Here is a 57,671-nt window from a genome sequence, read left to right as displayed (position 1 = left end):
TCGGCCCGGACCAGGTCCACGAGCTGCGGGGCGTCGTCCTCGCCCGGGCGCAGCCAGTCCCCCACGTGCTCGGGCGCCAGCGGGATCGGCATCCGGTCGTGCAGACCGTGCAGCTCCGTGAGCACGGGGTGCTCGTCCGAGGGCTCCGGGGAGTCGGTGGTGAGGATGGAGCAGGACAGCAGCCACGTGCTCCCGCCGCCGTCCCGGCCGGGCTGCAGGGCCGCGGAGTGCAGCTCCGTGCCCTCGGGCACCCGCCACCACTCGTAGATCCCGGCGAACCAGATGGTCTCCTCCGGGTCGGCCGGGTGGACGTAGTAGGGCTGCTTGCGCCCGCCCTTCCCGGCGCCGGGCTCCTTCTTCCACTCGTAGTAGCCGTTGGCCGGGACCGCGCACCGGCGGGCGCGGACCGCCTTGCGGAAGGACGGCTTCTCGAGGACGGTCTCCGACCGGGCGTTGAACATCTTCGACCCGACCGCCGGGTCCTTGGCCCAGCCCGGGACCAGTCCCCAGCGGGCCACGTGCAGCTCGCGGACCAGTTCCCCGTCGTCGTCCCGGCCGTCCCCGCCCGTCAGGCGCTCGAGGACGATCGGCACGTCGGTGGTGGGCGCGGTGTTCCAGTTGGCCCGCAGCCGCTCGTGGTCGGCGGTGTCGCCGAGGCTCTCGTCCGGGACGGCCCCGGTCTCGGCCACGAGGTCGCCCACGGCCCGGGCGATGACATAGCGTCCGCACATCTGCTGTCTCCTCGGTCTGCCCGGCTCGCGGCCGGGGCTCAGTCGGTGAGCGGTCCGTACCCCAGGTACTGGGAGTACATGCCGTACACCTTGCGGATCCCGCGCTCGACGTCGGCCACGGTGGTGCCCGGGCGCAGGTCGTCCACGGCCCCCGCGGTGGCGGGGTCCCAGTCCAGGCCGAGGGCGGCGTAGACGTCGGTGAGCACCGAGCGGATGGGCTCGGACTGCTCGACCACCAGCACGGTGCTGAAGTACCAGGCGCCCGCGACCACCCGCTGGGCCGTCCCGGCCAGCTTCACCCTCCGGCCCGGGGCCGACGACGACGCCGGGTGCGTCCCGTGCACGCTGTGCTCGCCGGCGCAGTACTCGCCCGGGAGCTCGCCGACGTCGGCCTCGACCTCGAGCTCCTCCAGGGCGGCCACGATCATGTCGCCGAAGAGGCGGTAGCGGTCCTGGATGCCCGAGGTGGGGTCCTCGGCGGCCTCGAGGTGGTCGATGATCAGGCACCCGCCGTGGTAGGCCGCGGCACGGCCGCCCACCTTGCGGACCAGGGGCTCGAACCCGCTCTCGCGGGCGGCCCGGGCGGCGTCGGCGAAGCCCGTGCGCAGCTCGTCCCGGCGGCCGAAGGCCACCGTGGGGGACGGTTCGTAGAGGCGCAGGACGGGTCCGTTGCGGCGCACGTCGGCGAGGAGGGTCATGGCGCTCTCGTAGTCCTGCTGGGCGCCCAGGGACTTGCGCTGGCGGAGAAGTTTCATGCTGGTCCCAGTCTAGTGGCGGATCCGGACGGTCCTGCGGCGGGTCACGCCCGGGCGATCCCGCTGCCGCGGAACCACCGCCCCAGGGCCAGGGCGCTGAGCTCCACCTTCTCGGCCCACGCGACCGCCTCCTCGTCGGCGGCGTCGGAGACGTGCTTGACCATCCGCAGCGGCACGCCCAGGTGCCGGCAGGCCACCGCGATCGCCCAGCCCTCCATGTCCACGAGGTCCGCCCGAGCGGCCAGGGCGTCCCGGGCGGGTCCGCCGGCCACGAAGGAGTCCCCGGTGGCGAGCACGGGCCCGTCGCCGCCGAGCTCGATGACGTTGTCCACGGGGATCCCGGCCGCGCGCAGCAGCTCCTCGTCCACGTCCCGGTTGATGATCCGGGAGGGCTCGAGCACCCCGGTCAGCCCATGCTTCAGGGCGCCGGCGCTGCCGATGTTGAGCACCGTCAGCTCCGGCCGCCGCGCGGGGTCCGGGCAGCGGGTCAGCACCGCCTCGGTGGTGCGCACCGCCGCGGCCGACATCCCGACGCCGGTCAGGACCAGGTCGATGTCCTCCGGGAAGTACCTGGTCTCCAGAGGGTGGGCGGCGAGAACGAGCAGCTGGGGCACCCCGTCACTCTATCCGCACCCCGGTGCCCGCTCCTCCTTGTCTCCTGCCCACTCCTGCCGCCGCCGAGTCCTGCCGTCCCCGGTCGCCCTCGCCGCCGAGTTCCCCTTCCGATCGCAGCCCCCGGACCGAACGTGGGGATCCGCGGCGGCACGGGGGACTCCGCGCAGCCGGCCGGATCCACCGGGAACTCGGCGGGACATCGGCGCGGCGGCGGCGCGGCGGTGGGACGTCAGGCACGGCGGGTGGTGAACAGCGCGGCGAGCCGCCGGTCGGACTCCGCCTGGGCGTCGAGGTCGTGCGCTCCGCCCGTCACGAGCAGCTCGTCCGCCCCGGTCCGTGCGAGCAGATGCTCCAGCTGTGACCGGACCTCCGGGGCCGTGCCGTGGACGGAGGCCGTGAGGCTCTCCTCCACGAGGGCCCGCTCCCGGCCCGTGAGCCCGTCCGGCGCCGCGGGCCGCGCGGGTGCCAGGGGCGGGAACTCGCCCCGGGTGCGGGAGGCGGCCAGGGCGCGGGCCTCGGGCAGCAGCACGCCCCGGGCGGCCGCACGGGTCCGCGCCACCGCGACGTTCACCGAGACCACCACGTAGGGCTCCGGCCACCAGGACGACGGGCGGAACTGCGCGCGGTACCGCTCGAGCACCGCGGCGGCGCCGTCGGGGCCCTCACGGTGGAGCACCGGGCCGCCGAGCACCACGGAGAGTCCCGCCCGGGCGGCGGTCTCCACCCCGGCGCCGGTCGCCAGGACGAAGACCGGCGTCGCGGCGTGGTTGCGGGGCCGGGCGGTCACCGCGGCCGCGCCGGAGAGGTGGGTGAGCAGCTCCGCGAGGTCCTCACCGAAGCGGTCCCCGGCCTCCTTGCCGGTGCGCAGGGCGTCCCGGACCGCGGCGGTGAAGCCGAGGGAGCGGCCCACGCCGAGGTCGATCCGGCCGGGGTGCAGGGCCTCGAGGGTGGCGGCCTGCTCGGCGACCACGAGGGGCTGGTGGTTGGGGAGCATGATCCCGCCGGAGCCGATCCTCAGGCGGCGGGTCCGGGCGGCCAGGGCGGCCATCAGCACCGCCGGCGCAGATCCGGCGATGCCCGGCACCGCGTGGTGCTCGGCCACCCAGAACCGGTGGTAGCCCAGCTCCTCCGCGCGCTCGGCCCGCTCCAGGACGCGGGCGAGGTCCTCGGCCTCCGTGGAACCGTCCCGGGTGTTGGCGCGGTCGAGGAGGGAGAGCGGAACGTCGGAGAGGGCCATGGTGCGCACAACCCGGGCGGCGACGGAAGCATTCCGGGCCCCGGCCCTGGGCGGGGCAAGGACGTCCCGGTGTGTGCAGACCGGCGTCGCCGGGAGCTGCTCGTCAGGCGCGGTCCAGGGCTTCCTCGGCGGCGACCCAGCCGAGCATCGCGCACTTGACCCGGGCCACGAACCGCGAGACCCCGGCGAAGGCGGCGGCGTCGCCGAGGACCTCTTCGTCGGGGGTCACGGTGCCCCGGGACCGCAGGAGGTCCCGGAACGCCCCGATCAGCTCCACCAGCTCGGCCCGCGTCATCCCGGGGGCGGTCTCGGCCAGCACGGAGGCCGCGGCCATGGAGATCGAGCACCCCTCGCCCTCCCAGCTCAGCCGCTCCACCGCCGGATCCGCGCCCTCCGGGGCGTCGGCGAGCTCGACGCGCACGGTGATCTCGTCACCGCACGTGGGGTTGTACTGGTGCGACTCCCCGCTGCCGTGCCCGGGTGCCGGGGCGGCCAGTCCCTCCCCGGTCCGCCGCTTGGCGTGGTCGAGGATGACCTCCTGGTACATCCCGTCCAGCGCGCTCATGGAGTCCTCCTCGGTCGTTCCGGTGCGGTGGTCACGGGGCTCAGCCGGCCACGCGGAAGTAGCTGCGGACCCCGGCGAGCTCGGCCAGGAACCGGTCGACGTCCTCGGTGGTGGTGTAGAGGTAGCCGCTGGCCCGGGTGGTGGCGGTCAGCCCCAGCGCCCGGTGCAGCGGCTGGGCGCAGTGGTGGCCCACCCGCACGGCCACCCCGGCCACGTCCAGGACCTGGCCGACGTCGTGGGCGTGCACCCCGGCCACGTCCACGGCCGCCAGCCCCACCCGCTCCGCGCCCGGGGCCGGGCCGATCAGCCGGACCCCCTCGAGCTCGGCGAGCCCGGCCGCGAGCCGCTGCCCCAGCTCGTGCTCGTGGGCGGCGACCCGCTCCATCCCGATGCCCTGGAGGTAGCGCACCGCCTCGGCCAGCGCCACGACCTGGGCCACCCGCTGGGTGCCGGCCTCGAACCGGGTCGGGGCCGGCAGGTACCGGGCGGACTCCATGGTGACCTTCGTGATCATGGACCCGCCCGTGAGGAACGGGGGCATGGCGTCCAGCAGCTCGGCCCTCCCCCACAGCGCCCCGATGCCGGTGGGCCCGAGCATCTTGTGCCCGGAGAACACCGCGAAGTCCACTCCCAGAGCGGGCAGGTCCACGGGCAAGTGCGGCACCGACTGGCAGGCGTCCAGCACGGTCAGCGCCCCCACCCCCTGGGCCAGCTCGACGAGTGCTGGGACGTCGGTGATCGCGCCGGTGACGTTGGAGACGTGGCTGAAGGCCACCACCCGGGTGCGCTCGCCGATGACCTCGGCGGCGGCCCCGAGATCGAGGGCGCCGGTCTCGTCGACGGGGATCCAGCGCAGAGCGGCCCCGGTGCGGGCGGCCAGCTCCTGCCACGGGATGAGGTTGGCGTGGTGCTCGAGCTCGGTGGTGACGATCTCGTCGCCGGGGCCCAGCCGGAACCGCCCGGCCGCTTCTCCCCCGCGCCCGGTGGAGGCGTTGGAGAAGGCGTAGGTGATCAGGTTGATCGCCTCGGTGGCGTTGGAGGTCCACACCAGCTCCCGCTCGGTGCCGCCCACGAAGCCGGCCACGACCCGTCGGGCCTCCTCGTAGGCGTCGGTGGCCTCCACCGCCAGGGCGTGGGCGCCGCGGTGGACGGCCGCGTTGCGGTGCAGGTAGAAGTTCCGCTCGGCGTCCAGGACGGCCAGGGGCTTCTGCGAGGTCGCTCCCGAGTCCAGGTAGATGGCCGGGCTGTTCGTCAGCAGCGGGAAGTCCTCCCGGAGCGCACGCACTTCGGAATCGGTCAGGGGCAGCACGTGGTTTCCTTCCATGCTCCGACACTGTACGGCCCGGGCCCGGGAGGGACCCGGGCGCGCGCCTCCCGGCGTCACGGGCGGGCTAGCGGTGGCGGGGGCGCAGGTAGGTGTTGCCGTTCGCGTCCTTCTCGACCACGAACTCCTCCTGCAGGTCCTGGTACCACTGCTGGGTCTGCTCGCTGGGCTGGTCCTGGCCCCTGAGGTTGCGGGGGCTGCGCACGGCGGGTCCGTAGAACCGCATGGCGAAGTCGTCGAAGCGCCGGAACAGGCTGGGCCTCGGTTCGTCGTCGGGGTGCTGCTGCTCGCGCATGGTGTCCTTCCGGGTGGCGGTACGGGACGTCCCTGCCATGATCCCCCGCCGGGCGGCGGAAGGTGAAACCGGAACGGTCCGCGACGAGCCCGGCCGGCGAGGCGCGCCGGTCGCCCGGTCCAGTGCCGTGCCGGAGCGGTTCGGGTGCTCAGCCCCGGACGAGGCGCGTGAGCAGTCCCGCTGCGACCAGCAGGGTTCCGGCCGCGGTGAGGAGCCACAGCCAGCGGTACGGGGCGATGAGGGCCCAGCGGTGCGGATGGCGGGCGTGGTAGTAGACCGTGACCTCCGCCCCGTGCTGGGGCGCCGGGGCCGGCGGGCGCGGCCAGGGTTCTTCGTGGATCTCGTACCGGGTGGTGTGCCAGCGCAGGCGGTGCCGGCCGCCCTCGACCAGGTGCACGGCCGCGGTCCGGACCCACCAGGCGTACAGGCACCGGACGAGCAGCGCTGCCACCAGCAGCGCCGTTCCCGCGGTGAGGCAGGCGGCGCTCACCACCCCGGTGCGGGCCATCTCGCTGAGCTCGGTCACGGAGGCGAGCCTATCGCTCCCCCCGGAGGGAAGGGCCCGCTCCGGGCTGCGGTGCGCCGACGCCGCCCCGTCTCGCCGCCGCCCGGCAGGACCGTGGAGCGACCGGGCGACCGGCCGCTCAGGAGCGCCCACAGAGGCCGGGGGACAGAAAAACGTATTGACGAACATCGATGCTGATGGCACTCTTTCACATAGACGGACGTCGATACCAAAGAACGGCCGTCGCACCCGAAAGGAACCCGTCATGTCCAGAGTCCAGCTCGCCCTGCGCGTGGCCGATCTCGAGCGCTCCATCGAGTTCTACTCCACCCTGTTCAACACGGTCCCCGCCAAACGACGCCCGGGCTACGCCAACTTCGCCGTCGCGGAGCCGCCGCTGAAGCTCGTGCTGCTGGAGGGCGCGCCCGGTGACGACACCCGCATGGACCACCTCGGCGTGGAGGTGGAGAGCACCGAGGTCGTCGAGGCCGCCGCGCAGCGCCTGGCCGACGCCGGCCTGACCACTCGCCAGGAGGAGCAGACCACCTGCTGCTACGCCGTCCAGGACAAGGTGTGGGTGACCGGACCGGGCCAGGAGCCGTGGGAGGTCTACACCGTCACCGCCGACGCCCGGCCCGATCTCGAGGGCCGGACCGGCCGGGAACTCTCCGCGGTCGGCGGCGACGGCTCGTGCTGCACCCCGGGTCCCGGGTCCTGACCCACGGCGGCCCGAAGAGACCAGCGGCCCCACGAGGTCACGAAAGGGAACACCCCTGGTGACCGTCCAGTTGCAGGAGTAAACTGGCGTCCTCAGCTGTTGCGCCTCGGCACCGGGACGTCGCTCCCGGTGCCACCGGTTCCCCGGAGGCGCATCGCCCCCGGGGAACATCTCCCGGTCGGCCGGGGGCCGACCGACGTCTCCGGCACGTGCCACCCGCGCCCGTGCCGACGATCCGCCTCATGACCTCGGGGACCCACCATGAAACACCCACTCCTCTCGCGCGTGCTCACCGGCGCGTCCGCCACCGCGCTGGCGACCGCCGGCCTCGCCGTGGGCGCACCGGCCCACGCCGCGACCGCGCAGCCCGTGTTCTCCTACGCCCAGGGCTGGCGCGTGGACCAGCACGTGCGCGAACTCGCGGACGTCGACGGCGACGGCCGTGCCGACGTCGTCGGCTTCGGCAACGCCGGCGTCCAGGTCGCCTTCGGCCAGGCCGACGGAACGTTCGGCACGCCGAGAATGAGCGTGCGCGACTTCGGCGCCGCCCAGGGCTGGTCCAACGCACGGCACGTCCGCACGCTCGCGGACGTCGACGGCGACCGCCGCGACGACATCGTGGGCTTCGGCGACGCCGGCGTCTACGTGGCCTACTCCCAGGGCGGCGGCAGCTTCACCACGCCGCAGCTCAAGGTCCGCGACTTCGGCTGGAACCAGGGCTGGCGCGTCGACAGGCACCCGCGCGAGCTCGCCGACCTCAACGGCAACCTGACCGCCGACATCGTGGGCTTCGGGCACTCGGGCGTCACCATCTCCCACGGTCTGTCCAACCGGACGTTCACCGGGACCGGCAAGCGCATCGACAGCTACGGCTGGGACCGCGGCTGGCGGGTCGACAAGAACCCGCGCCTGCTCGCCGACGTCGACGGCAACAGCACCGCCGACATCGTGGGCTTCGGGGACGCCGGCACGTACGTCTCCTACTTCTCGGCGCTCGGGGACACGTTCACCCAGCCCGCGCTGGAGATCCGCAACTTCGGCTACGCCCAGGGCTGGCGCGTCGGCCAGCACCCGCGGATGCTGGCCGACGTCAACATCAACCCCGCCGGCAGCGCCGCGGCGGACATCATCGGGTTCGGCCACTCCGGGGTCTCCGTCGCCCACTCACTGAACGGGGGGAACTACACCGGCGTGGCCGTACGGGTGAACGACTTCGGCCAGGCCCAGGGGTGGCGGGGCGACCGGCACCTGCGGACCCACGCGGACATCAACGTCGACGGCATCCAGGACCTGGTGGGCTTCGGCAACGCCGGGGTCTACGTCGCCCACGGCCGGGCGGACAGCACCTTCGGCCCGGTGCACCTGAAGGTCGCCGCCTTCGGCTACGACCAGGGGTGGACGCAGGAGCGGTATCCGCGCCTGCTCGGTGACGTCAACGGCGACGGTCGCGACGACGTCGTCGGCTTCGGGCACTCGGCCACGTACGTGCAGCTGTCGTGAGCCCGTCGGCCGCGATCCGTCGCGGCCGGGTCACGGCGCCGCCCCCGTCCGCGACGGTCGGGGGCGGCGCCGTGCTACGTCACGGTCCTCGGCTCCGCGCCGCGCTCGTGCACGTAGGCGGCCATGGTGATCACGGTGACGAGCTGCACCGCGACCACCACGAAGGTCCAGCCGCCCTCCGCGACGACGTAGACGGCGGTGGAGACGGCGAGGACCAGGGGCAGGACGCGCGAGACAGCGAGCGCGCGACCGCGCTCGCCGCCGGTGCCCGGGAGTTCCGGGTCGGGCTCGGCGGCCGGCTCTGCGGGCTCGACCTCGGCGGCAGGTTCGGCCCGTCGGCGTCGCGCGGAGTGGACCGTGCTGACGAGCACGGCCACGTAGAGCACCGCGACGAGCCCGGTGACGAACAGCATGACGGAGCCGTCGTCGTCGCCGACGCACAGCCCCACGACGAGACCGAGGGCCACCGGCAGGAGCCAGAGCCCCAGGAGCAGCCTGTCGCGCACGGTCAGCACGAGGCCCTCCCCCCGTTCGACGATCCCCGTGACCGCATCCTCGCACCCGACAGGCCCGCGTGTCTGACCCCTCATCCGGGGATGGCGCGAGCGGGCGCCGGTGTCGGTCACCACGGTGCCGCAGGACCGCCCGAGCCGTTCCGCCATGCCCCGGTGGAGGACGTCCCGAGGGTCCGGGCCCAGGTCGAGGTCCGGATCCGGTGTCGGCTTCGGGTCCGGTTTCGGGTCCGCCCGGATCATCGGGCCGCCGGACGGGTGGGCGATGCGCCGGGTCCTCGTGCGCCCGCTCTTCCACCGGTCGGCGCGTGGCCCCGGCCCGCTTCCCACCGCCGGTCCGTGCGTCCCGGGGCCTCCGCCCCGCGAGGTCCTCGCTCCGGGCCGGTGCGGTGCACTCCGGCGTCACACTCGCGCCGGTGGCCGTCGTCTGCGGCGCGCCGTGCGGCGACGGACGGGCACCGGACGTAGAACAGAAGAGTGCCTCGCGCGCTCCCCCTGACGCGCTCCCGCCACCTGGCGCGCTTTCCCCCCTTCCCCCAGGAGCACCATGACCAACATCCCCGTCTCCTCCCCTGCCCCGGGGACGGACCTGGCCTCCCGCCGAGGTTTCGCCGTGGGCAAGTGGATCGTGGCCGTGCCGCTGCACCTCACCCTGGCGATCGGGCTGGTCGCCGGCTGCACGTCCAGCACCGCGTCCACGGACCCGGTCGCCGACCCCGGCCCCGTCCCGGGGACCGTGACGACGGTGCCCGCCACTGCGTCCATGAGCGCCACGCCCGGCGGCGCTCCTGCTCCCTCGGCCTCGAGGACCCCGGGATCGGTCACCACGGTCACCCCGGCTCCGGGGCCGTCGGAGACCCCCGTCCGCGCCGTCACCCCGCCCTCGGCGGCGTACCTCGCGCTGGAGGACCTGCCGGTCGCCGCCGCCGGGACGATGTCCGACTACGACCGTGACGCCCTGTTCGGCGGGTGGATCGACGCCGACGGCGACTGCGAGGACTCCCGCAACGAGGTCCTGGCCCGGGACCTGACCGGCATCACCTCCGCCGACGGGTGCAAGGTCGACACCGGCACCCTCGCGGACCCCTACACCGGGGCGACCATCGACTTCGTGCGCGGGGTCACGACCTCCGACGACGTCCAGGTGGACCACGTGGTCTCGCTCGGCAACGCCTGGGTCACCGGAGCGCGCCGGCTCTCCCAGGCCGACCGCACGGCCCTCGCCAACGACCCGCTGAACCTCCTGGCGGTCGACGGCCCGACCAACGGGTCGAAGTCCGACAAGGACGCCTCCCAGTGGCTGCCTCCGAACCGGGCCTTCGCCTGCGAGATGGTGGCCGTCCAGATCGCGGTGAAGTCCCGCTACTCCCTGTGGGTCACCGCCCCGGAGAAGACCGCCATGGCAGAGGTGCTCTCCGACTGTCCCGACCAGCAGCTGCCCGGCGGCACCCCGTTCGGCGACGTCCCCGGGGGCACCGAGGCCGCTCCGCAGCCCGCCCCGGCTCCCGCCGAGGTCCTGGAGGCCCCGGCTCCCGCGCCCGCCCCCGCGGACGTCCACTACGCCAACTGCACGGCCGCCCGGGAGGCCGGCGCCGCCCCGCTGCTGCGCGGGGAGGCCGGCTACCGGGACGCCATGGACCGTGACGGCGACGGCGTCGCATGCGAGTAGGACGACAGAAGGACGAGGACCGGACGGTGAACGCCACCAGCGACGCCCCCGCGGCCGCCACCGGCCCGGCACCGTCGGTCCGCCCGCAGCGGGCCCCGAAGAACCCGACGACGGCCTGGCTGCTCTGGGTGTTCCTCGGGGTCTTCGGCGCGCACCGCTACTACCTCGGCGACTGGAGGACCGCAGTGCCGATGACCCTCACCCTGGGGCTGCTGGGCGTCTGGTCCCTCGCCGACGGCATCGTCCTGGGTCGCCGGCTGCACCGGTTCGACACCGGCCGGCTCTGAGGTCGCCCTGCCGCGCTCAGGCCTGCCAGGCGGGCCGCCCGCCGGCCCGGCGTGCGAACTCCGCCGCGCGGCGGTGCGGCAGCGCGTCCCACAGGGACCCCGCGGCCATTCCTACGAACCACAGGCAGGGGAACCACCAGCGCCCGCCGCCCAGGTGCAGATAGCAGGACGCGACGAGGACGAGGGTCAGCGCGATGTTGAGGAACATCAGCGTCATCTGGTGCGGCACAGCGGCCCCCTTCACTGTTCGACAGCATGCCCTCCGCATCGTGGCACGGCGCACCCCGCTCCGTCTGACCCCTCTTGGGTGGGCAACTCTCCGACGGACAACCCGGGTTCGCCGTGCGGGCCGCATACAGTGGGAACCCCGCCCCCCAGCGAAGCAGAGGCACCCCATGAGCACGAAGGCCGTCGTCACCAGTCTGTTCCTCGCGTCCGGTCTCGCCCTGGCCGGCTGCACCGGCGCCCCCCAGGCCCAGGAGGACACCCCCGCCGCCCAGACCTCCCCCTCCCCCTCGGACACCGTGCAGGGGACGACGCCGGAGCCGACCGCCGAGCCGACCCCTGAGCCGACAGCGGAATCGGACGAGGAGCCGGACCAGGAGCCGGTCGGGGACTCCCCGTCGCAACCCGAGGCCGCCCCCGAGGAGGCCGCCCCCGCCGATGCGTGGTCCGCGTTCACCGCGTCGCCCGAAGGGCAGCCGCACGCCGGGACCGTGTCCAGGATCGAGCAGCAGGAGGCCCAGGGCGGCGGTGTCGTGCACCGGCTCACCGCGGCCACGAACGACCGCGCCGTGGCCGTCGAGGTCTGCCGGGCCTACCAGTCCTCGATGAGCACCGGCCAGGACCGCATCGACGTCGTCGACACCGTCGGCCAGCTCCTGGCCTTCGCCCCGGGCGGTCCCGGGAGCTGTCAGGTCCAGGTGAACACGGACGTGGGGGCGGTCCCCTACCCGGGAAAGTTCACCTACGAGGAGGCGCTGGCCGCGTGGCAGAGCGGGGTGCCCTACTACGACGCCTTCTGCATCAACTACGACCCGGTGACGGAGGCGGGTGTCGCGCAGTGCACGGGCATCGAGAACGGCACCGTGGACAGCGTGACCGGGGAGTACATCGGCGGGTGACCAGCACGCGCACGGGACGCCCGGGTGTCGACGTCGTCCCGTGCTCGGCGTACCCTGCCGATCATGGGGGACAGTGTGCAGCGGGCGGTCTTCACCACCCGTGACCCGGTCCAGGCCCTGGCCAAGCTGGACGAGGTCTACGCCCTGCGGGACGGGCAGTGGATCACGGGCGGGGACTCCTCCATGTCCTTCTCCTCGGCCGGCGCAGGACCGGTGAGCTACGGGCGGCTGCGGCTGAGCGGTTCCGCCGTCCTCGGAACCACCGAGTGCGCCGAGATGGTGTGCATCGGTCATGTGCTGGACGGCGTGCTGAGCACCACCAGCGGCCCGAACCGCTTCCCGCACCGGGGCCCGTTCCTGTTCCCTCAGCTCCCGTGCGCCAACTACTGGGCGGACCTCGATCTGTTCAGCGTCTCCGTGGACGGCGCCGCGGTGGCGGAGCTGGCCGGGCAGCTACTGGGGGCGGACTCCTTCCGTCTGCAGTTCACCGGCACCCGCCCCGTGAGCCCGGTCATGGCCCGGTACTGGTCGAGCACCGTGGCCCACCTGCAGCGCGACCTGCTGCCCAACGCCCAGGTGATGAGCAGTGCTCTCCTCCGGGGCGAGATGACCCGGTCCCTCATCACCGCGCTGCTGCACACCTTCCCGAACACCTTCCTCCAGGGCCCGCCGGTGCCCGTCGTACCCACCCCCCGACCGGCGGCGCTGCGCCGGGCCGTCTCGTTCATCGACGCCAACCTGGGCGAGGACATCGGGCTGCTGGAGATCGCCGCAGCCGCGAGGCTGAGCCCTCGCGGGATGCAAGCGGCGTTCCGCCGCGAGCTGCACACCACCCCGATGGCCTATCTGCGCTCCGCCCGGCTCGAGGCCGTCCACCGGGACCTGCTGGCCGCCGACCCGACCACGGGGACCACAGTGGAGGTCGTCGCCGCCCGGTGGGGCTTCACCCACCGCGGACGGTTCGCCGCCGCCTACCGGGAGAGCTTCGGTCAGTCCCCGTCCACCACCTTGCACGCATGACGGCGTCGCACCGGAGCCCGGGGAGGAACGACGTGACGGACTCGCTGCCCATCCGCCTGCGCGTGGCGACCACCGACCCCGAGGTCGCCAACGACAGCCTCCGGGAAACCTACGCGGGAGCAGAGATCCGCATGCCCCGCGACGACCCCGCGTTCGCCTACCGCCAGGACGTGGACGGGGACGACGAGCTGAGCCTCGGTCGGTTCCACTTCGGGGGCCGTGGACGGGTGAACCTGGTGCTGGAGGACACGCTCACGGTGGTCCGACGCCGCACGGGCACCCACCGCTGGGAGGTCGGTGGCCGTCGCGGCACCGGCCTGATGGTCATCCAGCCGCACGAGGACTACCGGGCCGAGCTGGAGTTCCTGGAGGTCGACTCGCTGAACCTGCACCTGCCCGCCCTGCGGGACACCGCCCACACCGTCCACGGCGACCAGGGTCTCGAGGTGGCCTTCGACCATCCCCGACCCGCGTCCCCCGCGCACGCGAAGTACTGGGCCGACACCTACGAGTTCGTCCACGAGGCCCTCACCGACCCCGCGATCGCCACCGTCCCCCTGCTGCGGGCGGATCTGCTGCGCCGGATGTCGGTGGCCACGCTGGAGACGTTCCGCCTCTCCGGGGACCCGCGGAGCCGGCGGACCACGGTCGCCGCCCGGCAGACCGCCCACCGGCAGGCCGTGGAGTTCATGAACGCGTCGCTGTCGCTGCCGATCACGGTCGAGGACGTCGCCCGCCACGTGGGCCTGAGCACCGTCGAGCTCACCCGGGTGTTCCGCTCCCGGACGGGAATGACCCCCGCGGAACACCTGCGCGGCCTGCGGCTGGCAGCCGCCCACCGCGACCTGGTGCGCGGCGCCCCGGCCGACGGTGAGACGGTGCGCGCGATCGCCCTGCGCTGGGGCTTTTCCCACGCCGGGGACTTCGCCCGCCGTCACCGGCATGCCTACGGCGAGAACCCGGCGCGCACCCTGCGCGGATAGGCCCGGGACGAGCCCGACGGCGCCCGGGACCGCCGACGGCTCAGGGGGCGGGCGCCGGTGGGAGGCCGCGGCGGGCGTCCATCACCTGTGCGTGGGCCCTCTCCAACCGGCCGTAGAGCACCAGCGTCGTCCCCAGGACCGGCCCGAGCACCAGCGCCGGGGCCGGTCCGAGGAACACCAGCCACGCCAGGGTGCCGGCCCAGGCGCCGATCCCCCACCACCACGTCCGGTCCCGCCGCGGCGCGCCGGGGCGCGCTCGCCCGCCCTCCGTGCCCACGCGCACCCCCTCGGCCGCTGTCCGTGGGCCCAGCGTAGCGAGGACCGTCGGCGCGCGTCTGTCCGCACACCTGGCGGTAGCGGGGCCGCGCCTCAGGTCCCGCAGCCACCGAAGTCGTCCGCGGGCCGGTGCCTCAGGTCCCGCAGTAGGTCGTGTAGGCGCCGAAGTCGTCCGGCGGGCCGGCGGCGTAGCGCTCCAGCCCGGGGCGCTCCTCGTAGGGAGCGGTCACCGCCTCCAGGAGTCGTCCCAGCGGGTCGAGGTCACCTTCGACGGCGGCGGCCAGAGCCTCCTCGACGAGGTGGTTGCGCGGGATGTGGACGGGGTTGACGCGGTCCATCATCTCGGGGTCCGGGCCCACGGCGCGCCAGCGCTCAGCCCAGGCGTCGAACGCCGGCAGGTCGAGGACCAGGTCGCGCGCGGCGTGCGCGCCGTTGCGGGCGGTCCCGCTCAGGGCCCGGAAGAACGAGGTCCAGTCGACATGGTTCTGCTGGAGCAGCGCGAGCACGTCGTCGACCAGGTACGCGGCCACGTCGTCGTTGAGGTCCTCGGGGAGACCGAGCTTCGACCGCATCCCCGCGGACCAGGCCGCGCTGAACTGCGGCGGGAACGCCTCGAGCGCTCCCTCCGCCAGCGACACCGCCCGGTCCTGGTCCTCGTGGAGCAGCGGCAGCAGGGCTTCGGCGAGCCGGGCGAGGTCCCACTGCGCGGCGACCGGCTGGTTCCGGTAGGAGTAGCGCCCGCCGTAGTCGATCGAGCTGAAGACGGCGGCAGGGTCGAAGACGTCCAGGAACGCGCACGGCCCGTAGTCGATGGTCTCGCCCGAGATGGTCATGTTGTCGGTGTTCATCACCCCGTGCACGAAGCCCAGGACCATCCACCGCGCCACGAGCGAGGCCTGGGCTGCGACCACCGCCTCGAACAGCGCGAGATACGGCTGCTCGGCACCGGCGGCGTCGGGGTAGTGGCGGCTGATGGCGTGGTCGGCGAGCCGGCGCAGGAGGTCGGGGTCGCCCGTGGCCCTGGCGTACTGGAAGCTGCCCACGCGCAGGTGGCTGCTCGCCACCCGGGCGAGCACGGCTCCCGGCAGCAGCGTCTCTCGGCGCACCTGCCGTCCCGTGGCCACCACGGCCAGGGACCGGGTCGTAGGGACGCCCAGCGCGTGCATCGCCTCGCTCAGGATGTACTCGCGCAGCATGGGGCCGACCGCCGCGAGACCGTCACCGCCGCGCGCGAAGGGCGTCCGGCCGGAGCCCTTGAGGTGCAGGTCCCGGCGGTGGCCGTCGGCGTCCACGACCTCGCCCAGCAGGAGGGCGCGCCCGTCGCCGAGGCGCGGGGAGAACGAGCCGAACTGGTGCCCGGAGTAGGCCTGCGCCACCGGAGTCGCCCCGCGGGGCACGAGATTGCCGACCAGCAGACGAGCACCCTCCGCGCTCCGGAGCCAATCAGGATCCAGCCCCAGTTCGGCGGCGAGGGGATCGTTGAGGACCAGCAGCCGGGGGTCGGGGACGTCGTCGGCCTGCCAGGGCACGGACAGCTCCCCCAGTTCCTGGGCGAAGCGGCTCTCGAGGGCGAAGGTGGACGGGGGTACGGTGCTCACACCGCCCACGCTACTCGGAATACCCCGTGCCGCCGAGGGGCCGGGGGGATCGATCAGGGGTGCTCGGCGGCCCGCAGCACGGCCACGAGGAAGTCGCTGTCCTCTCGGAAGGGGCGCAGGTCCCAGGTGGACAGCAGCAGGTCGGGCACGAGCCCGGCCTCCTCGGCGTCCCGCAGGAACTCCGGGAACGGGTAGCCGCGGCCGGCGCCGAAGCCCACGGCCGCCCGCCCGTCGGCGGTCAGGTGGCGGCGGATGCGGCGCAGCACCTCCGTGCGCGTGCTGGGCGCCAGGAAGGCCATCACGTTGCCGGCGCACACCACGGCGTCGAAGGGCTCCGCGACGCCGCGGGCGGGCAGGTCCAGCTCCGCCAGGTCTCCCACGAGCCACAGGGGGCCGGGGTGGTCCTCCTGGGCGGCGGCGACCAGGGCGGGGTCGACGTCGACCCCGACCACGGTGTGCCCGCCGCGGTGCAGGTGGCCGCCCAGCCGGCCGGGCCCACAGCCCGCGTCGAGGATCCGCGACCCGGGCGGAACCATGGCCTCGATCAGCCGCGCCTCCCCCACGACGTCCTCACCGGCGGCCGCCAGGGCCCGGAACCGCTCGACGTACCACGACGAGTGCCCGGGATCCGCTTGCACCTGCTGCATCCACATGCTCTGCTCGACCACCCCGTCAGGCTACCGCCCACCGGACGGCGCAGAAGACGTGCCACCCGTCGGTCCGGTCATCATGTCCTGCCTTCATTTCCAAGCTATAGCGCGCCGGGGGGCTTGTGGCAAGACCCCCGGCGTGCCGCAGAATGCTCGGGCCGGGAGCAGGGCCTGCGGACAGAGGAGCAGCAGATGAACGAGCATGCGGTAGTGGTGGTCGGTGCGGGGCCGACAGGACTGATGCTGGCGGGAGAGCTGGGGCTCGCGGGGGTCGACGTCGTCGTCGTCGAGCGGCGGGCCGGCCAGGAGGTCGCCGGCTCACGCGCCGGCGGGCTGCACTCGCGGACCATCGAGGTCCTCGACCAGCGCGGCATCGCCGACCGGTTCCTCGCGCAGGGAACGACCGCCCAGGTCGCCGGGTTCGCCGGCACTCCGCTGGACATCAGCGACTTCCCCACCCGCCATCCCTACGGTCTCGCGCTGTGGCAGAACCACATCGAGCGGCTCCTGGCCGGCTGGGTCCGCGAGCTGGGGGTGTCGGTCCGCTACGGGCACGACGTGACGGGCATCGCCCAGGACGGCACCGGCGTCGACGTCGAGCTGTCCGACGGCCGGCGACTGCGGGCACGGTACCTCGTCGGGTGCGACGGAGGGCGAAGCCGGATCCGCAAGGCGTCGGGCATCGAGTTCCCCGGGTGGGACCCGACGACGAGCAGTCTGCTGGCCGAGGTGGAGCTGACCGAGGAGCCGGAGTGGGGCATCCACCAGGACGTCGTCGGCAAGCACGCCTTCCGCCCGCCCCAGGACGGAGGTCCGGTGGGCGTCATGGTGACCGAGCACCAGGTCGGCCCCGGCCGCGAGCCCACCCTGCGCGATCTCCGCGAGGCGCTCGTCGCGGTGTACGGGACGGACTTCGGGGTCCACAGCCCCTCCTGGATCACGCGGTTCACCGACATGACCCGGCAGGCGGCGTCCTACCGGGACGGGCGGGTCCTGCTGGCCGGCGACGCCGCGCACGTGCACGCCCCGGACGGCGGGCAGGGTCTCAACACCGGGGTGCAGGACGCCGTGAACCTGGGCTGGAAGCTGGCCCGGGTCGTCGAGGGGACAACGGCGGAGGACCTCCTGGACAGCTACCACGCCGAGCGCCACCCGGTGGCCGCCCGCGTGCTGCGCTCCACGATGGCCCAGGTGGCGCTGCGGCGCCCCGACGACCGCGTCCGGGCCGTGGGCGAGACCGTGGCCGAGCTCCTGAGCATGGACGAGCCGCGCCGGCGGTACGCCGCGATGATGTCCGGCCTGGACATCCACTACGACCTCGGGGCGGGACACCCGCTGCTCGGACGGCGCATGCCCGATCTCGACCTCCGCACGGCCGACGGCCCGGCGCGGGTCTACCCCCTCCTGCACGGAGCCCGGCCGGTGCTGCTCGATCTCGGCGCGCCCGGCGGCGTCGACATCGGGCCCTGGGCGGACCGCGTGCGGCTGGTCACCGCTGCCCACCGCGGCAGCTGGGAGCTTCCGGTGCTCGGGCCGGTCCCCGCCCCCACCGCCGTGCTGGTCCGGCCGGACGGACACGTCGCATGGGTGGGCGACCGGACCACGTCCGGACTCGAGGAGGCGCTGACCACGTGGTTCGGCCCTCCGTCCAGGGCCCGTGCCGTCAGCGGAGATCGAACCGGTCGAGTTCCATGACCTTGACCCACGCGGCGACGAAGTCGCGCACGAACTTCTCCCGGGCGTCGTCGCCGGCGTAGACCTCCGAGATCGCCCGGAGCTGGGAGTGCGAGCCGAAGACCAGATCGGCTGCGGTGGCCGTCCATCGGAGCTCGTCCGTGGCGAGATCACGGATCTCGAAGACGTCCTCCGAGGACCCGGACGCTCTCCACTCCGTGCCGGCGGCGAGGAGGTTGACGAAGAAGTCGTTGGTCAGCGCTTCCCTCCGGTCGGTGAGGACGCCGTGCTCAGACCGTCCGTGGTTCGCCCCCAGGCTCCGCAGTCCACCGACCAGGACCGTCATCTCGGGTGCGGTGAGGTTGAGCATGTAGGCGCGGTCGAGCAGCAGCGTCTCGGGCGAGAGCCGCACGTCGGACTTCACGAAGTTCCGGAAGCCGTCGGCCTGCGGCTCGAGCACGGCGAAGGACCCGACGTCGGTCTGCTCCTGCGTGGCGTCCGTGCGCCCGGGCCGGAACGGGACCGGGATCGGCTGCCCTGCGTTCCGGGCCGCCTGCTCGACGGCCGCACACCCGCCGAGGACGATCAGGTCGGCCAGCGAGATCCTCGTGCCGTCGGACCGGGCGCCGTTGAAGCCCTGCTGGACCTGCTCGAGGACGCGCAGCACCTCGGACAGGTGCTCCGGCTCGTTGACCTCCCAGCCGCGCTGCGGCTCGAGGCGGATGCGGGCGCCGTTGGCCCCACCCCGGTTGTCGGTGCCCCGGAAGCTGGCCGCGGAGGCCCACGCCGTAGAGACCAGCTGCGCCACGGTCAGTCCCGAGCCGAGGAGAGTCTCCTTCAGGGCGGCGATGTCCTCGTCACCGACCAGGCTGTGCTCGACCGCCGGGACCGGGTCCTGCCACAGCTGCGGCTCCGGGACCCACGGACCGAGGAAGCGCGTGACCGGGCCCATGTCCCGGTGCAGCAGCTTGTACCAGGCCTTGGCGAACGCCTCGGCGAACTCGTCCGGATGCTCGTGGAACCGCCGCGAGATCTTCTCGTACTCCGGGTCGACCCGGAGCGCGAGGTCGGTCGTCAGCATCGTCGGCCGGTGCTTCTTCTCCGGGTCGAAGGCGTCCGGGACGGTCTCGCCCGCACCCTTGGCGACCCACTGGTGGGCCCCGGCGGGGCTCTCGACGAGCTCCCACTCGTGGCCGAACAGATTGCCGAAGAAGCCGTTGCCCCACTGCGTCGGGGTGCTGGTCCAGGTCACCTCCAGACCGCTGGTGATCGCGTCCGGGCCCTTGCCCGTTCCGTAGGTGCTCTTCCAGCCCATGCCCTGCGCCGTGATCGGGCAGGCCTCGGGCTCGGGGCCCACGTGGTCGGCGGGCCCGGCGCCGTGGGTCTTGCCGAAGGAGTGCCCGCCGGCGATCAGCGCGACCGTCTCCTCGTCGTTCATCGCCATGCGGGCGAACGTCTCGCGGATGTCCCGGGCGGAGGCGATCGGGTCGGGGTTGCCGTTCGGGCCCTCAGGGTTGACGTAGATCAGGCCCATCTGCACCGCGGCCAGTGCGCCCGTGAGCTCTCGATCGCCGGCGTAGCGCTCGTCACCGAGCCAGGTGTCCTCCGGGCCCCAGAACATCTCCTCGGGCTCCCAGACGTCCTCGCGCCCGAAGCCGAACCCGAACGTCCTGAAGCCCATCGACTCGAGCGCGACGTTCCCGGCGAGCACCAGCAGGTCGGCCCACGAGATCTTCCGGCCGTACTTCTGCTTGACCGGCCACAGGAGGCGCCGGGCCTTGTCCAGGTTGGCGTTGTCGGGCCAGCTGTTGAGCGGGGCGAACCGCTGGGCGCCCTCCCCAGCGCCCCCGCGGCCGTCCGCGGTCCGGTAGGTGCCGGCCGAGTGCCAGCTCATCCGGATGAACAGCCCTCCGTAGTGCCCGAAGTCGGCGGGCCACCAGTCCTGCGAGGTGGTCATGAGCTCGACGAGGTCGCGCTTGAGCTCCTCGACGTCGAGCGTGGCGAACTCGCTCGCGTAGTCGAAGTCGGGGCCCAGCGGGTCGGTCGTGGTCGAGTGCTTCCGCAGGACGCCCAGGTCCAGCTGGTTGGGCCACCAGTCCTGGACCGTCCGCGGTCGGCTGGTTGTGGGAGTGGGGGCGTCGATCGCCGGGTTCTCGCTCTCGCTGCCGTGCACAGGAGCATCAGAGGTCTGGGACATGGGTCTTCCTTCCAGGATGGCGGTGCCGTTCCGGGGCCGGTCGCGCGGCAGAGGCTTCGCTCCCGGTGGCCGGCCCGGGATCGTCAGCGGACACCACGGGGGCTTCGGCCGGCGTCGGGCGCGAGGTGGCGCCGGCCGGGATCCGGTGGCCGTGGTGCGCGGTCGCGGTGGCAGGGCGAGGAGAGCGGGCCGGGCGCCGCGGTTGGTCGGGGCCGTGGCGGCGCGCGAGTGCCCGGCCACGGCGTTCGGGGCCGCCGGCGGAGTCAGGTCGACCCGCTGGGCGAGTTCCGGGGGTGCTGGGCCAGGAGTCACCGCTCATGGACCGAGCAGAGCACATCGGGGGCTACCAGCACATGATGGCGGTGTCTCCGGACTGGCCAGCCCATGCGAGCCTGACGCGGACGACGTACCGCCTTCCCCGGAAGAGCTTCGCCGAGAGACTGGAGTTGCGGTCCTCCCCGCTGTCGTCGTCGCCGGCGAGGAAGCGCAGTTCTCCGTCGACCTCGTCGAAGAGCACCAAGGTGGTGTCGGCCGTCCCGAAGGTGGCCACCTGGTACTTCCGCGACGCGTCGGGGGTGATCTCGAAGTCCGCCTGCTGTCCCGGAGCCAGGGTGAGGGGCGTGGACCGGAACGGTTCGAGGGTCGGGAGCACGTCCGGCAGGACCGGATAGAACTTGCGCACCCATTCCGTGTCCTTGGCCGAGAGGCCGCCCGGGGGGCTGATTCCCGGCTGGTAGCGGGCGGGCTCCTTGATGAGTCCCTCGGGGAAGGAGTACTGCATCACCGAGTCGGGATCCCAGGTCGAGCCCTCCACCTCGTCCTGTCCCAGTTTGCGCAGGACGTTGTGATGTGTCGTCTCCGGGGGCCAGTGGTTCGGCGCCCCGGAGAAGAACTCGTAGACCCTGGTTTCGTCCCACACGATGCCGGCGAACGGGTTCTGGTGCTCGTGCGGCAGGCCCATCGTGTGGCCGATCTCGTGCAGCGCCGTCGTGCGTCCGTACTCATCGGTCAGGTCCCAGCCGAAGTTCATGGTCGGGTTCTGGGCGCCGATGCTTAGGACGTCCCGGCCCAGGTACGACCACGACCCGCCGGTCTGATCGAAGGAGATCCTGACCTCCGCCTCCCCCGACTCTTCCACCTCTTGGAAGTCGAGGCCGAGCCCGAGGTCCTTCCATTCCTGGAACGCGTTTCGCACAGCGTGGCGCTGGGGCTCGGGTCCCTCCCGGAACGCGTAGTGGAGCACTGTCCCATTGACCCATTTCTGGGCCATCACCCGGACGAGTTGCAGCCTGGCGGACACCAGCCCCTCGGGGAGGGGACGCACAATACGCGGCTTGACGGCGCAATATGGACGAACTGGAGATTTTGTCATTTCCGACTCCTGACGAACACCGGTCAATCGATCTCGGGTGGGGTTCACGGCTGGAAAAGCAGGTCGGCACTGTGCAGTGATCCGGTGACCGTCGCCCCACTTCCACGCGAGCATCTCCACGCCGATCTGTCGCGACCCCCGTGTCCGCGCGACTTTCCGGTGCACCGGGACGTCTCACCGCCTGACGTGCACGGACGTCGGTCCGTGGGGCTGATGTGGCGAGCCGGGACGACCCTCAGCGTCCATCGCCCGTCGCAGCGTCCGGGGTAGACCATCGAAGTGATATGCATCGACGAAACCACCTTCGAGGCTGTGCCTCCAAGTAGGCGAGCATTCCTGTGCTGCGGCTGTAACCATGTGACACCAACATGAAGGGCTCCCGCGCCGACGTCCGTGGTGCAGTCAGGACACGCCTCCCCGTGGTGCCGGAAATGCTGATTGCTCTGCCCTCGCAGATGTCCCTCTGGGGATTTCTTTCCCGTCACACAGGAACCATTACCGGGCCACCGTTCCGTGTGCCCCAACCATTTGCTGTACTGGCTCCAGGAAACCGACATGCCTGAGGGGCGTGGGCAGCGTGGAACAGTATGCCGACCTGGTGCTGGAGGGCGGGGGCGTCAAGGGCATTGCTCTGGTCGGGGCCATCGAGGTCCTCGAGGAGCGCGGCTACCGCTTCAAACAGGTGGCCGGCACCTCCGCCGGGGCCATCGTCGGGGCCCTGGTCGCCGCCGGTGCCCCGGCGAAGAAGCTGGTCGACATCATCGGCTCCGTCCAGTACCCGGATTTCCGCGACGGCTCCCGTTTGACCCGGTACACCGCGGGCAAAGCCGCCGGCATCCTGGCCCGCAACGGCATCTACCTCGGCGAGCACCTCCGCTCCTGGCTGCAGTCCCAGCTCGACGAGTACGGGGTGCGCACCTTCGCCGACCTGCCCTACGGCGACGACGAACGGCCCCCCGCCCCGGAGCGGTCCTTCCGGCTGGTGGTCACCGCCTCGGACATCAGCCGGGGCAGGCTGCGCTACCTCCCCTGGGACTACGACGACTTCGGCCGTGACCGTGGCGCCCAGCACGTGGTCGAGGCGGTACGGGCCTCGATGTCCATTCCCTTCTTCTACCGTCCCGTCCGCTGGGACACCGCCGACGGCAGGAAGGCGTGGCTGGTCGACGGCGGGATGCTTTCGAACTATCCCATCAGCGTCTTCGACGCCCCGGCCGGAACTGTCCCGCGCTGGCCCACCCTGGGCATCAAGCTCTCGGCCCACCCGGACGCGGTCCAGGGCACCGGGTATCCGATCAACGGACCGGTGAGCATGAGCCGGGCCATGCTCAAGACCATGACGGGCTTCTACGACCAGATGCACATCGAGTCCCCCGACGCCCAGGCCCGCACCATCTTCGTCGACACCGGCGCCATCCGCGCCACCGACTTCAACCTGACCGACGACGACCGCGACTTCCTCTACCACAACGGCCGGGCGGCCGCGGAGAAGTTCCTCGACGGCTCGTCCACACGCCCGGCGTGGGATTTCAGCACCTACATCGCCGACCACCGCTGATGCCTCGTCGGCCCTGTCGAGCCCGCGGGCCGGAGACCGCCCTCGCTCGTCCTCAGGACGAAGGGGCGGGGATCCCGTCCTCGGGGTCCCCGGCGGCCACCTGAGCATACGACGCCGACACCCGGCGGTAGACCGGGGTGAGGAAGGCCAGCAGCGCGGCCACGATCATGACGATCCCGGCCACCAGGAACACCAGGGCGATGCCGCGGGAGGTGCCCTCGCCCAGGAGCGGAGCCAGCTGGGCGGCGCCCTCCGCGGATCGCGCGTACGGGATGATCCAGACCTGGGCGATCGGCGCGATGAGGAACGCGGTGATCGGCGCCGCCGCGGACTCGAACGCCATGGCGAACCCGAACACCCGGCCCTGCCGCTCGAGCGGCACGACCCGCTGGATGATCGTCTGTTCGGCCGCCTCCACGAAGGGGACGAGCACCAGGTAGAGCCAGATGCCGAGGACGTACAGCCAGGCCCACTCCCGCGCGGTGAACACCGCGCCGAGCACGCCCATCGCGATCACTGCGAACAGCATGGTGCGCAGCGGATTGGACCCGAGCCCGAACTTGCCGATCAGGGCGCCGCCCACGAGAAATCCCGTGGCGCCGAGCGCGAAGACCGCTCCCCAGATCTCCACGGGGAACATCTCCAGGCCGTAGGGGTCCATCAGTGCCATGTAGACGCCGCCGATGAAGTTGTTGAACGTCGAGAACAGGATCAGCGCGAACAGCCCCGACACGGCCAGCACGGCGGCGAAGGCCCCGCGCAGGTCGAAGCCGCCGTGGGCGTCCGTGGCCGCGGCGCGCACCTCCTCGGGCATGCGCAGCGTCACGAGGTGCACGAAGGCCACCGCCGTGAGCACCACGGCGACCACGACCGTCCAGCCCATGCCCAGCAGTCCGACCGACAGGCCGGAGAGGACCGAGGTGACGATGAACATCAGACCCTGCACCATGCCCACCAGCCCGTTGGCGTTGGCGCGCCGGTCCGGCTCGATGAGAATCGTGACCGTGGTAGACAGAGCGATGTTGCGCATGTTCTCCACCACCGCCCCGATCAGGACGACCAGGGCGAAGACCCAGATCCACGGCCGGGTCAGGTCCGTCATCAAGGCCGCCGGGGTGAGGAAGAACAGGATTCCGGCCAGCACGAACATCACCAGGGTGAATGCTGCGGCGAAGCGCATCACGGAGAGCTTGCGGTAGCGGTCCACGAAGGTGCCGAAGCTGATGCTGGAGATCGCGATCAGCAGCATGTAGGCGCCGCCGACCACTCCGGTGGCGATCACGTTCCGTGTCTGCAGGTACACCCAGAACGTCAGGGCGAACCACAGGTAGCTGGTCGTGATGTTGGCGAGGGCGGTGTTCACCAGGATCCCGGCGAAGGTGCGGGACCGCTGCGCGGGACTCCGCAAGGACGTGTCGACGGCGTCGGGATCGGCCAGGCCCGGGGCCTCGCCGTCGCCGACCGGCACGGACGGGACCGCGGCGTCCGCGGCACGTCCCGCGCCGCCCTGGACGGCGGATGCGGTCCGGGGCAGACCCGGTTCCTGCTCGTTCATGCGGCCTACTCTAGTGACGGGCGCGGACACGCTAACGGCCCGCGCGAGCCGTGGTGCTGCACGGGAGTCTGTGACCGCCGCGGCCACTGGGCGGGCGGCTGGGACCCACCGGCGGACGGTGCTGGTCGGGACCGCGGCCATCGGCACCAGTCGCCTCGACTGTACGGGGTGCCCCCATCGCTGTGGTCGGGTTCGGCTGATCTGTCGTCCGGGCCGGGGTAGGGTCCGTGGATATGGGGTGGATACACGTTGTGACGACCGTGCTGGTCACCGTGGAGTACGGTCTGAAGCTGCTCGCCATCGGCACGGTGCCGGAGAACCGCCGCCCGTCGTCGTCCTCGGCGTGGCTGCTGCTGATCCTCTTCGTCCCGGTCGTGGGCTTCCCGTTGTACTGGCTGATCGGCAGCCCCTACGTGCGCGGGCGCCGGCACGCCATCCAGGCCGAGGCCAACCGGCGGCTGGCCGAGCACACGGGCCGTCTTCCCTCGATACCGGCCGGCGCCGCACCGAGCCCGGCCCTGGAGTCCGTGCTGGGCATGGTCCGCCGGCTCACGGGCCTGCCCTGCATCACCGGGACCGACGAGGGGCTCTTCGGGGACACGGGAGAGGCCTACGCCGCGATGACGGCCGCGGTGGCCTCCGCCGGCCGCTACGTGCACGTGGAGTTCTACATCATGGCCTGGGACGACACCACCGACCCGTTGTTCACCGCGCTGGCCGAGGCCGCCGGGCGGGGCGTGCAGGTGCGCCTGCTGATGGACCATCTCGGCTCGCGCAAGTACCCGGGATGGCGGGCGTTCCGCCGGCGCCTGACGGCGGCGGGCATCGACTGGCAGCTGATGATGCCCATCGACCTGTTGCGCGGGCGGTGGCGGCGCCCGGACCTGCGCAATCACCGCAAGCTGCTGATCGTCGACGGCGAGGTCGCCTTCCTCGGTTCCCACAACGTGATCGACCCGGCCTACGGCAGCGCGAAGAACGCCCGTGCAGGGCGGCGGTGGAAGGACCTCACCGTGAAGGTCAGCGGCAACATCGTGCTGGCGGTCGAGGCGGTGTTCGCCACCGACTGGTTCAGCGAGACCGGGCAGCGGCTCGAGCCGTCGCAGCATGTTGTGGAGAAACCGGAGCTGCGCCCCGGCGGGGCGGCCAACGCCATGCAGCTGATCCCCTCGGGCCCCGGGTTCCCCTCCGACCCCAACCTCCGGCTCTTCACCTCCCTGGTGCACCTGGCCGTGGAGAAGGTCTCGATCACCAGCCCGTACTTCGTGCCTGACGAGTCCCTGCTGGCGGCCATCACGACGGCCGCCTACCGCGGGGTGCGGGTGGACCTGTTCGTGGGCGAGGAGGCCGACCAGTTCCTCGTCGGCCACGCCCAGCGTTCGTACTACCGCGCCCTGCTGGAGGCCGGGGTGAACATCCACCTCTATCCCGCGCCTGCGGTGCTGCACGCCAAGTACCTGACCGTCGACGACAGTGTGGCCGTCATCGGGTCCTCCAACATGGACTTCCGCTCCTTCACCCTCGACTACGAGGTCATGCTGCTGGGCTTCGGCGGAGACCTGGTGGCACGGCTGCAGGCCAACGACGCGCAGTACCTCGCGGTCTCCCACCGGCTGTCGCTGCAGGAGTGGACAGCACAGCCCTGGTACCGCCGGTACCTCGACAACGTGTGCCGACTGACTTCGGCGGTCATGTGAACCCCGCGCTGCCGGGTTCGACCGACGAGGGCGTGACCCGGTGTTGTCGAGCAGACGAGGGCGGGCCCGTGCGCGCCTGAGGACCCCGGTTCATCCGTTGCGGGTGAGGCGCAGAACAGGCCCTGCACGCGATGCTGGAGCGAGGAGCATGCCGCAGGGCCCGGCCGGGCCCCCGGGTGCCGGCGGACACCAGGTGCGTGAAACATCGTGACCACTGGGCTGGGGGGCGTCACGTCATCCGCGAGCGAAGGGTTGACCCCCGAATGCCGTCGCGAAAAGATCGGGTCCCACGGATGTCACCGGAGCACGCCGAAGGACCACACCATGGGCATCATCCAGGTCGACCTTTTTGTCACTCTCGACGGCGTCTACCAGGCGCCGGGCGAGCCCGACGAGGACCGTGAGGGCGGCTTCGCCCTCGGCGGCTGGCAGGGAGCGTACTTCGACGCCGAATCGGGCGAGACGATCGGCGCGGGTATCGAGCGTCTGGATGCCCTGCTCCTCGGTCGCAAGACCTACGACATCTTCGCCGGCTACTGGCCGGCCCGCGACGAGGACGACCCGATCGCCGCGAAGTTCGACGCGGTGCCGAAGTTCGTCGCCTCGCGCACGCTGACCGACCCGTCGTGGGAGGGGACCACGGTGCTGACGGATGTCGCGACCGAGGTGCGAGCGCTCAAGGACCGGTTCGACGAGGTCCACGTCATCGGCAGCGGCGACCTCGTGACGACCCTGCTGAAGGAGGATCTCGTCGACCGGCTGAACCTCTTCCTCTATCCGCTGGTCCTGGGGTCGGGCAAACGCCTCTTCGGAGACGGCACCGTTCCGGCCGCGTTCACCGTGGGGAAGCCCCCGCGGGCTTTTCCGAAGGGAGCGATCTCGCTCGTCTACGAGCGGGCCGGCGAGCCGATCACCGGCGTCGACATCTCGGAACCGGCGCAGTAGGCGACCCCATGCCGTACTGACATCTGTACCGGGACCACGATCGGACGGAGATCCCGAGATCTCGGAGACGACGGCGGTCCGCCCACCTCGAGAAGGACTGCGCGATTCCCGTTCAGTTGTCAGGAAATGCGGTGGAGCGGTCCGCGGAATTCCGCGGATTTCGCCACCGCAATCGGTAACCGATTCTTCGATCTATTCGTCACCGTCTGTCCACAGGCCCTGCTGCCGGCCCAGCGCTCTCGCATGTCCATACGTGTATCTCGCCGGGCTGCGTGCTTTTCTGGCCAACCGTCGGGTCGAGGAGGGCGGGCTGTCGGTGGGCATCACTGCAAGGACCCCTGGGTGCTGCACTTGAAGCGACTGGGCTCCCCTACGACTGCACCGAAGCCGCCCTGCTCCCGCTGCTGCGGCTGGCCGTCACCCTCATCCACCGTCGCCGGCTGCGCCAGGCGACCGAGTCATGGGACCAGGTGCCAGCAGCCCCGCCATGGGCAACCGGGCGTCGGGTCCAGCGATGCCGTCGCCGTCCACGACAAGGTGCCCGCACCCGTCGGCACGTGCTGCAGGCACTTCGCGGGGGCCGGCCGATCGGGATGTTTCCGAGGAGCGGGCTTCAGCCCCTGAGGCCGATCAGCGCTCCCGCTCGTTCTTTGGGGGTCCACTCACGACCAACGAGAAATGGCTCGCCCGGTCCAGTAAGACCGAGCGAGCCGCAGACACCAGAAGGCGAGTTCTGTATGTCCACCACGAACACTACCCCACCACTGTCCCACTCGGAGGTGGTGCCATGGCACCAGCTCACAGCGCGAGCCGCCACCTGGGGCACTCTCGCCGCCGGCGAGGAACGCATGGACCCGGAATGTCAAGACCGGTCTCGTCGGCGGGGTCCGCATCGACCGATCCGCAACACCGGCGACGACGGTCAGCTACCTCACCCGGTCCTTGCAGCAAATGGCCGTTGCCGGCGAAAGATGGGTGGCGCTGCTTCGGCGCGACGCACGACCCCGGGCCAAGCGGCCCTACCAATTGGTCTCCGACACTCGCAGCATCGGTCAGGGCGAGGTCCACGGCTCGAACAAGGAGCCGGCGCCGGATCCGGTCCACGTTGCTCCGCCCATGGCCCTCGACGACCGGCTTCGAGGTTCTGTCGGTCCCCTGTGAGCCTGCAGCAGTGCGGATGCCGCGGCGGCGTCCACGGCGGGGAGCTGCACTGGTTAAACGAGCACGGCGCGCTCCCCCACGCGGACATCGTGCGCGGAAACACCGGCTGGGATCTGATCCTCACCCACAGCAACGCCGTCGGCGCCGCCTCGGGCCGACCGACCCCGGACGTCGGTCTTCCGCGACTGGGATCAACGACAGGGGTCAGGGCCCGTCTACCCTGATGACGTCTTCCTCACCCTCGAGGTGGCTCGCATCGAGTCGAACCGTGGCCTCGGTGAAGTGCACGTCCCTTTGGCCCTGCAACCGGACGAAATCCCGGGCTGACCCATCGTTGACCCCGTTCTGCTCGAGTTCACGACGAGTACCGCGCAACCCGTGGCCGAAGGAGAACGTCCGGTACCGGGGCCCGGTCTCGGTGTCTCGTCGGACGACTCCTGTGCCGGTCCGGGAGGTGCTGACCGTCCACTCCTGTTCCTGGGCAGGTCCGCTGGCGTTCCTGGCGCCCGGCCTGGGGAATCTATAATCCGGACAGGTGGAGGGAGACGGCGATGCGCGACGAGGAGGTCTTCGTACCCTACGGCCCCACGCATTGGGCTGCTCTGGGCCTCTGCGTCCTCGGTGCGGTGGCTGTGGTGATGCTGGGCCGTCGCCTACGGGACTCCGAAGCCGAGGTGATCTTCTCTCGGGCTTTCGCCCTGGTGCTCGCCACGTATACGGTGACGATGCTCGTCTACCGGTGGTGGCCGGGCAATTTCGACGTCCACATCTCTCTGCCGGTCCACCTCTCGGATCTCGCGTGGATGGTCGCTGTCGTCGCCCTGTGGACACGGGCCCACTGGGCGGTGACGCTCACCTACTACTGGGGACTTACTCTCAACCCGCAGGCCATCCTCACCCCGGCCCTCGACTCGCCGGACTTCCCCCACATCGACTTCATCGACCTCTGGGTCCAGCACATCCTGGTGCTCTGGGCCGCCCTGTACCTGATGTGGGGACGCGGCGGCCGCGTCGACTGGGGCAACTACCGCCTGGCCCTGATCGTCACTGTCACGTGGGCGATGGCGACTTTCGGGCTCAACAGCTGGCTGGGGACGAATTACGGCTTCCTCAACGGGAAGCCGAACAACCCCTCGATCCTCGACCTGTTCGGGCCCTGGCCGTGGTATTTGCTGGTGGAGTTCCTCATCGTCACCGTGGCGTGGGCGCTCATCACCTGGCCGTGGACGATCCGGCGGCCGAGCACGGCCGAGACCCGGGGTGATGGAGCAGGCTGAGACAACAGGGCATCGATGCAGGCCCGCAGGGCAGCGGCGAGTGGCCTGCCCCTCGGGGACGGTCCGGTGCAACGGTGTGTGGTTTTTCGTCCGTGGCGAGGGGCGCAGGCTGTTCGTCGCCGGTGGAGTGACGCCGGCGATGGCCGCAGTGTCCTCATGGGGCTGCACCAGCTGTCTCCTGGCGGGTCACCACTGCCTACGTGGTGTCCGTGGCCAGCCCTGCGTCGAGGCCCGCCGGTCGATTGCCGACATCCTCCACGCCCTGGACTGGAGCCTGATCGGGGTGCGCTGCTCCCACGACGCGAGCACCGGGATCGACAACCCCGGGGCCGTGGTTCGCCGTCCGGCTGCGGGGCTCGTCCGTGGTTTCGGGAGCTGAAGAAGGCACCTTGCACGGCCGATGGCGCCAGACGGGGAATACCGACCAGAGGCCACGTTGTACGGAATCGATCAGCTGGTGTACCAGAACTCGTCGAAGGAGTACTTCTGGCCTCGATAGGCGTAGCGCTCACCTTCATAGGCGTAGGTGGCGATGGCCTCGTCGTTCGCGTCGTACTCGGTCAGGACGAAGGCCTGTCCGCTGTTGACCACGGTGTTGTCCCCGACGTGCTGGGCGCTGGAGACGATCGCGGAGTAGGGCACCTCGAGGGACTCCACCTGGGTGTAGGTGCGTTCGTTCTCGTCCACCAGGTAGGTCCTGATGTAGGAACGTTCCTCCGGGTCGGTGCCCTGGACCGTGGAGGTGTCCTCCGGGACGGGGCCGGTGTAGTCGTCTCTGCTGAGGATCCGCCAGTAGGCGTTGTCGAAGATGCTCAGATAGTGCTGTCCATCGGCCAAGGTGTCGTCCTCATGACGGACCACGGTGTGCTGGCCGCCGGTGTCGGAGAAGTCCCCTACCTTCTCGAGCAGTGCCTCTTCGTGGCCGCTGCCCTCCCACAGCTCGTCCACGCCGATCAGGTACTCCAGGACCGGTTCGCCGTGGACGTCACCGACCTTGATGATCGTCGAGTTCTCCCGCCCGCTGACGACCACCGAATCCTCGCCGTCGTGGACGTCCACCGAGTTCAGGTGCAACCAGTCATCGACGATCTCCCCGTCGGAGTTCGGTGCCTCATAAGGATCGGTGAGATCCTTGTACCCGGCCAGCAACTCCGTGAAGTCCACGACCTCTTCGTATTCCCCTGTGGCGAGGTCCAGGGAGAGCAGGACGTCCTCGATGCTCTCTCGCGAGGTGTCGGAGGCGAGGATCAGGGCACGGCCGTCATCGGTGAGGGCGAAGTCGTGGTGCATCGCGAACGGTCCGAGGTCGTAGATCTCCACGACCCGGCCCAGACCGTCCACCCGGGAGAGGACGCTGTCGTCCGTGGGGTAGACCAGGGTGTTCCCGTAGGTCTCGAAGCGGTCGAGCATGTGCCCGTCGATGGGCAGCTCCGCGCGCATGGTTCCGGCGTTGTCGAACAGGAAGCCGTAGCGACCGGGCTGGTACAGGCCGCTGAGCAGGAACAGCCCGTCCGTCAGCTGCTCCGGATCCCCGGCCACGGTGCGCTCGAGCTGGGTCGGGTAGCCGGCCTCGCTCTCGGGGGCGGTGACGGTGAAGGTGTGCTCCACCGGTTCGCCGGCTTCGGGCCGCCAAGTGGTGGTGACGGCGTTCTGCGCCCCGGGGACCAACCCGATCAGCTGGCCGTTGAACACACCGGAGTCCTCGTCGTGGTCCACGGCCGTGCGGGTGAAGTCCTCGGTGCCTGCGCTGCTGACCGTGTACTCCAGGACGCCGTCACCGTCCGTGGTGAACCGGGTGTAGAGCCCGGTCGTGCTGGTGCCGTAGGGGTTGAGCACCAGCAACGGCTGCTGGGGGCCGGAGCCCTGGTCGTGCAGCTCCTCCAATGACGCCTCCACGGCCGCCTGCACCTCGAGGTCGAAGGCGGAGGGGATCTCCTCGGTGTCCTCCCGGGTCACGGTGACCGTGCGGATGTCCGTGTCGGAGCCCTCATAGTCCTCCACGACCACGTCCAGCCCCGGGGGCACCGTCGGATTCGCGATCCGGGCGGACGCCGCTTGGCTTGGGGCCGTCTGATCGGGGCCCGAGGCGTCCCCGACCGCGCACCCGGCGAGCAGCAGGACCGAACACAGGCCCAAGGTCGTCTGGCGGAGAACGGAATCGGACGGCATGAGCACCTCGGCGGGATCGGCGACGCGGACTCTACGAGCGTATCGGCGATGCCCCTCGCACGGCGGACCTGGCACGGCATGTCGTGGCTGGTCAGAAGGGGTTTTGGGTAGGAGGCGTGGACAAGAACGGGACGACGAGGGCAACCGCCATCAGTGGCCAACCCAGCACACCGATCAGCTGGGCGGCCCCTCGGCTGCCGACGTCGTAGCGGCGGTGGCCGTCTCGGACACCACCACAACTTTCGGACCGATGGGTGCTGGTGAGCTCGGTGCCGAGACCGCCCGGATCGCCTGGTGGCTCCGGCAGACCTGCACTCCCGAGCCCATGACGGTGCGGGGTGATCACGGCGCCCTGTCCGGCCCCGGGCTTTGTGGTGGTCTCCAGGTCCTGGCCGGCCATGACTGCCTCACCGCCGTCGATTGTGCGGCTGCAGACCTATCTCCCTTTCGACCGTTGAGCTCCCGTGGTCCTGTCCGGCTGACGGGCTGCCCGGCGGGTACCGCGCCGTCCGGTAGACCGTGGGCGGAACTATGGCGGAGAGCTCTCCGGGTCACCGCTCGGGGGTGCGGGCAGATCGGCGTGGCCGACCTCGTACTCGGTCACGTCCAGGATGCGGGACCCCGAGGTGGCCGCAGCACGTTCCCGGATCTGATCCGCAGCCTGCCGGGTGGCGGTCAGAGCCTGTTCGTCCGCCCAGAAGGTGATCGACACGGAGCGCCCGGTGGATCGCTCCACCAGGCTCACCGCGCCCCGGTATCCGGGCAGTGCTTGGATCTGCGGCAGGATCTCGGCGCGCAGGGCGTGCAGGCCGGCGTCGTAGTCCTCCGGATAGCCACCTTCGTAGGTGCTGACGCGTGCGTACATGGACTGCTCCTCCCCTTCGAGGGTGAGACGACAACCTGTTCCTCGGCGCAGCTGATCGGGTCCGGGCTTCCCCTGGCGGATCATGCCCACGGGCAGAGAGGTCAGCAGCACGGTGGGAACGGGGTGCCAGCGACGAGAAGGGGAACACCACTGCCCGGGGAAGTCGGTGGTCTCCGGTGTTCGGGTCTGGCAGGGTCACATGTGGCTGGAGGCGGTACACGGCCCCCCGGCCCGTACCGCCTCCAGCGCATGTCCCCGAAGCCGACTGCCGGTCCTGCTGGTCGCGCCCGCTCACAGGACCCGTTTGTCCCCTTGTCGAGCGGCGTCAGTCTCGGGTCTGACGACAATCCGGACTCGCCCCCCGGCGCATCCTGATCACCCTCTGCCCACCACCATGGACGATGCCGCTGACCAGGGACAACAGTATGCGAAATGTTGCGACGTCGTCGCTGAATTCCTCGATGCTCGTGCGCCCAACACTGGAGCAACTCCGCCCCTCCCTGTCCAGAGAGATGGGGTGCGTACGGCACCCCGTCAGACTCACGGCCTCTGAGCCGCCGGAGAACCGTGAACCCCGAAGGTCAGCCGAACTCGGGGCAGTGCCTAAAGTTGAACTGAATAACACACCAGTTGAGGGGGTTGCCGCACCTACCGGCGCGGCAACCCCCTCAAACTTGGTCGGCGTCTCACAGTGGCGTCTCACACCTGATCACATCAGAGCAATGCTCAGATGGAACGGCCGATCTGCTCACATAGGGCTACATTGCTCAGATAGGTCGGGATCTCACACGGGATCAGAAGTCCCAGTCCTCATCCTCCGTGTTCACAGCCTTGCCGATCACGTAGGAGGAGCCCGAGCCGGAGAAGAAGTCGTGGTTCTCGTCGGCGTTCGGGGACAGCGCGGACAGGATGGCCGCCGAGACGTCGGTCATCTCCTTCGGGAACAGCGCCTCGAAGCCCAGGTTGTTCAGGGCCTTGTTGGCGTTGTAGTGCAGGAACTTCTTGACGTCCTCGGTCCATCCGACACCGTCGTAGAGGGACTCGGTGTAGCGCACCTCGTTCTCGTAGAGCTCCTCGAGCAGCTCGTAGGTGTAGAGCTTCAGCTCGTCCTGACGCTCCTGGGACTCCTGGGCCAGGGCGCGCTGGAACTTGTAGCCGATGTAGTAGCCGTGCACGGCCTCGTCTCGGATGATGAGGCGGACCAGGTCGGCCGTGTTCGTGAGCTTGGCCCGGGAGGACCAGTACATGGGCAGGTAGAACCCGGAGTAGAAGAGGAAGGACTCGAGCAGGGTCGAGGCCACCTTCTTCTTCAGCGGGTCGTCGCCCTTGTAGTACTTGATGACGATGTCGGCCTTCTTCTGCAGGTACGGGTTCTCCCGGGCCCAGCGGAAGACGTCGTCGATGCTCTTCATGGAGGACAGCGTCGAGAAGATGGAGGAGTAGGACTTCGCGTGCACCGACTCCATGAACGCGATGTTGGTGTAGACCGCCTCCTCGTGCAGCGTGACGGCGTCCGGGATCAGGGAGACGGCCCCCACGGTGCCCTGGATGGTGTCCAGCAGCGTCAGGCCGGTGAAGACCCGCATGGTGAGCTCCTGCTCCTCCGCGGTGAGCGTCTTCCAGGAGGGGACGTCGTTGGAGATCGGCACCTTCTCGGGCAACCAGAAGTTCGCGGTCAGCCGGTCCCAGACCTCGTCGTCCTTCGGGTCCTCGATCCGGTTCCAGTTGATGGCCTGGGCCTGGTGGTGGAGCAGCTGCACCTTGTCGATGCTCTCGCTCTTCTCCAGAGTCATGATCTGTCTCTTCCTCGAACGGGGTGGGCCCCCACGCGCGTCCTGCGGACGCGCGCGGGGAGTTTCTGGGTGGGCGCCGGGGCTCCGGCGGTCAGAGCATGCAGGAGACGCAGCCCTCGACCTCGGTGCCCTCGAGCGCCAGCTGGCGGATCCGGGAGTAGTACATCGTCTTGATGCCCTTGCGCCACGCGTAGATCTGCGCCCGGTTGATGTCCCGGGTGGTGGCCGTGTCCTTGAAGAACAGGGTCAGGGACAGGCCCTGGTCCACGTGCTGGGTGGCCGCCGCGTAGGTGTCGATGATCTTCTCGTAGCCGATCTCGTACGCGTCCTGGAAGTACTCCAGGTTCTCGTTGTTCATGAAGGGCGCCGGGTAGTACACGCGGCCCAGCTTGCCCTCCTTGCGGATCTCGATCTTCGAGGCGATCGGGTGGATCGAGGACGTCGAGTTGTTGATGTAGGAGATCGACCCGGTCGGCGGCACGGCCTGCAGGTTCTGGTTGTACATCCCGTGCTCCATGACCGAGGCCCTGAGCTGCTCCCAGTCCGCCCGGTTGGGGATGTGCACGCCCGCCTCGGCGAACAGCTGCCGCACCCGTCCGGTGGCCGGGGCCCACTCGCGGTCGGTGTACTTGTCGAAGTACTTCCCCGACGCGTACTGGGACCGCTCGAAGCCGGCGAACACCGCCTGGCGCTCCTTCGCGATCTCGTTCGACGCACGGACCGCGTGGTACGTGACCGTGTAGAAGTAGATGTTCGTGAAGTCGAGGCCTTCCTCGGAGCCGTAGTGGATGTGCTCCTTGGCGAGGTAGCCGTGCAGGTTCATCTGTCCGAGACCCACGGCGTGGGACATCTGGTTGCCGCGCTCGATCGAGGGCACCGAGGTGATGTCGGACATGTCCGACACCGCGGTGAGGCCCCGGATCGCGGTCTCCACCGACTGCCCGAAGTCCGGGGACTGCATGGTCAGCGCGATGTTGAGGGAACCGAGGTTGCAGGAGATGTCCTTGCCGACCTCGTCGTAGTTCAGGTCCTCGTGGTACGTGGACGGCTCGGAGACCTGGAGGATCTCGGAGCACAGGTTGGACATGATGATCTTGCCGTCGATCGGGTTGGCCCGGTTGACCGTGTCCTCGAACATGACGTAGGGGTAGCCGGACTCGAACTGGACCTCGGCGAGGGTCTGGAAGAACTCGCGGGCGTTGATCTTCTTCTTGGTGATCCGGCCGTCCGCGACCATCTCGTGGTACTTCTCGGACACGTTGACGTCCGAGAACGGCATCCCGTAGACCCGTTCCACGTCGTACGGGGAGAACAGGTACATGTCCTGGTTCTTCTTGGCCAGCTCGAACGTGATGTCCGGGATGACCACGCCCAGGGAGAGGGTCTTGATCCGGATCTTCTCGTCCGCGTTCTCCCGCTTGGTGTCCAGGAAGCTGTAGATGTCCGGGTGGTGGGCGTGCAGATACACCGCACCCGCGCCCTGGCGGGCGCCCAGCTGGTTGGCGTAGGAGAACGAGTCCTCCAGCAACTTCATGATGGGGATGATGCCCGAGGACTGGTTCTCGATCTTCTTGATCGGGGCCCCGGCCTCACGGACGTTGGTCAGCGCGAACGCCACGCCGCCGCCCCGCTTGGACAGCTGCAGGGCGGAGTTGATCGACCGTCCGATGGACTCCATGTTGTCCTCGATGCGGAGCAGGAAGCAGGAGACGAGCTCGCCGCGCTGCTGCTTGCCCGCGTTGAGGAACGTGGGGGTCGCCGGCTGGAAGCGCCCGGCGATGATCTCGTCGACCAGCTGCGTGGCGAGCAGCTCGTTGCCGTCGGCCAGGTAGAGGGAGACCATGACCACGCGGTCCTCGAAGCGCTCGAGGTAGCGCTGGCCGTCGAAGGTCTTCAGCGTGTAGGACGTGTAGAACTTGAACGCGCCCAGGAAGGTCTCGAAGCGGAACTTCCGGGAGTACGCCCGCTTGGACAGCTCCTTGATGAACTCCGTGCTGTACTTCGCCAGGATTTCGGGCTCGTAGTACTGGTGCGAGACCAGGTAGTCGAGCTTCTCCTCGAGGTCGTGGAAGAAGACGGTGTTGTTGTTCACGTGCTGCAGGAAGTACTGCCGGGCGGCCTGCCGGTCGGCGTCGAACTGGATGTGGCCGTCGGCGTCGTAGAGGTTCAGCAGGGCGTTGAGCTCGTGGTAGCCCAGGCCCCGGTACTTGTCCGGGACGCGCGTGTCCTCGTGGCCGGGCTCGACGCTCACGCCCGGAGCTGCGGAAATTGTCGCCAAAACTGTTCCAATCCTTGATTGACCTGGTGGACATCCTCGGGGGTGCCCATGAGTTCGAACTTGTAGAGGACGGGGACGCCGCACTTGGCCGCGATCTTGTCCGCGGCCAGGCAGAACGCCGGCCCGAAATTGGTGTTGCCCGCGCCGATGACGCCGCGCAGGAGCCGCCGGTTGGTCTCCTTGTTGAGGAACTTCACGACCTGCGGCGGGACGGCCCCGCTGCCGTTGGGGCGCCCGTACGTCGGGGCGGCCAGCACGAAGGGCTCGGTGATCTCGGGGGGCTCCTCCCCGGTCAGAAGAGGAAGGCGCAGCACGCGGGCGTCGAGCTTCTCGACGAAGCGGTGCGTGTTGTTGGAGACCGAGGAGAAGTAGACCACCAGCGGGGCGTGGTTGTCCGGTGCCGCGGCGTCGTCGCCGTGGTCCTGCTGAGCGGTCCCGGGTCGGGTGCCGGGGTGGTGCGTGCTCATTGCTTCCGCGCTCCGGGAGGGGTCGGTGGTGGACGGACCGGGGCGCCGCGGGGAAGCGGGCGGCGCTCCGGCCTCAGGCCGAGAGGAGAACGGCCAGGGAGGTGATCTTGTCCGGACGGTAGCCGGACCAGTGCTCGGTCGCCGTCTCGACGACCGGCACCTGCTGGTAGCCGAGGGCCAAGACGTGGGCCAGGGCGGCCTCGTCCTCGGTGACGTCGACGACGTTGTACTCGATGCCCTTCTTGGTCAGGGCCCGGTAGGTGGCATTGCACTGGACGCAGGCCGGCTTGCTGTACACGGTCACGGACATCGCTGTTTCCCCTTGGTCGGTCGGGTGGTTGGCGGGGGAGATCCGGGACTTCCGCAGACTCTGCGGCGGTGAAGGGGTCTCTCCGGTTGGCTGATTTCAATACTACATCTAGTGCCAGGAAGGGGAAGCGACCCCTAGATGCAGTGGTGGAGGTTGTCCACAGCTCCCTTCTCTCTATCCCCAGAACAACCCTCGACCATCCACAGGGGCCTCCGCAGGGGGTCGCGGATTTCCGCCGCCGGGGACCCGTTGTGCACAGGCTGTGCGCACCGCGGGACACTCGGCCGGTGGACAGGATTAATTTTCGGACACGGCGTGTCGGGTCCGGCGGCGGGGTCGGCGCAGACCGACCGCCGCGGCGGCCAGCCGGGCCCGCAGACCCCGGTAGGGCGGGTAGACGACCCGCAGCGTGTCAGGGGCGAGAGGCTTGTCCAGGACCGCGCGCGCGTGGGAGAACGTCGTGAACGAGAACTTCCCGTGGTAGGCGCCGGTGCCGCTCTCCCCCACCCCTCCGAACGGCAGCTCGGGGCTGGTGAGGTGCAGCAGCGGGGCGTTGAAGGATAGTCCGCCGGAGGACGTGCGCCGGCGGAACAGCTCCTTGACCGACCGCTCCTCGCTGAACACGTACAGTGCCAGCGGCTTGTCCCGGGCGGTGATCAGCTCGACCGCGTGCTCGGCCGAGGCGACCGGCACCAGGGGCAGGACGGGCCCGAAGAGCTCCTCGGCCATGAGCGGGCCGTCCGGGGCGGAGCGCACCACCGTGGGCGCGAGGTAGCGCTCCCCCGGCTCGGCCGTCCCGCCGCAGACGACGTCGTGGGCGGGGACCTGGTTCAGGAGCCCGGTCAGCCGCTCGAGGTGGCGTCCGGTCACGATCCGCCCGTAGGAGTCGCTGGAGTACGGATCCTCGCCGTAGTGCTCCTCCACCGCTCGCACGAGCTCCGGCTCGAGGGCGGCGAGTGTCTCGGGGGTGCCCAGCACGTGGTCCGGGGCCACGCAGGTCTGGCCCGCATTGAGGAACTTCCCCCACACGATCCGCCGGGCGGCGGTCCGCAGGTCGGTCGAGCCGTCCACCCAGACCGGGGACTTCCCGCCCAGTTCGAGGGTCACCGGGGTCAGGTGCCGGGCCGCGGCGGCCATCACGATCCGGGCCACCGTCCCGTTGCCGGTGTAGAAGACGTGGTCGAAGCGGTGCTCGAGCAGCCGCGTGGTCTCCGGCACGCCGCCCTCGACCACGCTCACGCAGTCGCCCAGGTAGCGTTCGAGCAGCTCGGCCAGCACCCCGGAGACGGTCGCGGAGACCTCGGAGGGCTTGACGACGACGGTGTTGCCGGCGGCGAGCGCTCCCGCCAGAGGGCTCAGGACGAGCTGGACGGGGTAGTTCCACGGCGCCATCACGAGCACGGTCCCGAGGGGCTGGTGCTCCACGTGGGAGCGGGCCGGGGCGATGCTCAGCGGGACGGTGACCCGGGCCGGGGACATCCAGCGACCGAGCTCCTTGCGGATCCCGGCGATCTCCTCGAGGGTGAAGCCGAGCTCGGTCAGCCACGCCTCCGCCGGAGGCTTGCCGAGGTCCGCGGCCAGCGCCCGCTCGAGCACCGTCCGGTTCTCCCGGACGAGGTCCTCGAGCCGGTGCAGCCGGTCGAGCCGCGTCGCGAGGTCGACGTCGGGGACGAAGGCCGCGCGGGCACGGTCGACGGCGGCGTCGACGGCCGGGAAGCCCTCCGGGCCGTCCGCCGGTGCGGGAACGGGGGCGGTGACGGTGCTGCGGGTGCTGGTCATGGCTCCAGGGTAGGGCCCCGCTCGGACGTCACAGACCGGCAGGGACCTGCGCCGGGCCCCGGTGCAGCGGTCCGGACGGTCGGGGCGGCATGCACGGACGTTCCGGGCGGCACGGACAACCGGTCCGGCTGTCGGTCAGAGCAGGCCGTGCTCCGCGAGCTGCCGGGAGATCGATGCGCCGTCGTTGCCCTCGATCCAGAGCGTGCCCTCGGGGATGGTCACCCGCCGCTCCTCGTTGACCAGCGGGGTGCCGGCCAGCACGGCCTCCGCCGGGGACAGATTGCGGATCACGATGGCGGCCACGTGCTCGGGATAGCGGTGCACGAAGCCGCTGTAGATCTCGGGGTCGTGCTGGCCGTCGTCGCCGATGAGGATCCACCGCACGTGCGGGAAGTTGCGGGCCAGCCGCTCGAGGTTCTGCACCTTGTGGGCGGCCCCGGCCCGGAACCACCGGTCCGTGGTGGGGCCCCAGTCGGTGAGCAGCAGGGCCCCGGCGGGGTAGGCGTTGCGCGTGAGGAAGCGGCGCAGGGTGGGCGCCACGTTCCACGCCCCCGTGGAGAGGTAGAGGAACGGCGCCTCGTGGTGGCGGTGCAGCAGCCGGTCCATCATCACCGCCATCCCGGGGGTGGGCGTGCGGGCGTGCTCGTTGAGCACGAACGAGTTCCAGGCCGCCAGCATGGGGCGGGGCAGAGCAGTGACCATGACCGTGTCGTCGACGTCGGAGACCACCCCGATCCGCTGCTCGTCCGCCACGATGAAGACGCCGGACTCGACCGTCTCGGAGCCCTCCGTCTGCATCCACACGGTGTGCTGGCCAGGGGTCAGGGACACTTGCAGGTCGACGTCGACCACGCCGCCCTTGTCGGCCACCAGGTGGAACTCGAAGTCGTCGATCCAGACATTGACGTGGGCGAAGGCGATGGGCACCGAGGTGAACGAGCGCCAGCCGCGGATCGACTCGGCGCTCTCGTCGGTCGACTCGATGAGCCCCCGGGTCTTCAGCAGGGCCCGGCCCAGGACGCGCACGTGGTGCTCGGAGCCGTACCCTTCGAAGGCCACCATCACCGGGATGTCCCCGCGGGCCTCGGCGCGCCGCTGCCGGAACCGGTGGAGCCGCTGCTCGAGGCGGTAGCCCACGTTGATGGCTTCCTCGGTGACCTGGTCGACGGTCTGTTTCAGCTCCGAGCTGCTGGATTTCTTGGCCATGGGGCCAGTGTTCCACAGCGCACACCCAGGATGCGGCGGCGCCCGCGGGGCGGAGCGGACCGGGCATCCGATCCGCTCCGCCCGCACGCACTCCCCGTCCCGCGGGGTGGTCCGCGACCCGGCCGCGGGGTTGAGGACGTGCTCGGTGGCGGCCCCGGCGCCGGTCCTCGATCCAGCGGCCGGGGTTGAGCACGCCGTCCGTGCCGGCCCCGGCATCAGTCCTTGATGTAGCCGTTGGGGTTGAGCACGTACTTCGTGGCGGCCCCGGCGTCGAACTCGGCGTAGCCCTGCGGTGCCTCCTCCAGCGGGATGGCCTTGGCGTTGACGGCCTTGGCGATCTGGATCTTGTCGTGCAGGATCGCCATCATCAGCTGCCGGTTGTACTTCATCACCGGGCACTGCCCCGTGGTGAAGGCCAGGGACTTCGCCCACCCCGTGCCGAGGCTGATCGACAGGGAGCCCTTCTTGGCGGCCTCGTCCACGGCCCCGGGGTCCCCGGTGACGTACAGGCCCGGAATGCCCAGCGCCCCGCCGGCGGCGGTGATGTCCATCAAGGAGTTCAGCACGGTGGCCGGGGCCTCGTGGGAGGCGTCCTTGCCGTGCCCGCGTGCCTCGAAGCCGACGGCGTCCACGCCGCAGTCGACCTCCGGGACGCCGAGGATCTGCTCGATCTGCTCGCCGGGCGAGCCCTTCGAGACGTCCACGGTCTCACAGCCGAAGCTGCGCGCCTGTGCCAGCCGCTGCTCGTTCATGTCGCCCACGATGACCACCGCGGCTCCCAGCAGGTGCGCCGAGGCCGCCGCGGCCAGCCCCACCGGTCCGGCGCCGGCGATGTAGACCGTGGAGCCTACGCCCACCCCGGCCGTGACCGCGCCGTGGTAGCCGGTGGGCAGGATGTCGGAGAGCATGGTCAGGTCCATGATCTTCTCGAGGGCCTGGTCCCGGTCGGGGAACCTCAGCAGGTTCCAGTCCGCGTAGGGCACCAGCACGTACTCGGCCTGCCCGCCGACCCAGCCGCCCATGTCCACGTAGCCGTAGGCGGAGCCCGGCCGGTCCGGGTTCACGTTGAGGCAGATGCCGGTCTTGCGCTCCTTGCAGTTGCGGCACCGCCCGCAGGAGATGTTGAAGGGGACGGAGACGATGTCCCCGACCTGGACGAACTCGACGTCCGGGCCGCACTCGACGACCTCGCCCGTGATCTCGTGACCGAGGACCAGGTCCGTCGGGGCCGTGGTGCGCCCGCGCACCATGTGCTGGTCCGAACCGCAGATGTTCGTGCTCACCGTCCGGAGGATGACCCCGTGCGGGACCTTCCGCCCGATGTTCGCCTCGTTGATCCCCGGGGCGTCCTTGAGCTCGAACTCGGGGTACTCGGTGTCGATGACCTCGACCTTGCCGGGACCCTTGTAGGCGACCGCTCTGTTCCCTGCCATCATGACCTCTTCCGTGGTGGATGTCCGTCATGGGCGTCCACGGTGGGTCTCCACCCTGGACGCCCTCGTCCCCGACGGATCTCGCCACGCTGTGACCTGAGCCCACTGTGACCCAGGACACGGAGAACGGCCGCCGGTGGAGCAGACGCTAACAGGACATGTCAACGAGCGGAAGAGAAGGGAGCTGGGAGCACGAACGCCAAAAGAACCCGCCCCGCGCGATGCGGAACGGGTTCTTTCGTCCTGGTGGAGCTGAGGGGACTCGAACCCCTGACCCTTTGCATGCCATGCAAATGCGCTACCAGCTGCGCCACAGCCCCAGGCCGTTACCTCGGAGACATTATCACAACCTCGAAAAGCTTCCTCTCAGTCACCCTTTTCCGGTTGATCCAGTGCCTCGCTGGGCAACGCATTCATAGTAGACAGCCGATCAGGCTCCAGGCAAATCGTCGGTGGCGGGCGCCGGAGCGGTACCACCCGCGGCCGGTCCGACGTCCACCACGGGACTGTCCCGCCACAGCCGCTCGAGGGCGTAGAAGGCCCGGTCCTCATCGTGCTGGACGTGGATCACCACGTCGCCGTAGTCCAGGAGCACCCAGCGTCCCTCGGAGCGTCCCTCGCGGCGGATCGGGCGCAGCTCGAGCTGCTCGACCAGCTTCTCCTCGATCTCGTCGACCACGGCGTTGACGAGTCGCTCGTTGGAGGCGGAGGCGACGAGGAAGGCGTCGGTGATGCCCAGCGCCTCGCTGACGTCGAGGGCCACGATGTCGTGCGCCTGCTTTGCGTCGGCCGCGGCGGCCGCGACCTGGAGGATGGAGAGGGAGAGATCGTTGACAGTCAAGGAGGATCCTTTCCCGGCGAACCGGAGGTACCGTCCCGTGGGGACGGATGGAGTGGGCGAGTGGTGCAGATACGAGTGGTGCAGGACAGCGGGTGGTGTGCTCAGAGCACGAAGAGCACGAGCACGACGGCGAGGGCCGCGAGCACCGCCAGCAGCAGGACCCACCAGGCGCCGTTCGTGCGGCGCCGGTACTCCCGCGGCTCGAGCAGCTCGAGCCCCTCGGCGGATCCGGCCGGCACGGGCGCGGCCGGCGGCTCGTCCACGGCCCACGACGTCGCCGGCCCCGGCACGGCCTCCTGCGGGGCCCGCGGTGGATCCTCGGCGCTGCCCGGCTCCTCGTGGTCGGGGGCCGCGGCGGGCGCTGCCGAGGTGGAGGCGTGGGAGCCGTGGCGCTCGGCGTCCGCGGGCGCGACGATCTCGATGTGCGTGAGCGCGGCGCGGTCCTCCGGAGCCAGCCGGTTGCTGAACAGGGCCGGGTCGACGTGCACCGGGTCGTGGGACACGTGCCCCTCCGGTCCGCCCGGACCGCCGTCGGGGAACACGACGGTGATCTGCTCGAGCGGCTCCTCCGGCGGCGCCGAGGGGCGCGGTGGGGAGGCAGGGGCCACTGCTTCCGGAGCCACCGGGTGCTGGACGGCGGTGCCCGTGCCGGAGTCGGTCTGCGCGGCCCCGGCCTGGGCGGCGAGCTCCACGAACCGGCGCTGCTTCTCCAGCAGCTCCGGGTCCGCGGGGCCGCCGCCGGCTTCCCCGAGCTCCCGGGAGCGCTCTTCCAGCTCGCGCTGCAGGCGCGCCAGCCGCCGTGGCCCGAGGGGCTTGACGGGCTGGACCGGCACCGCGTCCTCGCCCAGGTCGATGATCGGTGCGGGCCCGGAGGGCACCGGCGGCGGAGCCGGGTCGGCGTCCCGTGCGGCGCCGTCCCGCACGTCGTCCTCGCGGGCCATCAGGGTGCCTTCGCCGAGACGCCGCGGGCGCCGACGTGGTCCGTCGTCGTCCCGTCCAGGGGGCCGAGGTAGAGGCCGTACTTGTTGATGTACTGCACCACGCCGTCGGGCACGAGGTACCAGACGGGCTTGTGCTCGGCCACGCGCGTGCGGCAGTCCGTGGACGAGATCGCCATCGCGGGCACCTCCAGCAGGTTCACGCCGCTGGACCCGACGGGCGCGGCGAGGTCGTGGCCCGGCCGGGTGACACCGACGAAGTGGGCGAGCTGCCAGAGCTCCTCGGCGCCCTTCCAGGTCAGGATCTCCCCCATGACGTCCGCGCCCGTGATGAAGAACAGGTCCGCTTCCGGGCGCTGACGCTTGAGGTCCCGGAGGGTGTCGACCGTGAACGTGGGACCGTCGCGCTCGATGTCCACCCGGCTGACCGTGAACCGTGGGTTGGAGGCCGTGGCGATCACCGTCATGAGGTAGCGGTGCTCCGCGGGGCTCACGGCCCCGGCGGCTTTCTGCCAGGGGCGCCCGGTGGGGACGAACACGACCTCGTCGAGGTCGAACTCCCCCGCCACTTCGGACGCGGCCACGAGGTGGCCGTGGTGAATGGGGTCGAACGTCCCGCCCATGACGCCGAGACGGGTGCGGCCCGGTGTCCGGGGCGGGACGGCAGTGCCCGTGAGGGGCAGGCCCCGGGTCCGGTCGGCGGTGTCCTGCGAAGCGGTCGTCACGACGGTGGGGTTCCCCTGCTCAGCCGTGGCGCTTGGCGGCGTACTCGTCGAGCAGGGCTCGCTCGTCCGCGGGCAGGTCGGCGGGATCCTCGTGCTGGCCGACCTCCGGGCTGAGCCCGCGGTTGGCGAAGGAGACCGTCACCACCATGAGGCCGATCAGCACGATGAACACGGAGACGCCCCAGAGCCACGGTGGAACTCCGGCCTCGGCGGCGGCGTGCCCGCCCTCGGCGGCGGCGAGGACGGTGGTGACGGTCTGCTGGAACATGAGGATCCCTTCTGGGGCCGACGTGGCGGCGTGTGGTCGGTGAGCGGCCCGTGCCGCCTCGGCCGGCGGGCCCGGACGGCTCTCATCGTACTGAATCCGCGGCGGGACCGCCGCGTCCGGGGCTCAGGCGCGGACGTGCCCGTCGCCCTGGACGATCCACTTCGTGGTGGTCAGCTCCTCCAGGCCCATGGGCCCGCGCGCGTGCATCTTCTGGGTGGAGATGCCGATCTCGGCGCCGAGGCCCAGCTGGCCGCCGTCGGTGAAGCGGGTGGAGGCGTTGACCATGACGGCGGCGGCGTCGATCTCGGCGACGAACCGCTCGGCGTCCGCGAGGTCGTTGGTCACGATGGCCTCCGTGTGCCGGGTGGACCACCGGTCGATGTGCCGGAGCGCCTCGTCCAGGGAGTCGACGACCTTCACGGCCAGGTCCATGGACAGGTACTCGGTGCCCCAGTCCTCGTCGGTGGCGCGCAGGTGGTGGCTGCCGGCCGGCAGCATGGCCTCGGCCCGCTCGTCCACGTGCAGCGTGACGCCGGCCCGGTCGAGGGCCGCCAGCAGGGCGGGCCCGTGCTCGAAGCCGCTGTGCAGCAGAAGGGTCTCCGTGGTGTTGCACGTGCTCGTGCGGTGGGTCTTGGAGTTGACGACCACGTTCACGGCCATGTCCTTGGACGCCGAGTGGTCGACGAAGAGGTGGACGTTGCCCTCACCGGTCTCGATGACGGGGACCTTGGCGTTCTGGACGACGGACTGGATCAGCCCGTGCCCGCCGCGCGGGATGAGGACGTCGACCTTTCCGCGGGCCGCCATGAGCGCGTTCGCTCCCTCACGGCCGTACTCGTCGATGCTCTGGACGCAGTCCACGGGCAGCTTCACGTCGGCGAGGGAGTCCCGGATGATGCCCACGAGGGCCCGGTTGCTCTCCTCCGCGGCCGAGCCGCCGCGTAGCAGCACCGCGTTGCCGGACTTCAGGGCGATGCCTGCGATGTCCACGGTCACGTTGGGGCGGGCCTCGTAGATGGCTCCGACCACGCCCATCGGCACGCGCACCTGGCGCATCCGCAGGCCGTTGGGCAGGGTGCTGCCGCGGACGAACCCGCCCACGGGATCGGGCAGGGCGGCCAGCTCGCGCAGGCTCTCGGCCAGGCCGGTGATCCGCCCGGCGTCCAGCTTGAGCCGGTCCAGGAGGGCCGTGGACGTTCCGTTCACGCGGCCGCGCTCGAGGTCCTTGGCGTTCGCGGCGAGCACCACGTCCTGCTTGCGCTCGATGCGGTCGGCGATGGCGAGCAGCGCCCGGTCCTTCCAGGCACGGGTGGCGCGGCCGAGCACGCGGGCGGACTCCCGGGCGTCGTCGGCCATCGCGGCGACGCCGGCGACGGGGTCCTCCCCGAAGGTGGCGACGACGCCGTGGTCGGACACGACCGCCTTGCGGGCCGGTCGGGTGGCTTCGTCGGTGGTCACGGAATCGTGTGCGGCGGAAGTCATTTCGTCAGTTTAGTCCGTGCGCCGCGGGCGCGCAGAACCACGAGGTTGTCCACGTGCACGAGCTCCCGGCTGTAGTCGTCCCCGAGCTCCTCCGCCAGCACGGTCGTGGACTTGCCGAGCATCGGCGGGATCTCGTCCGAGGAGTAGTTGCTCAGTCCGTGCGCGATCTCCCTGTCCTCCTCGTCCCGCAGCGAGACGGGCTCCCCCGCCTCGAAGGTCCCGGACACGCCGGTGACTCCGGCGGCCAGCAGGGAGTTGCGGTCGCGGATCGCCTCGACGGCGCCCGGGTCCAGGGTCAGGGAGCCCTTGATGTCGGCGAGGTGGGCCAGCCACAGCAGCCGGACGTTGCGCCGCCCGCCGGAGGTCGCGAACCAGGTGCCGACGTCGTCGCCCTGCAGGGCGCGGGTGATGTTCTGCGCCGAGGTGACGAGCGCGGGGATGCCGGAGGCCGCGGCGATCCGGGCGGCCTGGACCTTGGTCACCATGCCGCCGGAGCCGACGCCGGCCCTGCCGACCGACCCGATCTGCACGCCCTCGAGGTCCTTGATGGGGTCGTTGACCACCGGGATCCGCTCCCCGCCCTTGCGGGGGTCCATGGTGTACAGGGCGTCGACGTCGGAGAGCAGCAGCAGGACGTCGGCCTTGATGAGGTGGGCGATCAGGGCGGCGATCCGGTCGTTGTCACCGAACTTGATCTCCGCGCTGGACACGGCGTCGTTCTCGTTGACGATGGGCAGCACCCCGAAGTCCAGGAGCCGTTCGATCTGGCGGTGGGTGTTCTTGTAGTGGTTGCGGCGCATCAGGTCCTCCGCGGTGACCAGCACCTGGCCCACGGTGACGCCGTAGCGGGCGAAGGACTCGATGTAGCGGCCCATGAGCAGGCCCTGGCCCACCGCGGCGGCGGCCTGCTTGCCGGCCAGGTTCTTGGGCCGCCGGGAGAGCCCCAGGGGCGCCAGGCCGGCCGTGATCGCACCCGAGGAGACGAACACGATCTCGATGCCGCGGGCCTTCGTCTCGCCGAGGGCGTCCACGATCATCCGCACGGCCTGCTCGTCGATCGAACTCTCGATGGACGTCAGCGAGGACGAGCCGACCTTGACCACCACGCGGTGGGCGCGCGGGATGTCCTCCCGGTGCTCGATGGGGCTGCGCCGGTTCTTGCCGCGGTTCTCGCTGCTGAGCTGGACCGCGGACTTCTCCGCGACCTCCTCGAGCTGCTCGACGTCGATCTCGCTCGTCTGCTCGTTCATCCTGGGCGTCTCCCTCGTTCGGTGGGCGTCGTCGGTGTGCCGGGTCAGTCGGTGTGCCGGGTCAGTCGGTGTGCCGGGTCGGCCGGTGGGTCGGGTCGGTCGTCAGGTGGTGGCCGCGGAGGTCCCGTGCGCGCGGTCGCGGTCCGCTCCGCGGGTGCGGTCAGTCGTCGGCGCCGGAGTCGCCGGGGGCCTCGCCGCGCCGGGCGTCGACCGACTCGGTCCACACCCCGGCGGAGCGCTCGGCCTCGAGCTCGGCGCGGGCCGCGGCCTTGGCGTCCTTGCGGTCCTGGTACTGCTGGCGCTTCTGCTCGCGCGTGGGGCGGTCGATGTCCGCGAAGCGCAGGTCGGTGCCGCGGGGCCCGGCGAGCAGCTCGGCGCCGCCGACCATCGTGGGCTCCCAGTCGAAGACCACGCCGTCGTCCTCGGGACCGATGAGCACGGCGTCGCCGGGCCGGGCGCCCTGCTTGAACAGCTCCGTCTCGACGCCGAGCTTCGCGAGCCGGTCGGCGAGGTAGCCGACGGCCTCCTCGTTGTTGAAGTCCGTCTGCAGGATCCAGCGGTCGGGCTTGTCGCCGCGCACGTGCCACAGCGGCTCGAGGTTGCGCTCCTCGCGGGCGATGGTGAACTCCGGTCCGCGCACTCCCTTGGGGCGCAGCACGACGCGCGGGGCCTCCGCCGGGGCGGGGCGCGCCGCCCGGGCCTCCTGCACGACCTCGCCCATGGCGAAGGTCAGCGGGCGCAACCCCTCGTGGGACGCGGTGGAGACCTCGAACACGCGGTAGCCCCGGGACTCGAGCTCGGGCCGCACGAACTCGGCGAGCTCCCGGGCCTCGAGGACGTCGATCTTGTTCAGCGCCACGAGGCGGGGCCGGTCGTTGAGGGGCACCGCCTGCCCGCCGTCGAGGTCGCCGTCCACGGCGTAGCCGGCGAGCTCCGCCTCGATCGTCTCGAGGTCGGAGAGCGGGTCGCGCCCGGGTTCGAGGGTCGCGCAGTCCAGGACGTGCACGAGCGCGGCGCAGCGCTCGACGTGGCGGAGGAACTCCAGTCCGAGGCCCTTGCCCTCGGACGCGCCGGGGATCAGTCCCGGGACGTCCGCCACGGTGTAGCGCACGTCCCCGGCCTGCACCACGCCCAGGTTCGGGACGAGCGTGGTGAACGGGTAGTCGGCGATCTTGGGGCGGGCAGCGCTGATCGCGGCGACGAGGCTGGACTTGCCGGCGGAGGGGTAGCCGACCAGGGCGATGTCGGCGATGGACTTCAGCTCCAGGACCACGTCGCGGGCCGAGCCCGGCGTGCCGAGGAGCGCGAAGCCGGGGGCCTTGCGCTTGACCGAGGCCAGCGCGGCGTTGCCGAGCCCGCCCTGCCCGCCGGGGGCGGCCACGAACTCGGAGCCCTGCCCCACCAGGTCGGCCAGGACGTTGCCGTCCTGGTCCTTGATCACGGTGCCGTCGGGGACGGACAGGACGAGATCCTCGCCCTTGTGCCCGTGGCGGAGGTCGCCCTTGCCGGGGCCTCCGTTGGGGGCGGACTGGTGGGGGGCGTGGTGGTAGTTCAGCAGCGTGGTGGTCTGGCCGTCCACGCGCAGGACCACGCTGCCGCCGTCTCCCCCGTTGCCGCCGTCCGGCCCGCCGAGCGGCTTGAACTTCTCCCGGCGGATGGACACGCAGCCGTGCCCGCCGGAGCCGCCGGAGACGTGCAGGACGACGCGGTCGACGAAACTGGCCACGGGGAACTCCTCTGGATCAGGGACGGACGGGCCCGCGGACGGGCCACGTTAAAACCGTAGAGGGCGGGCGCTGGACGCACCCACCCTCTACAGACCAAACATGGGTGGTGCGGGTCGGGACCCGCACCCGGGCCGGCTGGACCGGCCCTGTCGACTACTCTGCGGCAGCCTGGATGTTGACCACCTTGCGGCCCCGGCGGGTGCCGAACTCGACCTGGCCGGCGGCCAGGGCGAACAGGGTGTCGTCGCCACCGCGGCCGACGTTCAGGCCGGGGTGGAAGTGCGTGCCGCGCTGTCGGACGAGGATCTCGCCGGCGTTGACGGTCTGGCCGCCGAAGCGCTTCACGCCGAGGTACTGCGCGTTGGAGTCGCGACCGTTGCGAGTGGAGCTCGCGCCCTTCTTGTGTGCCATGAGGTGTGCCTACCTTCGGGTCTTTACTGGCTGGTGGAGTCTGGACGGGGACCGGGCCGGTCAGGCGTCGATGCCGGTCACCTTCACGGTGGTCAGCTCGGCACGGAAGCCCTGGCGCTTCTTGTAGCCGGTCTTGTTCTTGAACTTCTGGATGGAGATCTTGGGACCGCGGAGGTTCTCGACGATCTCGGCCGTGACCTTGACGCTCGCCAGGGTCTGGGCATCCGAGGTGATCTTGTCCCCGTCGACCAGCAGCAGGGCAGGGAGCTCGATGGTGCTGCCTGCTCCGCCGGCGACGCGGTCAAGGGTAACGAGGTCTCCGACGGAAACCTTTTCCTGGCGGCCGCCAGCGCGGACAATCGCGTACACCACTTGGGAACTCACTTCTCTCGACGTCATGTTTAAACAGTGTGGGTCGAGCGCATACCTGTCAGGACCAACGACGTTGAGACGAGCTGCCGGTGACCGGCCCGTGGGACCAGGCCGAGGTCAGCGCAGGTTCGCCGCAATTCAGGAACTGCACCCGCATGTGCCGCCAGGTGGGGTGTCGAGTTTTTACACGCGCGCACCGGCATGGCACCGAAGATCAAGACTACTCGATCAGGTCAGTGCCCGCCAACCGACGCTCCGCCACCGGCGCGGCGAAGAAGTCGCGCTCGAGCGCGCAGGCCTCCAGGAACACCTCCCGCATCCGGTCCCGGACGTCCGCCGGGGCCTCCCGGGCGGCGGCGTCGAGCAGCAGGCGGGCCGTGCGGGTGGCCTCCTGGAACTCCTCGTCCGCGTACGTGGCCAGCCAGTCCGCGTAGGGGTGCTCGTCGGTCCCGCCGGCCGTGGCGAGCTCGCCCAGGTGGCGCCCCACGTCCGCGTAGACCCAGTAGCACGGCAGCACGGCGGCGAGGCCCACCGGGTAGGGCTCGGCGGCGGTGGCGGCGAGCAGGAACGTGGTGTAGCGCCGGGTCACCTCGCCGAGCCCGGCCCGGGCGCCGCCGGCCCCGGCGTGCTGCAGCCGGGCCCGGTGCAGCTGCGCCTCGGTCTCGGTGCAGGACACGGCACCGGCCGCGAAGAACAGCCGCTGCTCCTCGTCGGGCGCCCTGGCCGCGAGCAGGGCAAGCGCCCGGCTGTAGCCGTCGAGGTACTGCAGGTCCTGGTCCAGGTAGGCGAGGAAGCGGTCCGGCTCGAGCCGGCCGTCGCCGAGGAGCCGGACGAACTCGAGCTCCTCGATCTCGCGCCGCACGGCCGCGGAGGCCTCCCACAGCTCGTCGCTGAACCGCTCCGGCGCGGTGCCCCAGGTCTCCAGGGCGCCCTGGACGTGGTGGAAGTGGTGGACGGGGCCGCTCCCGTGGCCGACGGAGAGCTCTCCGGCGGTCTCGAGAGCCCCGCGCAGCCAGTTCCGGGCGATCCGCAGGCTGCGGGACCAGTCCCCGTGCCGCACCTGGAGGGTGGCCAGGGCCGAGGAGAGGGAGCACCCGGTGCCGTGGGAGTTCTCGGTGGGCACGCGGGCGCCGTCGAACGCCGCGAGGGGCTCGGGGGCGTCCGGGCCCACGAGGGCGTCGGGCGTCCGGTCCCCGGTGAGGTGCCCGCCCTTGACGAGCACCAGGGTCCCGTGCGCGCGGGCCACGCGGTGGCCCTGGGCAAGGGCCTCCTGCCACGACGACGCGGTGTCCTCCCCGGCGAGCACGGCGAGCTCCTGCAGGTTGGGGGTGATCAGGTCGGCGAGGCCCAGCATCGAGCGCAGGGCGTCCTCCGCCTCGCTCTCCAGGAGGCGGCCCCCGGAGGTCGCGACCATGACAGGGTCCAGGACCACGACCGGCGGCCGGTGGACCCCGAGCCACCGGGCGACGGCCTCGATGACCGGCACGGACCCGAGCATCCCGATCTTGACGGCGTCGATCTCGACGTCCTCGGCGACCGCGTCGAGCTGGGCGGAGAGGACCTCGACGGGCGGGACGTGGATGGAGCGCACGCCCACGGTGTTCTGGACGACGACGGCGGTGACGGCGCTCATCCCGTAGCCGCCCATCGCGGCGATCGACTTGAGGTCGGCGTGCTGGCCGGCGCCGCCCGTGGGGTCGGTGCCGGCGATGGCCAGCACGCGGGGCACGCGGGCGGTCACGGGGCCACCTCCTCGGCGGCCGCGGCGGCGTCCTCGGCGAGCGCGGGGTCCGGCGGCACCGGTCTCTCGGCTGCCGGTGTGCGGGCGGACGTGGGTACGGCATCGCGCATCTGCGACATCCCTTCGCTAGTACTGGCTAGATCAGGTTCGACGGGTGTGTTCTCAGCCGCTCGCGCGGCACCCCGTGTCAGGTGTCCTGCCAGTCTAGTGGTCCCGCTGGAGCCGGGACGCGGACGGAGTCCGCTCGCAGGCTCAGAACATGCCGTTGGCGTGCGCCGTTCTCTCGGGAACCGGCTGCGCGACGCCCCAGTGCTCCACGATCCGGCCGTCGCCGAGGCGCCAGAGGTCGTAGCAGGCGACCGTGCCGGCGGCTCCGTCCCCGCGGTCGCCGCCGGTGACGGCCTCCGCGACGGTCAGCACGAAGTTCCCCTCGCCGACCACCCGGCGCAGCCGCCGGTACGCGGGCTGCGGGCCGTCCGGCGTGCGAGCCGCGTGCTCGGTGCAGCCCCGGGAGCTCATGTGGTCCTGGACGGCGCGGTGGTCACCCGCGACGAGGGCGGACTCGACCCACTCGGCGGCGATGCGCTTGTTGTCCTGCGTCCGATCGCGGTCCGTGACCGCGACGGGACCGTCGAGCTGCGGGCGGGCGCCGTCGGAGCGCGTGCGCAGGGGCTCGAAGACGTCCCAGTGCTCGGCGATCCGCCCGTCCTCCACGCGGAAGACGTCGAAACCGACCAGGGGCTCCGGACCGAGTCCCTCGTAGGCCGAGTGGGCGCCCATTGTCCCGTGGTCGTCGAGCATCCGCACGAGGTCCACGCGGAAGTCGTCGGGGATGCTGCGCACGAACTGCCTGATGCCGTCGCGCCCGTCCTGGGCGAGCGGCGAGTGCTGGATGAAGTCCTCCGTGTAGTGCCGGTCCACGGTCGACGGATCCCGGCGGACGAAGACGTCCGTGGCGACGGCGCGGACGGTGTCTGCACTGGTCATGGCGGTTCTCCCTGGAACGGGCGGCCGCTCGCCCCGGCGGACGGGACGGCGGCCCCGGCTGTGCTGTGGTGCGCACCACAGTACGCCGCCGCGCGGGGGCGGGGCCGGCCGGGACGGTCCACGACGGCGGAGGACCCCGACCGTGCTGGTCGGGGTCCTCCGGGATCCTGCTCGGCGGGGCGGCTCAGCCCCGGTCGGCGGGCTCGCCGCTGGTGAGGTCCTCGGCCTTAACGCCGACGCCGACGACGGTCGGCGCCGGGCGGGAGGAGTCCTCCGGGGAGCGCTGGGTGACGGCCTTGGCCTCGTGCCGGGCGCCCTCTGCGGCAGCCGCCTGGCCGGCGGTCACCTCGGCCTCGCCCGGGCGGGCGGCCGGGGCCGAGGCCCGCCGGCTGCGCCGACGGGGCCGAGCCGGCTCGGCGCTCGACGGCTCCGGAGCCGCCGGGGTGGGAGCCTGCTGCTCCGTACTCCCTGGCGCCGCACTCTCCCGCCCCAGGGTCTCCTGCGCGGCGCCCCGCGCCCGGGGGTCCTCCGCAGCGGTGGCCTGCTCAGCGGTGGCCTGCTCAGGGGCATCGTCGGCAGCGGTGACCGTCTCAGCGGCGGCTCGCGCAGGGCTGGCCTCCTGGCCGGCGGAGGCGGCGTCCGGCTCCTGCTGCCCGAAGGCCTCCGCGAGGGAGTCCAGGCTCAACGGGCGGGCCTCGGCGGGCTCCTCGACGACCGCATGACCCTGCGGCAGCTCGATCACCTCGCCGTTGATCCGCAGGCGCGAGCCCGGCTCGGCCGGCGCCGCGTCGGCGGGAACCTGCTCCGGTGCGGCCGGGGCGGAACTCTCCTCCGCCTCCGGCTGCTGCTCGGCGGCGGCGTCCGCACCCTGGCCGCGGTTGCGGCTGCGCTTGCCGCGACGCTTCTTCCGGGAACGCCCCGAGCCCTCGGGCCGGGACTCCACCGGCTGGGCGGTCTCCTCGGCGCGCTCCACCTCCTCCGCGGCGACCTCCTCGTGATGGGTGGCGGCGGCGATCGTCGCGAACGCCGTCCGCGCGGCCTCGGCCTTGGCCTTCTCCGCGGGGTCGGGCTCGGCGGACCGCTGCTCCGTCCGGGCGGACTGCTGCTCGCGCTGGTTCCCGCGGCCGCGCTTGCGCTCCGTGCGGTTCGGCCGCTGGTCGCGGGACTCGGCCGTGGCGCCACCGGAGCGGCCCTCGAGCGGGTGGTCGTGGACCACCACGCCGCGACCGGCGCAGTGCTCGCACGGCTCGGAGAACACCTCGAGCAGGCCGGTGCCCATGCGCTTGCGCGTCATCTGCACGAGGCCCAGCGAGGTCACCTCCGCCACCTGGTGCTTGGTGCGGTCCCGGCCCAGGCACTCCACCATCCGGCGCAGCACGAGGTCCCGGTTGGACTCGAGCACCATGTCGATGAAGTCGATCACGATGATCCCGCCGATGTCCCGCAGCCGCAGCTGCCGCACGATCTCCTCGGCGGCCTCCAGGTTGTTCTTGGTGACGGTCTCCTCGAGGTTGCCGCCCGAGCCGGTGAACTTGCCGGTGTTCACGTCGACCACCGTCATCGCCTCGGTGCGGTCGATCACGAGCGAGCCGCCCGAGGGCAGGAAGACCTTGCGTTCGAGCGCCTTCTGGATCTGTTCCTCCACGCGGTAGTTCACGAACAGGTCCTCGTCCTCGTCCCACTTCTTGAGCCGGTCGAGCAGGTCCGGCGCGACGTAGGTCACGTACGCCTCGATGTTGTCCCATGCCTCGTCGCCCTGGACGACCATGGTGGTGAAGTCCTCGTTGAAGACGTCGCGGACCGTCTTGATCGTCAGGTCCGGCTCCGCGTAGAGCATCTCGGGCGCGAGCGTCTTCGTCGACCCGGCCCGCTCCTGGATCTGCTCCCACTGCGCGCGCAGCCGGTTGATGTCGTGGGTGAGCTCCTGCTCGGAGGCCCCCTCGGCCGCGGTGCGCACGATGACTCCCGCCCCGTCCGGCAGGCGGTCCTTGAGGATCTTCTTCAGCCGGGCGCGCTCGACGTCGGGCAGCTTCCGGGAGATCCCGGTCATCGACCCGCCCGGGACGTAGACCAGGTACCGGCCCGGCAGGGAGATCTGGCTGGTGAGCCGTGCACCCTTGTGCCCCACGGGGTCCTTGGTGACCTGCACCAGCACCGAGTCCCCGGACTTCAGCGCGACCTCGATCCGGCGCGGCCCGCCCTCGAGCCGCGACGCGTCCCAGTTGACCTCGCCGGCGTAGAGCACGGCGTTGCGGCCCCGGCCGATGTCGATGAACGCGGCCTCCATGGACGGCAGGACGTTCTGCACCTTGCCCACGTAGACGTTGCCGATCAGGGAATCCTGCTGGGTGTGCGAGACGAAGTGCTCGGCCAGGACGCCGTCCTCGAGGACGCCGATCTGGATCCGGTTGTCCTTCTGCCGGACCAGCATCTGCCGTTCGACGGACTCACGGCGGGCCAGGAACTCGGCCTCGGTGATCACCTGGCGGCGGCGGCCGGTCTGGCGGGACTCGCGCCGGCGCTGCTTCTTGGCCTCGAGCCGCGTGGAGCCCTTGACGGCCACGACGTCGTCGGCCGTGGCGGTCTCCGCTGCGCGGGGCGCCCGGACCCGGGTCACGGTGTTGGGCGGGTCGTCGTCGCTGCCACCCATGAGCTCCATGTCGACCTCGCCGCGACGGCGACGGCGACGTCGACGGCTGGTGGCACCGCCGCCCGACGCCTGTCCGGCCTCCTCGCCCTCGTCGGCGAGCTCCGCCGTGTCCGGCTCCTCGGGACCGTCGCCCGGTTCCTCGGCAGAGGCGTTGTCCTCCTGCTGGCGGCGCCGCGCCTCCCGGCGGCGGGCGGCGCGCTGCTGAGCGGCCTCACGCAGCTCGTCGAGGTCCGGGGCGTGGAACATCAGCGAGGTCGCCGTCACAGCGGCGGCCGGCCCAGTGCGCGGCTCCTCGTCGTCGTCCTGGTCGGCGTCCACGCCGTCGTCGGTGTCGCCGGCGAGATCCTGCGCGGCACCGCTCGGCGCGTCCTCGGCCGGTGCGGCAGGGGCCTCGGCCCCAGGACCCAGGTCCTCGGCCTCCCCCGACGGCTCCACGCCCTCGGCGGCCTCCTCGGCACCGGGCGTGCCGGGCGCGGGGTTCCCGGGCGCTGCGGCCTCCTCGGCCACCGCACCAGGGCGCTCGTCGCCGGGGACCGCGGTACCCGGCGCGACGTCGAGGGTGTCGGTCCCGGCGGCGTCGCCGGTGTCCGGCGCAGAGTCCGGAGCGGGCGGCCCGGCCTCCGACGGCCCGTCGAGGACGTCACCCGGCGCGTCGGTCAGAGTCCCGGGGCCGGCGTCCGGCGCGGGCTGCCCGGCCTCCGACGGCCCGTCGGAGTCGTCTCCCCGCGCGTCGGTGAGAGTCTCCGGGCCGGCGTCCGGCCCGGGCTCCGACGGCTCGTCGAGGACGTCACCCGGCGCGTCGGCCGGGATCTCGGGGGCGGCGTCCTGCACCGTTCCCTCCGCCACCGGGAGGTCCCGGCGTGCGTCGTCCGATGTGTTCTGCTGACCAGCGTCCAGGGCGTCCTGCGCCCCGGCCTGGTTCACCTGTTCGGCATCCATATACAGCTGTGCTCCTGCCGCGGTACGCCGTCCGTACCCGATCCCCGCAGCTGCTTGGTCGGCGTATCGCCGGTGGGGGTCCACGCGGCGGCCAGAAGTCCTGTGCGTACCCGTCGCGTCCCGCACACCACGCGAACGGGCGGGGACGGCAACGAGCCAGTCCGGGGCTTCGAGCCGTTGCTCACGAGGGCAACGGTCTTGAGCCGGCGGCGGACGCGCTCAATCCGATGAGAGCCGCGGGTCCTGCCGACCTGGGGTCGAAGTCCGACTGGGCCGAGATCCCGCGTACGGGCGGGCTCGACCGTGGTCAGTATCTCACAGACGCCCCGGTCCGGGCCGGATTGGCCTCGTCACGGCCCGCAACCCTCCCGCGCGGGGCAAGGAGGACCCCGGGGCGCATCGCCTAGGATCGGCGTGTGACCTCCACTTCGCCCACCCTCGACGACTCCCCCGCCGTGTCCCGGGGCCACGGGCCCCGCGCCGACCGGCGCTGGGGGCTCGTGGCGCTCGTGACCGGCCTCCTGGGCTTCTACGGCGCCGCCACACTGGTGTACGAGCGGCTCCAGCTCTTCCTGGACGCCGCGCACCGCACCAGCTGCGACATCAACTCGTGGCTGTCCTGCGGCACCGTCATGCGCACGCCGCAGGCGGAGGCCTTCGGCTTCCCCAATCCGTTCATCGGCATCGTGGCCTACGCGGTCGTCGTGGCCGTGGCGCTCGCGGTGCTGGCCGGGGCCCGGTTCGCCGCCTGGTACTGGTGGGGGCTGCAGATCGGGGTGACCCTCGGCTGGGCCTTCGTGCTGTGGCTGTGGTGGCAGACCACCTTCGAGATCAACGCCCTGTGCCTGTACTGCATGCTCGTGTGGGTCGTGCAGACCGTCCTGCTCGTGCACACCACGACCCGCAACCTGCGCGACGGGGTGCTGCCGGCGTCCGCCGGCGTGGCACGCGGCGCCGAGCAGTGGGCGTGGTTCGTCTCCGCGGCCCTGCTCGTGCTGCTCTTCGGGACGGTGCTGGTCCGGTTCGCCGGGGTCATCCTCCCGGCCTGATCCCACCCCGAGCGGCCGGTTCCTCCGGCCGCGGCCCGGTCCTGGAGCCCGGCCCTGGGACCCGACGACGACGGCCTCCGCCCGTGCTGGGCGGAGGCCGTCGTCGTCGGGTCCGGTCTCAGTAGGTGTTGGGAAAGTGTGATGCGCTTCCGCCTGACTGCCGGGACGGAGGAGCGGATCGTGGTGGCATG

General features: G+C 71.3%; 50 protein-coding genes, 1 tRNA gene and 1 riboswitch (1 of these 52 running past the window's edge). Of the genes, 13 read left to right on the top strand and 38 right to left on the bottom strand.

Features of this window, described 5'->3' with window-relative positions; translation table 11 throughout:
- The 8 genes from ACFYE1_RS07095 to ACFYE1_RS07060 form a co-directional block, all read right to left on the bottom strand.
- Positions 1-731 carry the 5' portion of an SOS response-associated peptidase gene (locus ACFYE1_RS07095; protein WP_387741343.1) on the bottom strand. It extends 109 nt beyond the left edge of the window, so the window shows 731 of its 840 coding nt (coding positions 1-731); it begins with the start codon at positions 729-731; its stop codon lies beyond the left edge, outside the window.
- Positions 732-769: 38 nt separating this feature from the next.
- Positions 770-1,486, bottom strand: coding sequence for a lipoate--protein ligase family protein (locus ACFYE1_RS07090; protein WP_387741342.1), 717 nt, complete (start codon positions 1,484-1,486; stop codon positions 770-772).
- 44 nt (positions 1,487-1,530) lie between these two features.
- Entirely contained in the window at positions 1,531-2,100 is a 570-nt protein-coding gene (locus ACFYE1_RS07085; RefSeq protein ID WP_387741341.1) for a nucleosidase, read from the bottom strand.
- Between the two features lie 230 nt (positions 2,101-2,330).
- Positions 2,331-3,338, bottom strand: coding sequence for an MsnO8 family LLM class oxidoreductase (locus tag ACFYE1_RS07080; RefSeq protein WP_387741339.1), 1,008 nt, complete (start codon positions 3,336-3,338; stop codon positions 2,331-2,333).
- Positions 3,339-3,441: 103 nt separating this feature from the next.
- The gene (gene sufU, locus ACFYE1_RS07075; RefSeq protein WP_387741338.1) at positions 3,442-3,903 is read right to left on the bottom strand and encodes a Fe-S cluster assembly sulfur transfer protein SufU; all 462 of its coding nucleotides are present in this window, start codon (positions 3,901-3,903) and stop codon (positions 3,442-3,444) included.
- A gap of 40 nt (positions 3,904-3,943) precedes the next feature.
- Positions 3,944-5,227: an aminotransferase class V-fold PLP-dependent enzyme gene (locus ACFYE1_RS07070; RefSeq protein WP_387741336.1), complete on the bottom strand. Its 1,284-nt coding sequence runs from the start codon at positions 5,225-5,227 to the stop codon at positions 3,944-3,946.
- A 67-nt stretch (positions 5,228-5,294) separates the two neighbouring features.
- The gene (locus ACFYE1_RS07065) at positions 5,295-5,522 is read right to left on the bottom strand and encodes a hypothetical protein (protein ID WP_387741334.1); all 228 of its coding nucleotides are present in this window, start codon (positions 5,520-5,522) and stop codon (positions 5,295-5,297) included.
- 148 nt (positions 5,523-5,670) lie between these two features.
- Positions 5,671-6,048, bottom strand: a complete 378-nt coding sequence (locus tag ACFYE1_RS07060) for a hypothetical protein (RefSeq protein WP_387741332.1) — start codon at positions 6,046-6,048, stop codon at positions 5,671-5,673.
- A gap of 244 nt (positions 6,049-6,292) precedes the next feature.
- On the opposite strand from ACFYE1_RS07060, the gene ACFYE1_RS07055 reads away from it, so the two are divergent.
- Both ACFYE1_RS07055 and ACFYE1_RS07050 read left to right on the top strand, forming a co-directional pair.
- A complete protein-coding gene (locus ACFYE1_RS07055) occupies positions 6,293-6,745 on the top strand; it encodes an ArsI/CadI family heavy metal resistance metalloenzyme (protein WP_387741330.1) in 453 nt (150 codons plus the stop codon).
- A 261-nt stretch (positions 6,746-7,006) separates the two neighbouring features.
- The gene (locus ACFYE1_RS07050; protein ID WP_387741329.1) at positions 7,007-8,245 is read left to right on the top strand and encodes an FG-GAP repeat domain-containing protein; all 1,239 of its coding nucleotides are present in this window, start codon (positions 7,007-7,009) and stop codon (positions 8,243-8,245) included.
- A gap of 74 nt (positions 8,246-8,319) precedes the next feature.
- Here the strand turns inward: ACFYE1_RS07050 and ACFYE1_RS07045 are convergent, their stop codons facing one another.
- On the bottom strand, positions 8,320-8,760 hold the full coding sequence (locus ACFYE1_RS07045; protein ID WP_387741327.1) for a hypothetical protein: 441 nt from the start codon (positions 8,758-8,760) through the stop codon (positions 8,320-8,322).
- 544 nt (positions 8,761-9,304) lie between these two features.
- On the opposite strand from ACFYE1_RS07045, the gene ACFYE1_RS07040 reads away from it, so the two are divergent.
- Positions 9,305-10,426: an excalibur calcium-binding domain-containing protein gene (locus ACFYE1_RS07040; RefSeq protein ID WP_387741325.1), complete on the top strand. Its 1,122-nt coding sequence runs from the start codon at positions 9,305-9,307 to the stop codon at positions 10,424-10,426.
- 26 nt (positions 10,427-10,452) lie between these two features.
- Positions 10,453-10,713, top strand: coding sequence for a TM2 domain-containing protein (locus ACFYE1_RS07035; RefSeq protein ID WP_387741324.1), 261 nt, complete (start codon positions 10,453-10,455; stop codon positions 10,711-10,713).
- Between the two features lie 16 nt (positions 10,714-10,729).
- Here ACFYE1_RS07035 and ACFYE1_RS07030 read toward each other — a convergent pair whose 3' ends face one another.
- Entirely contained in the window at positions 10,730-10,942 is a 213-nt protein-coding gene (locus tag ACFYE1_RS07030; protein WP_387741322.1) for a hypothetical protein, read from the bottom strand.
- Between the two features lie 166 nt (positions 10,943-11,108).
- On the opposite strand from ACFYE1_RS07030, the gene ACFYE1_RS07025 reads away from it, so the two are divergent.
- The 3 genes from ACFYE1_RS07025 (at position 11,109) to ACFYE1_RS07015 (ending at position 13,840) form a co-directional block, all read left to right on the top strand.
- Positions 11,109-11,837, top strand: a complete 729-nt coding sequence (locus ACFYE1_RS07025; protein WP_387741320.1) for a hypothetical protein — start codon at positions 11,109-11,111, stop codon at positions 11,835-11,837.
- A 75-nt stretch (positions 11,838-11,912) separates the two neighbouring features.
- Positions 11,913-12,857, top strand: coding sequence for a helix-turn-helix domain-containing protein (locus tag ACFYE1_RS07020; protein ID WP_387741318.1), 945 nt, complete (start codon positions 11,913-11,915; stop codon positions 12,855-12,857).
- A 32-nt stretch (positions 12,858-12,889) separates the two neighbouring features.
- Entirely contained in the window at positions 12,890-13,840 is a 951-nt protein-coding gene (locus ACFYE1_RS07015; protein ID WP_387741316.1) for a helix-turn-helix transcriptional regulator, read from the top strand.
- Between the two features lie 40 nt (positions 13,841-13,880).
- Here the strand turns inward: ACFYE1_RS07015 and ACFYE1_RS07010 are convergent, their stop codons facing one another.
- The 3 genes from ACFYE1_RS07010 to ACFYE1_RS07000 form a co-directional block, all read right to left on the bottom strand.
- Complete coding sequence (locus tag ACFYE1_RS07010; RefSeq protein WP_387741314.1) at positions 13,881-14,117, bottom strand: hypothetical protein; 237 nt, start codon at positions 14,115-14,117, stop codon at positions 13,881-13,883.
- Positions 14,118-14,250: 133 nt separating this feature from the next.
- Positions 14,251-15,714, bottom strand: coding sequence for a protein adenylyltransferase SelO (locus ACFYE1_RS07005; protein ID WP_387741312.1), 1,464 nt, complete (start codon positions 15,712-15,714; stop codon positions 14,251-14,253).
- A 53-nt stretch (positions 15,715-15,767) separates the two neighbouring features.
- Entirely contained in the window at positions 15,768-16,361 is a 594-nt protein-coding gene (locus ACFYE1_RS07000; protein ID WP_387741310.1) for a class I SAM-dependent methyltransferase, read from the bottom strand.
- Between the two features lie 195 nt (positions 16,362-16,556).
- Here ACFYE1_RS07000 and ACFYE1_RS06995 point away from each other — a divergent pair, with 195 nt between their 5' ends.
- Positions 16,557-18,059, top strand: coding sequence for an FAD-dependent monooxygenase (locus ACFYE1_RS06995; RefSeq protein WP_387741308.1), 1,503 nt, complete (start codon positions 16,557-16,559; stop codon positions 18,057-18,059).
- Here ACFYE1_RS06995 and katG read toward each other — a convergent pair.
- Together katG and ACFYE1_RS06985 are read right to left on the bottom strand one after the other, a co-directional pair.
- Positions 18,028-20,235 (bottom strand): catalase/peroxidase HPI, encoded by a 2,208-nt coding sequence (gene katG, locus ACFYE1_RS06990; protein ID WP_387741306.1) that lies wholly within the window; start codon positions 20,233-20,235, stop codon positions 18,028-18,030. The genes ACFYE1_RS06995 and katG overlap by 32 nt on opposite strands.
- Positions 20,236-20,578: 343 nt before the next feature.
- Entirely contained in the window at positions 20,579-21,535 is a 957-nt protein-coding gene (locus ACFYE1_RS06985; protein WP_387741305.1) for a M12 family metallopeptidase, read from the bottom strand.
- Between the two features lie 649 nt (positions 21,536-22,184).
- Between ACFYE1_RS06985 and ACFYE1_RS06980 the strand changes: the two genes are divergently transcribed.
- Positions 22,185-23,165 (top strand): patatin-like phospholipase family protein, encoded by a 981-nt coding sequence (locus ACFYE1_RS06980; protein WP_387741303.1) that lies wholly within the window; start codon positions 22,185-22,187, stop codon positions 23,163-23,165.
- 52 nt (positions 23,166-23,217) lie between these two features.
- On the opposite strand, the gene ACFYE1_RS06975 is transcribed toward ACFYE1_RS06980, so the two are convergent.
- Complete coding sequence (locus ACFYE1_RS06975; protein ID WP_387741302.1) at positions 23,218-24,720, bottom strand: MFS transporter; 1,503 nt, start codon at positions 24,718-24,720, stop codon at positions 23,218-23,220.
- 251 nt (positions 24,721-24,971) lie between these two features.
- Here ACFYE1_RS06975 and cls point away from each other — a divergent pair, with 251 nt between their 5' ends.
- From cls to ACFYE1_RS06960, 3 genes are all read left to right on the top strand, one after another.
- A complete protein-coding gene (gene cls, locus ACFYE1_RS06970; RefSeq protein WP_387741300.1) occupies positions 24,972-26,417 on the top strand; it encodes a cardiolipin synthase in 1,446 nt (481 codons plus the stop codon).
- A gap of 324 nt (positions 26,418-26,741) precedes the next feature.
- Entirely contained in the window at positions 26,742-27,362 is a 621-nt protein-coding gene (locus ACFYE1_RS06965) for a dihydrofolate reductase family protein (RefSeq protein ID WP_387741298.1), read from the top strand.
- Between the two features lie 1,712 nt (positions 27,363-29,074).
- A complete protein-coding gene (locus ACFYE1_RS06960; RefSeq protein ID WP_387741296.1) occupies positions 29,075-29,800 on the top strand; it encodes a YwaF family protein in 726 nt (241 codons plus the stop codon).
- Between the two features lie 450 nt (positions 29,801-30,250).
- Here the strand turns inward: ACFYE1_RS06960 and ACFYE1_RS06955 are convergent, their stop codons facing one another.
- The 22 genes from ACFYE1_RS06955 to ACFYE1_RS06850 form a co-directional block, all read right to left on the bottom strand.
- A complete protein-coding gene (locus tag ACFYE1_RS06955) occupies positions 30,251-31,969 on the bottom strand; it encodes an aryl-sulfate sulfotransferase (protein ID WP_387741294.1) in 1,719 nt (572 codons plus the stop codon).
- 529 nt (positions 31,970-32,498) lie between these two features.
- Positions 32,499-32,834, bottom strand: a complete 336-nt coding sequence (locus ACFYE1_RS06950) for a hypothetical protein (protein WP_387741292.1) — start codon at positions 32,832-32,834, stop codon at positions 32,499-32,501.
- Between the two features lie 794 nt (positions 32,835-33,628).
- A complete protein-coding gene (nrdF, locus tag ACFYE1_RS06945; RefSeq protein WP_387741290.1) occupies positions 33,629-34,627 on the bottom strand; it encodes a class 1b ribonucleoside-diphosphate reductase subunit beta in 999 nt (332 codons plus the stop codon).
- A 91-nt stretch (positions 34,628-34,718) separates the two neighbouring features.
- Positions 34,719-36,878 (bottom strand): class 1b ribonucleoside-diphosphate reductase subunit alpha, encoded by a 2,160-nt coding sequence (nrdE, locus tag ACFYE1_RS06940; RefSeq protein ID WP_387741289.1) that lies wholly within the window; start codon positions 36,876-36,878, stop codon positions 34,719-34,721.
- Complete coding sequence (nrdI, locus tag ACFYE1_RS06935) at positions 36,875-37,372, bottom strand: class Ib ribonucleoside-diphosphate reductase assembly flavoprotein NrdI (RefSeq protein WP_387741287.1); 498 nt, start codon at positions 37,370-37,372, stop codon at positions 36,875-36,877. Before nrdI ends, nrdE begins: the two co-directional genes overlap by 4 nt.
- Before the next feature lie 73 nt (positions 37,373-37,445).
- A complete protein-coding gene (gene nrdH / locus ACFYE1_RS06930) occupies positions 37,446-37,682 on the bottom strand; it encodes a glutaredoxin-like protein NrdH (protein WP_017834611.1) in 237 nt (78 codons plus the stop codon).
- Positions 37,683-37,979: 297 nt separating this feature from the next.
- On the bottom strand, positions 37,980-39,461 hold the full coding sequence (locus ACFYE1_RS06925; RefSeq protein ID WP_387741285.1) for an aldehyde dehydrogenase family protein: 1,482 nt from the start codon (positions 39,459-39,461) through the stop codon (positions 37,980-37,982).
- A 135-nt stretch (positions 39,462-39,596) separates the two neighbouring features.
- Positions 39,597-40,667: an App1 family protein gene (locus ACFYE1_RS06920; protein ID WP_387741283.1), complete on the bottom strand. Its 1,071-nt coding sequence runs from the start codon at positions 40,665-40,667 to the stop codon at positions 39,597-39,599.
- A 215-nt stretch (positions 40,668-40,882) separates the two neighbouring features.
- Complete coding sequence (gene fdhA, locus ACFYE1_RS06915) at positions 40,883-42,100, bottom strand: formaldehyde dehydrogenase, glutathione-independent (protein WP_387741282.1); 1,218 nt, start codon at positions 42,098-42,100, stop codon at positions 40,883-40,885.
- A gap of 244 nt (positions 42,101-42,344) precedes the next feature.
- A tRNA-Ala gene (locus ACFYE1_RS06910) sits at positions 42,345-42,420 on the bottom strand.
- A gap of 110 nt (positions 42,421-42,530) precedes the next feature.
- The gene (rsfS, locus tag ACFYE1_RS06905; RefSeq protein ID WP_387741280.1) at positions 42,531-42,941 is read right to left on the bottom strand and encodes a ribosome silencing factor; all 411 of its coding nucleotides are present in this window, start codon (positions 42,939-42,941) and stop codon (positions 42,531-42,533) included.
- A gap of 101 nt (positions 42,942-43,042) precedes the next feature.
- Positions 43,043-43,882, bottom strand: coding sequence for a hypothetical protein (locus ACFYE1_RS06900; protein ID WP_387741278.1), 840 nt, complete (start codon positions 43,880-43,882; stop codon positions 43,043-43,045).
- Positions 43,882-44,604, bottom strand: coding sequence for a nicotinate-nucleotide adenylyltransferase (gene nadD, locus ACFYE1_RS06895; RefSeq protein WP_387741276.1), 723 nt, complete (start codon positions 44,602-44,604; stop codon positions 43,882-43,884). The genes ACFYE1_RS06900 and nadD overlap by 1 nt, the downstream gene beginning before the upstream one ends.
- 19 nt (positions 44,605-44,623) lie before the next feature.
- Positions 44,624-44,872 carry a hypothetical protein gene (locus tag ACFYE1_RS06890; RefSeq protein ID WP_387741274.1) on the bottom strand — a complete coding sequence of 83 codons (249 nt, stop codon included), beginning with the start codon at positions 44,870-44,872 and terminating at the stop codon, positions 44,624-44,626.
- 123 nt (positions 44,873-44,995) lie between these two features.
- Positions 44,996-46,330, bottom strand: coding sequence for a glutamate-5-semialdehyde dehydrogenase (locus ACFYE1_RS06885; protein WP_387741272.1), 1,335 nt, complete (start codon positions 46,328-46,330; stop codon positions 44,996-44,998).
- A gap of 20 nt (positions 46,331-46,350) precedes the next feature.
- On the bottom strand, positions 46,351-47,604 hold the full coding sequence (gene proB / locus ACFYE1_RS06880) for a glutamate 5-kinase (RefSeq protein WP_387741270.1): 1,254 nt from the start codon (positions 47,602-47,604) through the stop codon (positions 46,351-46,353).
- A 160-nt stretch (positions 47,605-47,764) separates the two neighbouring features.
- A complete protein-coding gene (obgE, locus tag ACFYE1_RS06875) occupies positions 47,765-49,330 on the bottom strand; it encodes a GTPase ObgE (protein WP_387741268.1) in 1,566 nt (521 codons plus the stop codon).
- 154 nt (positions 49,331-49,484) lie between these two features.
- Complete coding sequence (gene rpmA, locus ACFYE1_RS06870; RefSeq protein WP_017834601.1) at positions 49,485-49,742, bottom strand: 50S ribosomal protein L27; 258 nt, start codon at positions 49,740-49,742, stop codon at positions 49,485-49,487.
- Positions 49,743-49,802: 60 nt separating this feature from the next.
- Complete coding sequence (gene rplU, locus ACFYE1_RS06865) at positions 49,803-50,114, bottom strand: 50S ribosomal protein L21 (protein WP_017834600.1); 312 nt, start codon at positions 50,112-50,114, stop codon at positions 49,803-49,805.
- A gap of 220 nt (positions 50,115-50,334) precedes the next feature.
- Positions 50,335-51,855, bottom strand: a complete 1,521-nt coding sequence (locus ACFYE1_RS06860; protein WP_387741266.1) for a bifunctional hydroxymethylpyrimidine kinase/phosphomethylpyrimidine kinase — start codon at positions 51,853-51,855, stop codon at positions 50,335-50,337.
- A 101-nt stretch (positions 51,856-51,956) separates the two neighbouring features.
- Positions 51,957-52,050, bottom strand: a riboswitch (TPP riboswitch).
- Between the two features lie 57 nt (positions 52,051-52,107).
- Complete coding sequence (locus ACFYE1_RS06855) at positions 52,108-52,842, bottom strand: nuclear transport factor 2 family protein (protein ID WP_387741264.1); 735 nt, start codon at positions 52,840-52,842, stop codon at positions 52,108-52,110.
- Positions 52,843-53,026: 184 nt separating this feature from the next.
- Positions 53,027-56,431 carry an Rne/Rng family ribonuclease gene (locus tag ACFYE1_RS06850; protein WP_387741262.1) on the bottom strand — a complete coding sequence of 1,135 codons (3,405 nt, stop codon included), beginning with the start codon at positions 56,429-56,431 and terminating at the stop codon, positions 53,027-53,029.
- A 416-nt stretch (positions 56,432-56,847) separates the two neighbouring features.
- Between ACFYE1_RS06850 and ACFYE1_RS06845 the strand changes: the two genes are divergently transcribed.
- A complete protein-coding gene (locus ACFYE1_RS06845) occupies positions 56,848-57,480 on the top strand; it encodes a vitamin K epoxide reductase family protein (RefSeq protein ID WP_387741260.1) in 633 nt (210 codons plus the stop codon).
- Positions 57,481-57,671 lie beyond the last annotated feature (191 nt).

Origin of the sequence: Kocuria nitroreducens, from assembly GCF_042879195.1 — a bacterium.
Classification (GTDB): Bacteria; Actinomycetota; Actinomycetes; order Actinomycetales; family Micrococcaceae; genus Kocuria; species Kocuria nitroreducens.
The sequence above is the reverse complement of the archived record's forward strand: the minus strand, read 5'-3'. Positions and strand labels throughout refer to the sequence as shown.

What these genes read in the sequence shown, in the direction of transcription:
- ACFYE1_RS07090 (WP_387741342.1), bottom strand. Translation starts at nt 1,486, where the DNA reads ATGAAACTTCTCCGCCAGCGCAAGTCCCTGGGCGCCCAGCAGGACTAC.
- ACFYE1_RS07080 (WP_387741339.1), bottom strand. Translation starts at nt 3,338, where the DNA reads ATGGCCCTCTCCGACGTTCCGCTCTCCCTCCTCGACCGCGCCAACACC.
- sufU (WP_387741338.1), bottom strand. Translation starts at nt 3,903, where the DNA reads ATGAGCGCGCTGGACGGGATGTACCAGGAGGTCATCCTCGACCACGCC.
- ACFYE1_RS07070 (WP_387741336.1), bottom strand. Translation starts at nt 5,227, where the DNA reads ATGGAAGGAAACCACGTGCTGCCCCTGACCGATTCCGAAGTGCGTGCG.
- ACFYE1_RS07065 (WP_387741334.1), bottom strand. Translation starts at nt 5,522, where the DNA reads ATGCGCGAGCAGCAGCACCCCGACGACGAACCGAGGCCCAGCCTGTTC.
- ACFYE1_RS07055 (WP_387741330.1), top strand. Translation starts at nt 6,293, where the DNA reads ATGTCCAGAGTCCAGCTCGCCCTGCGCGTGGCCGATCTCGAGCGCTCC.
- ACFYE1_RS07050 (WP_387741329.1), top strand. Translation starts at nt 7,007, where the DNA reads ATGAAACACCCACTCCTCTCGCGCGTGCTCACCGGCGCGTCCGCCACC.
- ACFYE1_RS07040 (WP_387741325.1), top strand. Translation starts at nt 9,305, where the DNA reads ATGACCAACATCCCCGTCTCCTCCCCTGCCCCGGGGACGGACCTGGCC.
- ACFYE1_RS07025 (WP_387741320.1), top strand. Translation starts at nt 11,109, where the DNA reads ATGAGCACGAAGGCCGTCGTCACCAGTCTGTTCCTCGCGTCCGGTCTC.
- ACFYE1_RS07000 (WP_387741310.1), bottom strand. Translation starts at nt 16,361, where the DNA reads ATGCAGCAGGTGCAAGCGGATCCCGGGCACTCGTCGTGGTACGTCGAG.
- ACFYE1_RS06995 (WP_387741308.1), top strand. Translation starts at nt 16,557, where the DNA reads ATGAACGAGCATGCGGTAGTGGTGGTCGGTGCGGGGCCGACAGGACTG.
- katG (WP_387741306.1), bottom strand. Translation starts at nt 20,235, where the DNA reads ATGTCCCAGACCTCTGATGCTCCTGTGCACGGCAGCGAGAGCGAGAAC.
- ACFYE1_RS06975 (WP_387741302.1), bottom strand. Translation starts at nt 24,720, where the DNA reads ATGAACGAGCAGGAACCGGGTCTGCCCCGGACCGCATCCGCCGTCCAG.
- ACFYE1_RS06965 (WP_387741298.1), top strand. Translation starts at nt 26,742, where the DNA reads ATGGGCATCATCCAGGTCGACCTTTTTGTCACTCTCGACGGCGTCTAC.
- ACFYE1_RS06960 (WP_387741296.1), top strand. Translation starts at nt 29,075, where the DNA reads ATGCGCGACGAGGAGGTCTTCGTACCCTACGGCCCCACGCATTGGGCT.
- ACFYE1_RS06955 (WP_387741294.1), bottom strand. Translation starts at nt 31,969, where the DNA reads ATGCCGTCCGATTCCGTTCTCCGCCAGACGACCTTGGGCCTGTGTTCG.
- ACFYE1_RS06950 (WP_387741292.1), bottom strand. Translation starts at nt 32,834, where the DNA reads ATGTACGCACGCGTCAGCACCTACGAAGGTGGCTATCCGGAGGACTAC.
- nrdF (WP_387741290.1), bottom strand. Translation starts at nt 34,627, where the DNA reads ATGACTCTGGAGAAGAGCGAGAGCATCGACAAGGTGCAGCTGCTCCAC.
- nrdI (WP_387741287.1), bottom strand. Translation starts at nt 37,372, where the DNA reads ATGAGCACGCACCACCCCGGCACCCGACCCGGGACCGCTCAGCAGGAC.
- nrdH (WP_017834611.1), bottom strand. Translation starts at nt 37,682, where the DNA reads ATGTCCGTGACCGTGTACAGCAAGCCGGCCTGCGTCCAGTGCAATGCC.
- ACFYE1_RS06925 (WP_387741285.1), bottom strand. Translation starts at nt 39,461, where the DNA reads ATGACCAGCACCCGCAGCACCGTCACCGCCCCCGTTCCCGCACCGGCG.
- ACFYE1_RS06920 (WP_387741283.1), bottom strand. Translation starts at nt 40,667, where the DNA reads ATGGCCAAGAAATCCAGCAGCTCGGAGCTGAAACAGACCGTCGACCAG.
- fdhA (WP_387741282.1), bottom strand. Translation starts at nt 42,100, where the DNA reads ATGGCAGGGAACAGAGCGGTCGCCTACAAGGGTCCCGGCAAGGTCGAG.
- ACFYE1_RS06900 (WP_387741278.1), bottom strand. Translation starts at nt 43,882, where the DNA reads ATGGCCCGCGAGGACGACGTGCGGGACGGCGCCGCACGGGACGCCGAC.
- ACFYE1_RS06890 (WP_387741274.1), bottom strand. Translation starts at nt 44,872, where the DNA reads ATGTTCCAGCAGACCGTCACCACCGTCCTCGCCGCCGCCGAGGGCGGG.
- proB (WP_387741270.1), bottom strand. Translation starts at nt 47,604, where the DNA reads ATGAACGAGCAGACGAGCGAGATCGACGTCGAGCAGCTCGAGGAGGTC.
- rpmA (WP_017834601.1), bottom strand. Translation starts at nt 49,742, where the DNA reads ATGGCACACAAGAAGGGCGCGAGCTCCACTCGCAACGGTCGCGACTCC.
- ACFYE1_RS06855 (WP_387741264.1), bottom strand. Translation starts at nt 52,842, where the DNA reads ATGACCAGTGCAGACACCGTCCGCGCCGTCGCCACGGACGTCTTCGTC.
- ACFYE1_RS06850 (WP_387741262.1), bottom strand. Translation starts at nt 56,431, where the DNA reads ATGGATGCCGAACAGGTGAACCAGGCCGGGGCGCAGGACGCCCTGGAC.